Genomic DNA, 57,671 nt, shown 5'->3' with positions numbered 1-57,671 from the left:
CGGCGTCCGGCCAGTCGACCCAGCTCTCCTGGACGAGTACGCAGCGCATTCCGGCGCGGGCGGCGACGGCGGCGACCTGACGGGTGTGGTTCGACTGGACCCCGCCGATGGAGACGAGGGTGTCGCAGCCCTGCGCGAGGGCGTCCGCGACCAGGTACTCCAGCTTGCGGGTCTTGTTCCCGCCGTACGCGACACCGGAGTTGCAGTCCTCGCGCTTGGCCCACAGGGTGGCGCCGCCGAGGTGGTGGGTGAGCCGTTCGAGAGGATGGACGGGGGAAGGCCCGAAGAGGAGCGGATAGCGTTCGAAATCGGTGATCGGCAAAGCGGCTCCCGGTGAGTGACGGCTGCTGGTCGAGTCCTGGACGCGCTACGGCACCGCCGGGCCGGTCGGTCGGGGGGCTTCCCCGGATGCCCGGGGCACGGCGCCCGGCCCCTCCGGCTCACCCAGACCATCCGGCCCATCCGGCTCGCCCGATGCACCCGATACACCCGGCCCGTACAGCCCATCCCGCACATCCGGATTGCCCCGTGCGTCCGGTCCGTCCTGTGCGGATCGGGGTGGGATGCCCGTGACCTCGGCGACCTCGATCGCGTCGTCCGCGAGCTGTTCGAGGGCCGCCCAGATCTCCGTGGTGACCCGTACCGCCTCCGCCGGGTCCCCCGCCTCGCAGGCGTCGATGAGCCGGGCGTGCAGCTCCGCGGAGCCGCAGCTTCCCGTGTCGCCGAAGAGCCGGCGCTCGACCCGGCGGATCAGAGGGGTGTACCGCGCGATCGTCGCGGCGGCGGCGTGGTTGCCGCTGGCGACGACGAGCACCTGGTGCAGGTCGTCGTCGGCGTCGAGCGCCGCCTCCACGTCGGAGGCGCGGACGGCCGCCGCGAAGCGCTCGTTGGCCTCGCGCATGGCCCGGATGCCCTCGGGTCCGAGCAGCGGCACCCCGGTCCTCGCGGCGAGTTCGTGCATCACCCGCACCACCGCGGCGGCGTCCCTGACCACCCGGCTGACCGGCCGGGTGACCCGCGTGTAGCTCTGCGGCTTGGACTCCACGAGTCCTTCGTCGCCGAGCCGGGCCAGGGCCTCGCGCACGGGTGCGCGCGAGAGTCCGAGGCGTTCGGCGAGATCGGCGTCCTTGAGGGCGGCGCCGGGGGCGAGGTCACCGCGCACGATGGCCTCGCGCAGCGCCTCGTAGGCCCGGTCACGCAACAGGGTCCGGCCCACGGGCCGTAATGCGTCCATGGACTGACATGTTAGATGTCAGTCCATGGGGCTGACCAGAGTCGGGATTCGGCCTCAGCGGGGCTGACGGCGCCAGGGCCCGGTGATGGCGACCATGATGCCCGGCTCCTGGATGTTGGCGAACAGGGTCTCACCGTCGGGCGAGAAGGTGACGCCGGTGAACTCGCTGCCGTTGAAATCATTGCGGGCGATCGGGTACGTACGGCCGGAGTCCGTCGCACCGAAGAGGTGCTGCACGCCCTCGCCGTCCTCGGCGATGACGAGCCCGCCGTACGGGGAGACCGTGATGTTGTCCGGGCCGTCGAAGGCGCCGTCCTGGTCGGGGTTCGCGTTCACGCCGAGGAGCACCTTGAGGGTGAGGGTGCGGCGCTTGGGGTCGTAGAACCAGACCTGGCCGTCGTGCGCGGCACCGGGGCTCTCCGCGCGGGCGTACGAGGAGACGACGTAGGTGCCGCCGTCGGCCCACCACATGCCCTCCAGCTTGCGGGCGCGGGTGACCTGACCGTCCGTGAACTGCTTGCGGACGGGGGTGGCGCGGCCGTCGCGGTCCGGGACGTCTATCCAGTCCACGCCGTAGACGGTGCCGATACGGGTGGCGCGGGAGAGGTCGTCGACGAACCGGCCGCCGGAGTCCACGCACCGGAACGCCTGGAGCACACCGGCGTCGTCGGCGAGGGTACGGAGCTTGCCCCGGCCGTGCTCGAAGCCCTTCGGGGGCGTCCAGCGGAAGAGCAGCCCGTTGGGGTTGGAGGCGTCCTCGGTGAGGTAGGCGTGGCCGCGCTTGGGGTCGACGACGACGGCCTCGTGGTCGTACCGGCCGAAGGCCTTGACCGGCTTGGGGGCGCGGTTGGCACGGCGGTCGTGCGGGTCGACCTCGAAGATGTAGCCGTGGTCCTTGGTCATGCCGTTGACCCCGGCGCGGTCGGAGTTCTCCTCGCCGGTCAGCCAGGTGCCCCAGGAGGTGCGGCCGCCCGCGCAGTTGGTGGAGGTACCGGCCAGCCCGACCCACTCGGCGACGGTGCCGTCGCGGTGCACCTCGACGACCGTGCAGCCACCGGAGGCGGCCGGGTCGTAGACGAGGCCCTCGGCGAGCGGCACGGGGTGGGCCCACTTGTCCCGGGTGCCCTTCAGCTCGTGGTTGTTGACCAGGTACGTGGTGCCGCGCGGGCCCGCGAAGGCGGCGGTGCCGTCGTGGTTGGAGGGGGTGAACTCACCGGACTCCAGACGGGTCACGCCGCTGTGGGTGACGATGCGGTACGAGAACCCGGCCGGAAGCGCGAGGACGCCCTCGAGGTCGGCGACGAGCTGCCCGTAGCCGACACCGTGGCCGTGCCCGTGACCCCCGTGGCCATGCTCCCCGTCGTGGCCGTGGCCCTTGCCGTACGCCCCGGGCTCGTCGGACGCGAGGGCCTCGGGCGCGGTGGCGAGGGCGCCCACGACGCCGGTGAGGGCGAGTCCCGCGCCCGCGACGGCGGACTGCTTGGTGAACTCTCTGCGATTGAGGCTCATGGCGTGGCGTCTCCCTGTGGTGGCCGGATCTCGCGGGCCACCTTCCCGCGCCGCCACGAACACCGCTTGAACGGCACGGGAACGCTGCCGGTCACGACCGACGGCGGGCGTGACCTCGGGGGGCCGGTGAGACGGGTGGGACCGGTGGGACGAAGGTGGAGCCGCCACCAGCGGGCCCGGGGCCTCGGACCCCGGCTCCCGGCTCCCGGCTCCCGGCTCCGCAAGTCGTACCCCACCGACACGCGCCCGGCCTTTCGTACCCCACCGTCACACGCCACCATCACGCCCGCCCCGACCTCACCTCGACCCGGCTCCGGCCCGGCTCCGTCTCCGGCCCGGCACGGCTCCGGCGCGGCCCGGCCTCACCTCGCCCCTGCACAACCCGGCGCGGCCCGGCCCGGCACAGCCCGGCCCAGCCCGACTCCGACTCGCCCCGACTCCGCCCCGGCAACCCGCCCCGCCCCGCCCCGGACCGATCAGTTGCCCTGTCGCGACCTCGCCTTGAAAGCCGCCTTGCGGGCCTCCTTCGCCTGGGTCTTGTCGCCGTGCAGGCGGCCCATCGCCTCCAGGACCTCCGCCGTCGCCGGGTGCTCCACTCGCCAGGCCGCGTCGAAGAAGCTGCCGTGACGGCCGGTCAGTCCTTCGATCAGCTCCTGGAGTTCCTCCAGGTCGCCGTCCGCGTCGAGCTGGGCGGCGATGGTGTCGATCGCCAGCCAGAAGATCATCGACTCCGGCGGCGCGGGCACGTCGGCGGCGCCGTGCTCGGCGAGCCAGACGCGGGCCAGACCGCCGAGTTCCGGGTCGTCCAGGACCTCGCGTACGGCGGGCTCCGCCTCGGAGCCGACCAGGGACAGCGTCTGCTGGCAGTGGAGGCGGCGCAGCGGCGATCCGGCGTCCGCGCCACGCGCGGCGCCGAGGAGTTCGCGGGCGGCGGCGAGCGGGTCCCGGCCGGCCAGCCAGGCGACGGTCTCCTCGCGGACCGCGGCCTCGGGGTAGTCGGCGATGCCCGTGAGGAGGGCGTCCGCGCCCTGGTCGGCGAGGTCGCCGACGGCGGGCGCGTCGACCCCGGCGTCCAGCATCCGGGTGCGGATGCCGTAGAGGCCGAGCGGGGTGAGCCGGACCATGCCGTACCGGGTGACGTCCTCGTCGTCGACGGGCGGCGCGGGCTCCTCGCCCTCCTCGGCCATCAGGGCCTCGTCCACCGGCTGGTACTCGACGAGTCCGATCGGTTCGAGCAGCCGGAACTGCTCGTCGAGCCTCATCATCGCGTCGGAGACCTGCTCCAGGACGTCGTCGGTGGGCTCGCCCATGTCGTCGGGGACGACCATCGACGCGGCGAGCGCGGGCAGCGGCACGGGGCCCTCACCGGGTCCGGCGTCGCTGACGGTGAGGAGGTAGAGGTTGCCGAGGACGCCTTCGAGGAACTCGGCCTCGGCCTCGGGGTCCCAGTCGAGTGCCTCGACGTCGATCTCGCCGTCCTCGCCGACGAGCGCGTCGAAGTCGTCGATGACGGGGGCGATGGCGTCGCCGAAGACCGCGTCGAAGCCTTCCAGCCAGAGCGCGAGGACGTCCTGCGGGGAGCCATCCGTGACCAGGGCGAGGTTCTCGCCGGGCGCGGCGGTGCCGGGGGTGTCGCCGTCCTCGGCCTCGACGCCGTCCGCGACGGCGACGAGGCCGGTGTCGACGGCCAGGCGCCAGGCGTCGCCCGCCGACAGTTCGCCGTCCTCGTCGGCGGCGAGGCCGAGGAGTTCGACGGCCTCGGGGAGCTGCTCGTCGACGAGTTCGCCGCCCGCGTCGACCCGGGTGTCGGGCCCGGCCCAGCGGGCGAGGCGGACCGCGCGCGCGAGGAGGGGAGCGGCCAGGGCGTCCGCCGCCAGCTCCGCGTCCGCGCGCAGCCGAACGGGGGGAAGGGTGGGCTGCTCGGCTGACATCTGGGGGGCTCCTCGACGCGTACGTACGGGGTGGGAAGGACGGAAGGGGCTCGGAGGCGGGCTCGGAGCGCGGTTATCAGCGTAGACGCATCCGGGAGGGTGTCCGTCGGTTCACCCGTCCGTCAGCCTTCGTACACCCGTCGACCGGCGGCGATTCGGCGTCTCCGCAGGCAGTTTGACACGTGTGGATTCCTCGGCGGCTCCTCCCGGCGCCCCGCCGGAGGCCCCGGGCGGCGGCGGGCCGGACGGCGACATCCGTCAGGTCCCCCTCGGTGTCGGCGCCCGCACTCTTCAGTGCCACTTACGTCTCGAACCAAGAAGATCTAAGTGGACCTTCAGCGTCCGGGGCGCCCAGACTTCCCGGATGAGCACCACACACCCCGCGCGCACCCCACGCCCTGTGAGCACCACCCGCCCTTTCGGCCGCGCTCTCTGCGCGATGGTCACCCCGTTCGCCCCCGACGGCGGGCTCGACCTCGACCAGGCCGGTGAGCTGGCCGTCCGGCTCGTCGCCGAAGGCTGCGACGGACTGGTCCTCAACGGCACCACGGGCGAGTCCCCCACCACCAGCGACGCCGAGAAGACCGCGCTCGTCCGGGCCGTCCGGGCGGCCGTCGGCCCCGGGGTGCCCCTCGTCGCGGGCGTCGGCACCGCCGACACCCGGAGCACCGTCGAGGCCGCCCGCGCGGCGGAACGGGCGGGCGCCGACGGGCTGCTCGTGGTCACCCCGTACTACAGCCGTCCGCCGCAGGACGCGGTGGCGGCGCACTTCCTGAAGGTCGCGGACGCGGCCGGACTGCCGCTGATGGTCTACGACATCCCGGGCCGCACCGGCACCCGGGTGGAACCGGCCACGATGCGGCGGCTCGCCGAGCACCCCCGGATCACGGCGGTCAAGGACTGCTCCTACGATCTGCTCGCCTCCTCCCGGCTGATCGCGGAGACCCCGCTCGCGTACTACTCGGGCTGCGAGGAGCTGAACCTGCCCTTGTACGCGGTCGGCGGCGCCGGTTTCGTCAGCACGGTGGCCAATGTGGCCCCGGGCCCGCTGGCGGCGGTCCTCGACGCCTTCGACGCGGGCGACACCCGGGGCGCCGCCCTGCTGAACGCGCGTCTCCTGCCGCTCTTCGAACGGATGATGGCAGGCGGGCTTCCGGGCACGGTGACGGTGAAGGCGCTGCTCGGCGGGGCCCTGCGGGAGCCGCTCCTGCCCGCGGGCCGGGAGGCGGCCGAGGCGCTGCGGGCCACGCTCGACGCGGTACTCCTCCAGAGCCGGGAGGCGCGGTAGGGGCGGGGGCGCACGGGCGAGGACCGGGGGACACGGCAGACGGCCGGGGGACACGGCAGACGGCCGGGGGACGCGGCATGCGGCCGGGGGACGCGGCATGCGGCCGGGGCGCGAGAACCGGACATTCGGAACTCTATGTTCCGGTCCGTCGACAAAACGTCGCCCTTCCCCGTTGCCGTGTGACAGAAGTTTCACGGCGCTGTCCCCGTTGCGTTCCGCCCCCGGAGAAGAAGCGTTTCCGCAGCTAGCCTGAGCCCGCCCCGGACCCGGTGACGGTCCGTGGGCACGGCACAGGAACCAGACAGCGGGGAGCGGGCGGATGCGGACGCGTACGGAACGTACGGCGGCAGCGGTGGAGACCGGGACGCACGGCGGCGAGCGGTCCGGGCCGTCCCGCCGCAGGCTGCTCCGCCTCGCCGGTACGGGACTCGGTCTCGCCGCACTCGGCGCGGGCGCGTGGGGCTGCGGTCCTGCGGAGGGACCGGCGGCGGGCGGTACGAGCGGCCCGCCCGGCGCGGGCAAGGGCTCGGACGCGCGGACCGGTGCGACGCCCGGGGCGGAGGGCGACGCCTTCACCACCCCGCCGCCCGGCACCGCCCCGCGCCCCCTGTGGCAGGCGGAGGCGGCCACCGGCTCGTTCGGCGCCCTGGACGCGCTGGCCGTCGCGGGGGACGTGGTCCTCGTCTCGGGTGACCCGCTGGTGGGCCGGAACGTGGTGACCGGCAAGGAGGTCTGGTCCCGCGCGGAGGTCGCGGTGCCGGGGGCGAAGCTGCTGGTGAGCGGGGGCACCCTGTACCTCGCGAGCGCGCGGTACGACGGGGACCTGGTCGGGCTCGATCCGGCCACGGGCGAGGAGACCTGGCGCAGCAGACTGGGGAGGCGTTTCTCCCAGCCCCGGCCGATCGCCGCCGACGAGCGGCACGTCTACGTCCTCGCGGGCATCCTGGAGAAGGACTTCAGCACCCCGCACAATGTGATCGCGGCGATCGACACCACCTCGGGGAAGACCGTGTGGCAGGAGCGGCGCGACGCGGGCACCGAGGAGTTCGGCGTCACGGCGCAGGTCGTCGGCCGGCATCTGGTCTACACCGACTACCGGGAGAACGTGACGGTCCGGGACACCGCGACGGGGCGTCAGGTCTGGACGAAGAAGATCGGCAGGTCCAACAGTGGCCGGTTCGCGGTCCACGGGGATCTCGCGGTCGTCGCCGACGGGCAGCGGCTGCGTGCCTTCGCGCTCGCGGACGGGGCGGAGCGCTGGTCGCTCGCGACGGAGGAGTTCACCCGGTTCCACGACCCCGCCGTGCTCGACGGGGTCCTGTACGCCGCCGATTCGAGCCATGTCCTGCGGGCGGTCGACCCGGCGAAGGGGCGCACGCTCTGGCGGAACGATGACCTGCTCGGCGTGGCCTACCCCTGGCAGTTCGCCCTGGTGGGCGGCACGCTGTACGGGGCCACGGAGCTGGACGACAAGGGTGGCGTCCTCGCCTTCGACGCCCGTACGGGCAAGCACCGCTGGCGCTACAACGACGGCTCGGGCGGGTTTGAGCGGTGGTACGTGGTCCCCTCGGGCAAGCGGCTCGTCGCCCTGCACGGAAAGCGGCTGACCGCCCTGCCGGCCGTCTGAGACGGGGCCGGTCGGGGCGGTCGGCCGAGGGGCTTTCCCGTACGTCAGTTGTGGCTGTGCAGAACCTCGTTCAGACCGCCCCAGACCGCGTTGTTCGGGCGGGCCTCGACGGCGCCGGTGACCGAGTTGCGGCGGAAGAGGATGTTCGAGGCGCCGGACAGTTCGCGCGCCTTCACGATCTGGCCGTCGGGCAGCGTGATGCGGGTGCCCGCGGTGACGTACAGACCGGCCTCGACGACGCACTCGTCGCCCAGCGCGATGCCGACGCCCGCCTCGGCGCCGATCAGGCAGCGCTCGCCGATGGAGATGACGACGTTGCCGCCGCCCGAGAGGGTGCCCATGGTGGAGGCGCCGCCGCCGATGTCGGAGCCGTCGCCGACGACGACCCCGGCGGAGATGCGGCCCTCGACCATGGAGGTGCCGAGGGTGCCGGCGTTGAAGTTGACGAAGCCCTCGTGCATGACGGTGGTGCCGGCGGCGAGGTGGGCGCCGAGGCGGACGCGGTCGGCGTCGGCGATGCGGACCCCGGCGGGCGCGACGTAGTCGGTCATGCGGGGGAACTTGTCGATGCTGGTCACGGCGAGGTGCAGGCCCTCGGCACGGGCGTTGAGGCGCACCTTCTCGACGTCGTCGACGGCGACCGGGCCGAGCGAGGTCCAGGCGACGTTGGCGAGCAGGCCGAAGACGCCGTCGAGGCTCTGGCCGTGCGGCTTGACGAGCCGGTGGCTGAGCAGGTGGAGGCGGAGGTAGGCGTCGTGGGCGTCGATCGGCTTCTCGTCGAGCGAGGCGATGACGGTACGGACGGCGACCACCTCGACGCCGCGGCGGGCGTCCACGCCGAGGGCCTTGGCGGCGCCCTCGCCGAGGGCGTTGACGGCCTCGTCGGGCGAGAGCCGCTCGGTGCCGGCCGGGCCGGGGGCCTCGGTCAGCTCGGGGGCGGGGAACCAGGTGTCGAGAACGGTGCCGTCGCCGGCGATGGTGGCGAGGCCGGCGGCGACGGCGCCGGTGGTGCGAGGAGCAGTGGTCATGACGGAAAACCTAACCGGCGGGGCCCCGCGCGGGCCAACCGGTCTCAGGTGTCGGTCGAGCCGGAAGGACGAGTGGTCGCCCCGGAAAGCCCCTGCCCACCGGCCCCTTCAGCCCCCAGCACCCGCCCCAGCATCTCGCGCGCGTACCCCTCCTCGTATGGCACGCCGGTCAGCAGGGACTGGAGGCAGAGGCCGTCCATGAGGGCGACCAGGGCGCGGGCGGTGGCCGGGTCGGTGCGGTGGGAGAGGACGGCGGCGACCGTCTCGGCCCATTCGGCGGCGACGGGCCGGAGCGCGGGGCGGCGCAGGGCGGCGAGGTACAGCTCGCACTCCAGCTCCACGCGCTCGCGCCCGCCGCCCAGCCACTCCCCCAGAAGGCGGGCGAGGGCGGCGGCGGGATCGGTGTCGGGCGCGGCCAGGGCGGGGCTGTCGCGGAGCAGGCGTGCGAAGCCCTCGTTGGCCTGGCGGAGGGCGGCGACGAGGAGTTCGTCGAGGGAGGCGAAGTGGTAGGTGGTGGAGCCGAGCGGCACGTCCGCCTCGACGGCGACGGTGCGGTGGCTGAGCCCGTCGATGCCGGAGCGGGCGACGACCCGGAGGGCCGCGTCGACGATCCGTTCGCGCCGCCCGGGGTCGTGGCGGCGGGGGCGGGCCATCAGTGCGCGCCGCCGAGGTTGAGGACGGCGACCCCGGCGATGATGAGGACGACTCCGGCGACCTTGGCGAGGTTGAGGGTCTCGCCGAGGAAGAGGATGCCGATGGTGGCGACGGCGGCGGTGCCGATGCCGGACCAGATGGCGTAGGCGGTGCCGACCTGGAGGGTCTTGAGCGCCTGGGCCAGCAGCGCGAAGGCGACGACGTACCCCACGCCGGTGACGAGGGAGGGCCAGAGCCGGGTGAAGCCCTCGCTGTACTTCATGGAGGTGGTGGCGAGTATCTCCGCGGCGATGGCGCCCGCGAGCAGTCCGTAACCCATGTGTACGAGCGTACACAACGGCTGCCGGTACGGTGTGCCGCATGACCATCCCCGCAGGGCCTCCGTACGGTTACGGATACCCCCCGCCCCCGCCGCCGAAGCCCGGCGTGATACCCCTGGCGCCGCTGGGTCTCAGCGAGATCCTCACCGGCGCCTTCGCCACGCTCGGCCGCTACTGGAAGCCGCTCCTCGGGGTGGCCGCGGCCGCGTATGCCGGTGCCTTCCTCGTCGTCGCCGCGGCGGCGGGCATCGCGTTCGCCGTGGTCGGCGGTCATCTCCGGGCGCTGTTCGACCTGTCCGACGACCAGAGCGCCGAGTGGGCCGACATGGGGCCCGTGCTCGGCGGGTTCTTCTTCGTCTGGGCCGTCGGGATGCTCGCGCTGCTGGGCGCCGCCACCCTGGTGGCGGCGGCTTGTCCGGTCGTCGTCCAGGAGGCGGTGCTCGGCCGCCCCGCGACCGTCCGGACGGTCTGGGGACGGACCTGGGCGCGGGTCCCGGCCGTCTTCGGCACCGGACTGCTGACCGGGCTGCTCCTGCTGGTCCCGTTCGCCCTGATGACGCTCGCCTTCGTCGCGACCCTGGTCACGGTGGCCGACGGCGACGACAGCTCGCCCGTCTGGCCGCTGCTCGCGGTGGGCGGGATCCTGGCGTTCGCCCCGGTGGCGGTCTGGCTCTGGACGAAGTTCGCCTTCGCCCCGGTGGTGGCGGTGATGGAGAAGCAGGGCGTGATCGCCTCGATGCGCCGCTCGTCCCACCTGGTCCGCGGCTCCTGGTGGCGCGTCTTCGGCTTCCTGCTGGCCGCCTCCGTACTGGCGTCGGTGATCACCGGGATCATCCAGCAGGCCCTCGGCGTGATCGCCGCGATCCCCATGGCGGTCAGCGATTTCGGCGGATCGGACACCCTGCCGCTCACCCCCCTGGTCGTCATCGGCCTGCTCGCCCTCGTCCAGGTACTCGTCCAGGGCCTGGCATCCCTCTTCCCGCCCCTGGTGACCAGCCTGCTCTACGTGGACCAGCGCATCCGCCGGGAGAACCTGGCGGCGGATCTGGCCCGCGCGGTGGAGACCCCCTACTGACCCGATCCGACCGGAGAACGCGGAACGGCCGTGCCCCGCGAGGGCACGGCCGTTCTCGTGTGGTCCGGCTCAGACGTTGAAGCCGAGCGCGCGCAGCTGCTCGCGCCCGTCGTCGGTGATCTTGTCCGGGCCCCACGGGGGCATCCAGACCCAGTTGATCTTCAGCTCGTTGACGATGCCGTCCGTCGCCGAGCGCGCCTGGTCCTCGATCACGTCGGTCAGCGGGCAGGCCGCCGACGTCAGCGTCATGTCCAGGGTGGCGACGTTCGCCTCGTCGATGTGGATGCCGTAGATCAGGCCCAGGTTGACGACGTCGATGCCCAGCTCGGGGTCGACGACGTCGTACAGCGCCTCGCGGACTTCTTCCTCGGAGGCCGGCTTCATGGTGGCCTCGGTGTTCTCGGTCATGCCGACTTCCTCACAGAGTTCGGGTCGTCCCCCAGCGCCTGGGCGGTCGCGTCCTTCCACGCCATCCAGCTGAGCAGCGCGCACTTCACCCGGGCGGGGTACTTGGAGACCCCGGCGAACGCGACCGCGTCCTCCAGGACCTCCTCCATCGCGTCGTCGGGCTCGATCTGTCCCTTGGACTGCATCAGTTCCAGGAACGCGGCCTGGATCTTCTGCGCCTCGGCCAGCTCCTTGCCCACGAGCAGCTCGTTGAGGACGGAGGCCGAGGCCTGGCTGATGGAGCAGCCCTGGCCCTCGTACGACACGTCCTCGACGCGCGAGCCGTCGTACTTCACGCGGAGCGTGATCTCGTCGCCGCACGTCGGGTTGACGTGGTGCACCTCGGCGTCGCCGTCCCGAAGACCGCGCCCGTGCGGGTGCTTGTAGTGGTCCAGGATGACGTCCTGGTACATCGAATCCAGCTTCACGAGCCCGTCCCCTAGCCGAAGAAGTTCCGTACGTGCTCCAGTCCCTCGACCAGGGCGTCGACCTCGGCCGGGGTGGAGTACAGATAGAAGGACGCTCGCGTGGTCGCGGGAATTCCGTACCGCAGACAGACCGGCCGCGCGCAGTGGTGGCCGACCCGGACCGCGATGCCCTGCTCGTCGAGGACCTGGCCCACGTCGTGCGGGTGGATGTCGCCGAGCGTGAAGGAGATCGCCGCGCCGCGGTCCTCGGCCGTGGTGGGGCCGATGATCCGCAGGTCCGGGACCTCCTGGAGGCGCCGGACGGCGTACTCGGTGATCGCGTGCTCGTGGCGCGCGATGTTCTCCATGCCGATGGCCGAGAGGTAGTCCACGGCCGCGCCGAGGCCGACGGCCTGGGCGATCGGGGGGGTGCCCGCCTCGAACTTGTGCGGGGCGGGCGCGTACGTCGAGGAGTGCATCGAGACGGTCTCGATCATCTCGCCGCCGCCGAGGAACGGGGGCAGGTCCTCCAGGAGTTCCTGCCGTCCCCACAGCACGCCGATGCCGGTCGGGCCGCACATCTTGTGGCCGGTGAAGGCCACGAAGTCGGCTTGGAGCGCCTGCACGTCCACGACCATGTGCGGGGCCGCCTGGGAGGCGTCGATGCAGACCAGCGCGCCGACCTCCTGGGCGCGGCGGATGATCGCCTCCACCGGGTTGACCGTGCCGAGCAGGTTGGAGACCAGCGTGAACGAGACGATCTTGGTCTTCTCGGTGATGACCTCCTCGATGTTCGAGAGGTCGAGACGCCCTTCGTCGGTGAGGCCGAACCACTTCAGCTTCGCGCCCGTGCGCTGCGAGAGCAGCTGCCACGGCACGATGTTGGAGTGGTGCTCCATCTCCGTGATGGCGATCTCGGTCTCGTGGTCCACCCGGTAGGGCTCGTCGGCCCAGCCCAGCATGTTGGCCACGAGGTTGAGCGACTCGGAGGCGTTCTTGGTGAAGATCACCTCGTCGCGGCTCGGCGCGTTGATGAAGGCCGCGACCTTGTCACGGGCGCCCTCGTAGAGCGCCGTCGCCTCCTCGGCCACCGTGTACACGCCGCGGTGGACGTTGGCGTTGTGACGCTCGTAGTACGTGTTGAGCGCGTCGAGGACCTGGCGCGGCTTCTGCGAGGTCGCCGCGGAGTCGAGGTACACGATCTTCTTGCCGTCGTGGACCACGCGATCCAGGAGCGGGAAGTCCTTGCGGATCGCCTCGGTGTCGAGGAGGCCGGAGAGCCCCTGATGGGCAGAAGTCACGCGGACGCGCCACCCTTCACGTACTTGTCGTAGCCCTCGTTCTCCAGCTGGTCGGCCAGCTCGGCGCCGCCGGACTCGACGATGCGGCCGTTCGCGAAGACGTGCACGAAGTCGGGCTTGATGTAGCGCAGGATCCGCGTGTAGTGGGTGATCAGCAGGGTGCCGACCTCGCCGGACTCGCGGACGCGGTTGACGCCCTCGGAGACGATGCGCAGCGCGTCGACGTCGAGACCGGAGTCGGTCTCGTCGAGGATCGCGATCTTCGGCTTGAGCAGTTCGAGCTGGAGGATCTCGTGGCGCTTCTTCTCACCGCCGGAGAAGCCCTCGTTGACGTTGCGCTCGGCGAAGGCCTGGTCCATCTGGAGCTGCTCCATCGCGGACTTGACCTCCTTCACCCAGGTGCGCAGCTTGGGGGCCTCGCCGCGGACGGCGGTGGCGGAGGTGCGCAGGAAGTTGGAGACCGAGACGCCGGGGACCTCGACCGGGTACTGCATGGCGAGGAAGACACCGGCGCGGGCGCGCTCGTCGACCGACATCTCCAGGACGTCCTCGCCGTCGAGGGTGACGGTGCCGCCGGTGATGGTGTACTTCGGGTGCCCGGCGAGGGAGTAGGCCAGGGTCGACTTGCCGGAGCCGTTGGGGCCCATGACGGCGTGCGTCTCGCCCTGCTTGATGGTCAGGTCGACGCCCTTGAGGATCTCGCGGGGGCCGTTCTCCGCCTCGACGGAGACGTGCAGGTCGTGGATTTCAAGCGTTGCCATGGGTGACTCAGGACTCCTGGGTGACGGAGACGAGCACATCGTCCCCTTCGATCTTTACGGGGTATACGGGGACGGGGCGCGTCGCGGGAAGGCCGGAGGGCTTTCCGGTGCGCAGGTCGAAGCTGGAGCCGTGCAGCCAGCACTCGATGGCGCAGTCCTCGACCTCGCCCTCGGAGAGGGAGACGTTCGCGTGGGAGCAGATGTCGTTGATGGCGAACACCTCGCCCTCGGTGCGTACGACCGACACCGGCGTGCCGTCGACCTCGACCCGCTTGGGGGTGTCGGTCTCCAGTTCGCTCAGCGCGCAGACTCGGACGAAGGCCATCAGACGGAGGCCTCCAGCTCGGCCTCGATCTTGGCGAGAAGTCGCTCCTGGACGTCCGGCAGACCGATCTGCTGGACGAGTTCCGCGAAGAAGCCGCGGACGACGAGGCGGCGGGCCTCGACCTCCGGGATGCCCCGGGACATGAGGTAGAAGAGCTGCTCGTCGTCGAAGCGGCCGGTGGCCGAGGCGTGACCGGCACCGGTGATCTCGCCGGTCTCGATCTCCAGGTTCGGCACGGAGTCGACCCGGGCGCCGTCCGTGAGGACCAGGTTCCGGTTGAGTTCGTAGGTGTCGGTGCCCTCGGCGGCGGCCTGGATGAGCACGTCGCCGATCCAGACGGCGTGCGCGCCCTGGCCCTGGAGCGCGCCCTTGTAGGCCACGTTGGACTTGCAGTGCGGGGTGTTGTGGTCGACCAGGAGGCGGTGCTCCTGGTGCTGCCCGGCGTCGGTGAAGTACAGGCCGAACAGCTCGGCCTCGCCGCCGGGGGCCGCGTACCGCACCCGGGGGTGGAGGCGGACGACGTCGCCGCCGAAGGTCACCACGACGGACTTGAAGGAGGCGTCGCGGCCGATCAGGGCGTTGTGCTGGGCGACGTGGACGGCGGTCTCGTCCCAGTCCTGGACGGAGACGACGGTGAGCTTGGCGCCGTCGCCGAGGACGTAGTCGATGTTGGCGGCGAGGACCGCGTCGCCGGTGTGGTCGATGACCACGACGGCTTCGGCGAAGGCGCCGAGTTCGATGACCTGGTGGCCGAAGGCGGTGCCGCCCTGGCCGTGCACGGCGATGCGGATCGGCTCGGCGAGGACGGCCTCCTTGGCGACGGTGACGACCGAGGCCTTCTCGAAGGAGGAGTACGCCTGGGCCGCGACGCGGTCGACGGGGACACCGGCCCTGCCGAGGCGCTCGTCCTCGCGGCCGACGGTCTCCACGGTGACGCCCTCGGGTGCCTCGATGTCGACCTTGACGCCCTCGCCGGAGGCGACGGCGGTGCCGTCGTGCAGGCCGCGGAGGCGGGCCAGCGGGGTGAACCGCCACTCCTCCTCGCGCCCGTGCGGGACGGGGAAGTCCGCGACGTCGAAGGACGGGGGCGCGCTCATGCGCGTGGCGACGGTGGACTCGGCCGCCACCGCGATCGCGCCGGCGGTGGTGGAGCCCGCCGGAGCGGGGGAGTTCTGCTGAGCGTCAGCCATGGCTGTCGTGTTGCTCTCTTCCTGCGTACGTGTGAGTCGGGCGCTGCGGGTGCGGTGGCGGTTAGCCGACCGCGCCTTCCATCTGCAACTCGATCAGCCGGTTGAGCTCCAGGGCGTACTCCATCGGGAGTTCCTTGGCGATGGGCTCGACGAAGCCGCGGACGATCATCGCCATGGCCTCGAACTCGGTGAGACCGCGGCTCATCAGGTAGAAGAGCTGGTCCTCGGAGACCTTGGAGACGGTGGCCTCATGGCCCATGGAGACGTCGTCCTCGCGCACGTCCACGTAGGGGTACGTGTCGGAGCGGGAGATGGTGTCGACGAGCAGCGCGTCGCAGAGCACGTTGGACTTGGCGCCCGGGGCACCCTCGCCGATCTCGATGAGACCGCGGTAGGAGGTGCGGCCGCCGCCTCGCGCCACCGACTTGGAGACGATGTTGGAGGAGGTGTTCGGGGCCAGGTGGACCATCTTGGCACCGGCGTCCTGGTGCTGGCCCTCGCCCGCGAAGGCGATGGAGAGGGTCTCGCCCTTGGCGTGCTCGCCCATCAGGTAGACGGCCGGGTACTTCATGGTGACCTTGGAGCCGATGTTGCCGTCGACCCACTCCATGGTGGCGCCCTCGTAGGCGACGGCGCGCTTGGTCACCAGGTTGTAGACGTTGTTCGACCAGTTCTGGATGGTCGTGTAGCGGCAGCGGCCGCCCTTCTTGACGATGATCTCGACGACGGCGCTGTGCAGCGAGTCCGAGGAGTAGATCGGGGCGGTGCAGCCCTCGACGTAGTGGACGTAGGCGTCCTCGTCGACGATGATCAGCGTCCGCTCGAACTGGCCCATGTTCTCCGTGTTGATACGGAAGTAGGCCTGGAGCGGGATCTCGACGTGCACGCCCTTCGGCACGTAGATGAACGATCCGCCGGACCAGACGGCGGTGTTCAGGGAGGCGAACTTGTTGTCGCCGACCGGGATGACGGTGCCGAAGTACTCCTTGAAGAGTTCCTCGTGCTCCTTCAGCGCGGTGTCGGTGTCGACGAAGATGACGCCCTGCTCCTCCAGGTCCTCGCGGATCTGGTGGTAGACGACCTCGGACTCGTACTGGGCGGCGACGCCGGCGACGAGGCGCTGCTTCTCGGCCTCGGGGATGCCGAGCTTGTCGTACGTGTTCTTGATGTCCTCCGGCAGGTCCTCCCAGGACTCGGCCTGCTTCTCGGTGGACCGCACGAAGTACTTGATGTTGTCGAAGTCGATGCCGGAGAGGTCGGAGCCCCAGGTCGGCATGGGCTTCTTGCCGAAGAGACGCAGACCCTTGAGACGCAGCTTCAGCATCCACTCGGGCTCGTTCTTCTTCGAGGAGATGTCGCGGACGACGTCCTCGTTGAGACCGCGCTTGGCGGTGGCACCGGCGGTGTCGGAGTCGGCCCAGCCGTACTCGTACCGACCCAGGCCCTCGAGCTCGGGGTGGCTGATCTCGGTGGTCATGCGGGGTTCCTCCCGGCCGTGCTTGCGGATGCTGATTCGGTGGTCTGTGGGGTGCCGTGCGGGATGAACGTGGTGCAGACGCCGTCACCATGCGCGATGGTGGCCAGGCGCTGGACGTGCGTTCCCAGGAGGCGGGAGAAGAACTCCGTCTCCGCCTCGCACAGCTGCGGGTACTGCTCGGCGACATGGGCGACCGGGCAGTGGTGCTGGCAGAGCTGCTCGCCGACCGGCGCGTTCCGCGCAGTGGCAGCGTACCCGTCCGCCGTCAAGGCCTTGGCCAACGCCTCGGCCCGTCGGGCGGGCTCGGCCGCCTCGACGGCCTCGCGGTAGGAGCCGGCCTGCGACTCGATCCGGTCACGGGCGAAGGCGGCCACGGCCGCTTCCCCGCCGGCGTTCCGCTCGATCCAGCGGATCGCCTCGACGGCCAGCGAGTCGTACGACTGGTCGAAGGCGTCCCGGCCGTAGTCGGTGAGCGCGAAGACCTTCGCGGGGCGCCCCCGGGTGCGGGTGCCGTAGACGCGCTTCTCGCGGGCCTCCACGACATTGTCGGCGACCAGCGAGTCGAGGTGGCGGCGGACCGCCGCCTGGGTGAGGCCGAGGCGCTCGGCCAGGTCGGCGACGGTCGACGGGCCGTGGTCCAGGATCGACCGCGCGACCCGGTTGCGCGTCGAGCGCTCCCTGGTCGCGAGTTCCTCCACCGGAGCCTCGCCCACGTTTTTCACAACGCCATTGTTGCGTAATTAATCTCGGCCTGACAAGCCGCGCTGGTCACACCCCCGGTGCCGTGCGTCACTCAGGTAAGGCTTACCTGACCTGCGTAAACGATCATTCATGGGATGAATCAGAGGCCCCCGCCGTACCTTCCGCCCCCTCCGCCCCCTCCTCGGCAGGGCGCCCCGTGAACCAGTACGCGCAGGCCACGAGCGCGCCACCGCCCACGATGTTCCCCGGCACGGTGAAGAGCAGATTGCGCCCCAGATCGCCGAAGCCCGCCGTCCCGTCCATGATCGCCAGCGCGAACAGCGCCATGTTCGCCACACAGTGCTCGAAACCCACCGCCACGAACACCAGCACCGGCAGCCACAGCGCCAGGACCTTCGCCCCGTCACCCCTGACCCGGTGGAACATCCACACCCCGAGGCACACCAGCAGATTGCAGAGCACCGCCCGCCAGAACAGCTGCCCGCCCGCCAGCGCCTCCTTCCCCGCCACCAGCTCCGCCAGCATCGCCTTCGCCGAGGGCTCCGCCAGTACCCCCGAGGCATGCGCCATCGCCCCGAGGACAAAAGTTCCCACCAGGTTCCCGCCGAGCGAGAGCCCCCAGCTCGCCACCAGGTCCCGCACCCCCGTCCGCCCCGCCAGCGCACCCAGCAGCATCACCATGACGTTGCTGGTGAACAGCTGCGCCCCGGCGACCATCACGATCGTCAGCGCGACCGGGAAGACCGCCCCCTCGACCAGCCGCGTCGCCGCCGACCCCTCGGCCACGAACGGCGACACGGCGACGAGCAGCAGCACCTCGCCGATCCCTATGTACACACCCGCCAGCACCGCCGACACCGCGTACCGTCCGGGCCGCTCCAGATCGCGCGCCTTGTGCGCCGCCTGGCCGACCGTCTCCCGCAGGTTCTCCGCCACACTGATCACACCGCGACGCTATGCCCGCCCGGATCGGCGAAACGCACGGAAAAGTCCTCATTCCAAGGACTCGGGCCCCGCGCCGGAAGGACCTTCGCCCCCTCTCTAGACTTCCCCTCATGCGCGGGACCCAGAACAACGAGTCCGTCGTCCAGGTCCACGGCCTGGTCAAGCGATACGGAACCAAGACCGCGGTCGACGGCCTCGACCTCGACGTGCGGGCGGCCACCGTCACCGCCGTCCTCGGCCCCAACGGAGCCGGCAAGACCACCACCATCGAGACCTGCGAGGGATACCGCAGGCCCGACGGCGGCACCGTCCGCGTCCTCGGGCTCGACCCGGTCGCCGACGCCGCCGCCCTGCGCCCCCGGATCGGCGTCATGCTCCAGTCCGGCGGCGTCTACTCCGGCGCCCGCGCCGACGAGATGCTCCGCCACATGGCGAAGCTCCACGCCCACCCGCTGGACGTCGACGCCCTCGCCGAACGCCTCGGCCTCGGCTCCTGCGGCCGGACCGCCTACCGGCGCCTCTCCGGCGGCCAGCAGCAGCGCCTCGCGCTCGCCATGGCCGTCGTCGGCCGCCCCGAGCTGGTCTTCCTCGACGAGCCGACCGCCGGACTCGACCCGCAGGCCCGCCGCGCCACCTGGGACCTCGTCCGCGAGCTGCGCGCCGACGGCGTGAGCGTCGTCCTCACCACCCACTTCATGCAGGAGGCCGAGGAACTCGCCGACGACGTCGCCATCGTCGACGCCGGCCGGGTCGTCGCCCAGGGCAGCCCCGAGCAGCTGTGCCGGGGCGGCGCCGAGAACACCCTGCGCTTCACCGGCCGCCCCGGGCTCGACCTGGACTCCCTCCTCAAGGCCCTCCCCGACGGCTCGGCCGCCGCCGAACCGCTGCCGGGCACGTACCGGATCACCGGCGCCATCGACCCCCAGCTGCTCGCCACGGTCACCAGCTGGTGCGCCCAGCACGGCGTCATGCCCGACGGCATCTCCGTCGAGCGCCACACCCTGGAAGACGTCTTCCTGGAACTGACGGGCAAGGAACTGCGCGCATGAGCACTGGTACGTACGCCCCGAAGCCGGGCGCCGCCCCCGTCGGCCGGATGATCGCGGCACAGACGGCGCTGGAGACCCGCATGCTGCTGCGCAACGGCGAGCAGCTGCTCCTCACCGTGATCATCCCCTCGCTGCTCCTGGTGCTCTTCTCCACGGTCGACATCGTCGACACCGGCGCCGACAAGGCCGTCGACTTCCTCGCGCCGGGCGTCCTCGCGCTCGCCGTCCTGTCGACCGCCTTCACCGGCCAGGCCATCGCCACCGGCTTCGAGCGGCGGTACGGGGTGCTCAAGCGCCTCGGCGCCTCACCGCTCCCCCGCTGGGCCCTGATGAGCGCCAAGACGCTCTCCGTCCTGGTCACCGAGATCCTCCAGATCGTCCTCCTGACGGCGATCGCCCTGGCCCTCGGCTGGTCCCCGCACGGCAACCCGGCCGCCGTCCTGCTGCTGCTCGTCCTCGGCACCGCCGCCTTCTCCGGCCTCGGCCTGCTGATGGCCGGCACCCTGAAGGCGGAGGCCACCCTGGCCGCCGCCAACCTGGTCTTCCTGCTGCTCCTGGTGGGCGGCGGGGTGATCGTCCCGCTGGCGAAGTTCCCCGACGCGGCCCGCACGGTACTGGAGCTGCTGCCGATCTCGGCCCTCTCCGACGGGCTGCGCGCCGTCCTCCAGGACGGCGCCGCACTGCCCTGGGGCGACGCGCTGACCCTCGCCGTCTGGGCGGTCCTGGGGCTCGGCGCGGCGGCGAGGTTCTTCCGCTGGGAGTAGTCGGGGCACCCCAGAGGGTGACGTTTCCCGACAAGGCACCCCTCGTGAAACCGTGCACAAGCACCGGCCTACGATAGGGGCCGTGCTGACCCCCCTCGCCTATATCGCCCAGCGCTGGACCCCGTCCCCCCGGACGCTCCGGCGCGCCGCGCTCTCCGCCGTCGTGATGAGCGTGGCCATCATCGTCACGGGTGGCGCGGTCCGGCTGACCGGTTCCGGCCTCGGCTGCGACACCTGGCCCAAGTGCACGGCAGACAGCCTGATCGTCACCCCCGAACAGGGCTATCGGGGTGCCATCGAGTTCGGCAACCGGATGCTGACCTACGTCCTGTCGGCCGCGGTCGGCTGGTCGATCGTCGCCACCCGGTCGGCCAAGCCGTGGCGGCGCGGCCTCACCCGGCTCGGCTGGGCCCAGTTCTGGATCGTGATGAGCAACGCCGTCATCGGCGGCATCACCGTCTGGATGGGCCTCAACCCGTGGACCGTCGCCGGTCACTTCCTCGCCGCGAACGCCCTGCTCACGGTCGCCCTCGTCACCTGGCACCGGACCGGCGAGGGCGACACGCCGCCCCGCCCGCGCGTCCCGCGCCCGGTGCGCAAGCTCTCCTGGGCGATCACGGGCGCCGCCGCCCTCCTCATCGTGCTCGGCACGACGGTGACCGGTGCGGGCAAGCACGCCGGTGACAGCAGCGACGTCCCGCGCATGCGGTGGGACTGGACGGACGCGGCCCACGTGCACGCCATCGCCGCCTGGCTGCTCTGCGCCCTCGCGATCGCGATGTGGCTGGTGCTCCGGGTGGTCGACGCCCCGCTGGACATCCGGGCCCGCGCCCGCGAACTGCTGATCGTGCTGGTGCTCCAGGGCGCCGTGGGCTACGTCCAGTACTTCACGGGCGTGCCCGAGCTTCTGGTCGGCCTGCACATGCTCGGCTCGTGCCTGATGTGGATCGCGGTGCTGCGGCTCGTCCTGAGCACGCGCGAGCGTCCCCCGCTCACCGCCGACGCCCCGGCCCGGCAGGACCCGGAGCTGGCGAAGGCCTGACCTTCCCCGAAGGCCCGGCCTTCCCGCGTACGACGGGGCCCCACCCTTCCCGGGTGGGGCCCCGTCACGCGTTTCCGGTACGGCGCCGCGGCGAAGGACCGGGCCCGGGCACCGCGGCGCGGGACCGCCCAGGCAACGCGGCGAAGGGCCGAGGCGAGGGGGCCTGGCTCAGCGGTCGGACGGGCCGCCGAGCTGAATTCCGGCCATCCTGGTCCACTCGTACGGACCGGTGACGACCTTGGCGGCGAACTCCCCGTCGAACTCCTCGTGGAGCGTCAGACCGGCCTTCTCGGCCGCCTGCCGGGCGATCTCGTACGTCGGGGCGACCAGATCGCCCCAGCCGCCGTCGGTGCCGACGAGCACGATCCGGGTGCCCGCCTGGCCGATGTGCGCGAGGTGTCCCTCGGAGCCGCCGTGCTGCCGGGCGAAGGCCTGGATCTCCTTGGCGAGCTTGGCCGCCCTGCGCTCTGCCTGCTTCGTTTCTGCCATGACAGCGATGCTACCGACGCGTAGATCCACTGACGACGGCCGGGCCACGTGGCTTGTGCCACGTGACCCGGCCGTCGACCGGAGCGCTCTCGCGAGCGGTCCCCCGGGAAGTACCAGGGCGTCCTAGCGGAGGAAGGGGTCCACCGCGACCGCCACGAAGAGCAGCGACACATAGGTGATGGACCAGTGGAAGAGGCGCATCTCCTTGAGCTTCGCGCCGGTCACCTCGGCCTTGGCCCGGTTGAGCAGCGCGTGCGCCTCCCAGAGCCACCAGCCGCCGGTGAGCAGCGCCACGGACTCGTAGAACCAGCCGGTGTAGCCCAGCGGGGTGAGCAGCAGCGAGACGGCGACCATCACCCAGCTGTAGAGGACGATCTGCTTGGCCACGACCTTGTTCGAGGCGAGGACGGGCAGCATCGGCACGCCCGCGCGGGCGTAGTCGTCCTTCACCTTCATCGACAGCGGCCAGTAGTGCGGCGGCGTCCAGAAGAAGATGACGAGGAAGAGGATGACCGCGGCCCAGGACATCGAGTTGGTCACGGAGGACCAGCCGATGAGGACCGGCAGACAGCCCGCGATGCCGCCCCAGACGATGTTCTGCGCGGTGCGCCGCTTCAGGATCATCGTGTAGACGACGACGTAGAAGAGGAGCGCGCCGAGCGAGAGCGCCGCCGACAGCCAGTTGACGAGCAGGCCGAACCAGAGCGTGGAGACCACCGCGAGGGAGAGGCCGAAGACCAGGCCCTCGCGCGGGGTGAGCACGCCGGTGACCAGCGGACGCTGCGCGGTGCGGTGCATCAGCGCGTCGATGTCGCGGTCGATGTACATGTTCAGCGCGTTGGCGCCGCCCGCCGACAGATAGCCGCCGAAGCAGGTGGCGAGCACCAGCCAGAGGTCGGGCACCCCCTGCTCGGCGAGGAACATCACCGGAACGGTGGTGATGAGCAGCAGCTCGATGATCCGCGGCTTGGTCAGCGCAACGAATGCCTTGACGCGGGCCCCGAACGGCCGATGGGCCCCCGGGCTGGGAGTCAAGACGACCCCTGCGGGTCGGGACTCGACGGCCGTCACGCACACCCCTGACAGAGAAATTCCCAGCAAGCTCCCCGAATGAAAAAAGAGTGAAGCTTGCGCGTACCACGCCACTGTAGACGTTGCCCAGACGCCGGTCTTCGCGGGGGTGGGGTCGTGTTGAGGGGGTGTGTCCCAAGGGGTGGACAGCCTGCGGAAAAAGGAAGTCACACGGTCGGACGCACCATTGCGCCATCCACCTGCTCCTAGTGCGCGCATTCGAAAAGAGCGACGTTCCCTCAGGGGTAGGCTCGACACTGCCGGTGCATCCTCAGTCACCGGCTTCATACATGTGGAGAGGAGCCCTGACCCAGGGTGAGCATTCAGCCGACCACCACAGACCTCGAGTGGACCGACATCGACCAGCGGGCCGTCGACACCGCCCGCGTCCTGGCCGCGGACGCCGTACAGAAGGTCGGCAACGGCCATCCTGGTACGGCGATGAGCCTCGCGCCCGCCGCGTACACCCTTTTCCAGAAGGTGATGCGGCACGACCCGGCCGACCCCGAGTGGGTCGGGCGGGACCGGTTCGTTCTCTCCGCCGGGCACTCGTCCCTGACCCTCTACACCCAGCTGTACCTGGGTGGCTTCGGTCTCGAACTGGACGACCTGAAGGCGTTCCGCACCTGGGGTTCGAAGACCCCGGGGCACCCGGAGTACGGTCACACCGCCGGTGTGGAGACCACCACGGGCCCGCTGGGCCAGGGTGTCGCCAACGCCGTGGGCATGGCGATGGCCGCCCGCTACGAGCGTGGCCTGTTCGACCCGGAGGCCGCCCCCGGCACGTCTCCGTTCGACCACCGGATCTACGCGATCGCCGGTGACGGCTGCCTCCAGGAGGGCATCTCCGCGGAGGCGTCCTCGCTCGCGGGGCACCAGAAGCTCGGCAATCTGATCCTGCTGTGGGACGACAACCACATCTCGATCGAGGGCGACACCGAGACCGCCGTGTCCGAGGACACGATGAAGCGGTACGAGGCGTACGGCTGGCACGTCCAGCGCGTCGAGCCGCAGGCCAGCGGCGACCTGGACCCGGCGGCGCTGTACGCGGCGATCCGGGCGGCCGAGGCCGAGACGGAGCGCCCGTCGTTCATCGCGATGCGCTCGATCATCGCCTGGCCCGCGCCGAACGCGCAGAACACCGAGGCCTCGCACGGCTCGGCGCTCGGCGACGAGGAGATCGCGGCCACCAAGCGCGTCCTGGGCTTCGACCCGGAGCAGACCTTCGAGGTCTCCGACGAGGTCATCGCGCACACCCGGGCGCTCGGCGACCGCGGCCGCGAGGCCCGCGTCGCCTGGGAGAAGTCGCTCGCCGAGTGGCGTACGGCCAACCCGGAGCGGGCGGCCGAGTTCGACCGCATCCAGGCCAACGAGCTGCCGGCCGGCTGGGCGCAGACCCTCCCGGTCTTCGAGACCGGCAAGAGCGTCGCGACCCGTGCCGCCTCCGGCAAGGTCCTCCAGGCACTCGGCGCGGTCATCCCCGAGCTGTGGGGCGGCTCCGCCGACCTGGCCGGCTCGAACAACACCACGATCGACAAGGGCTCCTCGTTCCTCCCCGAGGGCAACCCGCTGCCGGAGGCCGACCCGTACGGCCGCACGATCCACTTCGGCATCCGCGAGCACTCGATGGCCGCCGAGATGAACGGCATCGCGCTGCACGGCAACACGCGGATCTACGGCGGCACCTTCCTGGTGTTCTCCGACTACATGCGCAACGCGGTGCGGCTCTCCGCGCTGATGCACCTGCCGGTGACGTACGTCTGGACCCACGACTCGATCGGTCTGGGCGAGGACGGCCCGACGCACCAGCCGGTGGAGCACCTGGCCTCGCTGCGCGCGATCCCCGGTCTGAACGTGGTCCGTCCGGCCGACGCCAACGAGACGGCGATCGTCTGGCGCGAGATCACCCAGCGGCACACCCGGGCCTTCGGCAAGGGCGCCCCGCACGGTCTGGCGCTCACCCGTCAGGGCGTGCCGACGTACGCGCCGAACGAGGACACCGTCAAGGGCGGCTACGTGCTGTTCGAGGCCGAGGGCGGCGCCCCCGAGGTCGTGCTGATCGGCACGGGCTCCGAGGTGCACCTGGCCGTGGAGGCGCGCGAGCGGCTCCAGGCGGCGGGCGTCCCGACCCGGGTCGTCTCGATGCCCTCCGTGGAGTGGTTCGAGGAGCAGGACCAGGCGTACAAGGACGCGGTCCTGCCGCCGTCGGTGAAGGCGCGTGTGGCGGTCGAGGCCGGTATCGGTCTGACCTGGCACAAGTACGTCGGCGACGCGGGCCGGATCGTCTCGCTTGAGCACTTCGGCGCCTCCGCCGACGCCAAGGTCCTTTTCCGCGAGTTCGGTTTCACGCCGGAGGCGATCGTCGCCGCCGCCCGGGAATCGATCGCGGCCTCCGCGCGCTGACGCGGATACGTACGACTCATTGGAGATGCAATTCCCATGACAGACGCTCTCAAGCGCCTCTCCGACGAAGGCGTCGCGATCTGGCTGGACGACCTGTCGCGCAAGCGGATCACGTCCGGCAACCTGGCCGAGCTGATCGACCAGTCGCACGTGGTCGGTGTCACCACCAACCCGTCGATCTTCCAGAAGGCCATCTCGTCGGGCGACGGGTACGAGCAGCAGCTCGCCGACCTGGCCGCCCGCAAGGTGACGGTCGACGAGGCCATCCGCATGATCACGACGGCGGACGTCCGTGACGCGGCCGACATCCTGCGGCCGGTCTTCGACGCGACGGACGGCCAGGACGGCCGGGTGTCCATCGAGGTGGACCCGCGGCTCGCCCACGAGACGACCGCGACCATCGCCGAGGCCAAGCAGCTGGCCTGGCTGGTGGACCGCCCCAACACCCTCATCAAGATCCCGGCCACCAAGGCGGGCCTGCCGGCGATCACCGAGGTCATCGGCCTCGGCATCAGCGTCAACGTGACGCTGATCTTCTCGCTGGAGCGCTACCGCGCGGTCATGGACGCCTACCTGGCGGGTCTGGAGAAGGCCCGCGAGCGCGGCCTGGACCTCTCCGAGATCCACTCGGTGGCGTCCTTCTTCGTGTCCCGCGTGGACACGGAGATCGACAAGCGCCTGGACGGCATCGGCACCGACGAGGCCAAGGCCCTCAAGGGCAAGGCCGCGCTGGCCAACGCGCGTCTGGCGTACGAGGCGTACGAGGAGGTCTTCTCCTCGGAGCGCTGGGCCGTCCTCGACAAGGCGCACGCCAACAAGCAGCGTCCGCTGTGGGCCTCGACCGGCGTGAAGGACCCCGCGTACAAGGACACCCTGTACGTCGTGGACCTGGTCGCCCCCGGCACGGTCAACACCATGCCGGAGGGCACCCTGGAGGCCACCGCCGACCACGGCGAGGTCTCCGGCGACACCGTGCGCGGCACCTACGAGCAGTCGCGCGCCGAGCTGGCGGCCGTCGAGAAGCTGGGCATCGGCTACGACGAGGTCGTGCAGCTCCTGGAGGACGAGGGCGTCGAGAAGTTCGAGGCGGCCTGGAACGACCTGCTCACCTCGACCGAGGCGGAGCTCCGTCGCCTCGCCCCTTCGGAGGCGTGAACCCTGTGAGCACCGTCCACGGAGCCAATCCGCTCCGTGACGCCGCAGACCGACGGCTCCCGCGCATCGCGGGGCCGTCGGGCCTGGTGATCTTCGGCGTCACGGGGGATTTGTCCCGTAAGAAGCTGATGCCCGCCGTCTACGATCTGGCCAACCGGGGGCTGCTGCCGCCGGGCTTCTCGCTCATCGGCTTCGCCCGTCGCGAGTGGCAGAACGAGGACTTCGCGCAGGAGGTCCACGACGCCGTCGAGCAGCACGCGCGCACCCCGTTCCGCGAGGAGGTGTGGCAGCAGCTGATCCAGGGCATGCGGTTCGTCCAGGGCGACTTCGACGACGACGTGGCCTTCGACCAGCTGAAGTCCACCATCGAGGAGCTGGACAAGGCGCAGGGCACCGGCGGCAACTTCGCCTTCTACCTGTCGGTCCCGCCGAAGTTCTTCCCCAAGGTCGTCCAGCAGCTCAAGAAGCACGGGCTCGCCGACCAGAAGAACGGCTCCTGGCGCCGCGCGGTCATCGAGAAGCCCTTCGGGCACGACCTGGCCTCCGCCAAGGAGCTGAACGAGGTCGTCCACGAGGTCTTCCCGCCGCACGAGGTCTTCCGGATCGACCACTACCTCGGCAAGGAGACCGTCCAGAACATCCTGGCGCTCCGCTTCGCCAACACCCTCTTCGAGCCGATCTGGAACCGGTCGTACGTCGACCACGTGCAGATCACCATGGCCGAGGACATCGGCATCGGCGGCCGTGCCGGGTACTACGACGGCATCGGCGCCGCCCGTGACGTCATCCAGAACCACCTGCTCCAGCTGCTCGCGCTGACCGCGATGGAGGAGCCCGCCTCCTTCGACGCCGACGCGCTGGCCGCCGAGAAGACCAAGGTCCTCGGCGCGGTGAAGCTCCCCAAGGACCTGGGCGAGTCCACCGTGCGGGGCCAGTACGCGGCCGGGTGGCAGGGCGGCGAGAAGGCCGTCGGCTACCTCCAGGAAGACGGCATCGACCCCGAGTCGAAGACCGACACCTACGCGGCCATCAAGCTGGAGATCGACAACCGGCGCTGGGCCGGCGTCCCGTTCTACCTGCGCACCGGCAAGCGCCTCGGCCGCCGGGTCACGGAGATCGCGGTCGTCTTCCAGCGCGCCCCGCACTCCCCCTTCGACCACACCGCGACCGAGGAACTCGGCCGCAACGCCATCGTCATCCGGGTCCAGCCGGACGAGGGCGTCACGGTGCGGTTCGGCTCCAAGGTGCCCGGCACCCAGATGGAGATCCGGGACGTGTCGATGGACTTCGCGTACGGCGAGTCCTTCACCGAGTCCAGCCCGGAGGCGTACGAGCGGCTCATCCTCGACGTCCTGCTCGGCGACTCCAACCTCTTCCCGCGCGTCGAGGAGGTCGAGCTGTCCTGGAAGATCCTCGACCCGATCGAGCGGTTCTGGGACCGGCACGGCAAGCCCGCGCAGTACCAGTCCGGGACCTGGGGTCCGGTCGAGGCGGACGAGATGCTCGCACGAGACGGACGGAGCTGGCGCAGGCCATGAAGACCGACCTGACGGACACCACGTCCTCGAAGATCAACAAGGCGCTGGTGCTCGGGCGGCGGGCGATCGGCACGCCGGCCGTCGGCATGGTGCTCACCCTCGTCATCGTCACCGACGAGGAGAACGCCTACGACGCGCTGAAGGCCGCGAACGAGGCGTCCCGCGAGCACCCCTCGCGGACCCTCGTCGTCATCAAGCGGGTCTCGCGCTCCCCACGCGACCGCTCCCAGGCACGGCTCGACGCCGAGGTCCGCCTCGGCGCCGACGCCAGCACCGGCGAGACGGTCGTCCTGCGGCTCTACGGCGAGGTCGTCGACCACGCCCAGTCGGTCGTCCTGCCGCTGCTGCTTCCGGACGCGCCCGTCGTCGTCTGGTGGCCGGTGAACGCGCCGACCGACCCGGCGAACGACCCGCTGGGCGCCCTCGCCCAGCGCCGGGTGACCGACACGTACTCCGCCGAGCAGCCCATCGAGGAGCTGACCGCCCGCGCGGACACCTACACCCCGGGCGACACCGACCTCTCGTGGACCCGGATCACCCCGTGGCGCTCGATGCTGGCCGCCGCGCTCGACCAGGTCGTGTGCGAGGTCACCGCCGCCGAGGTGGAGGGCGAGGAGTTCAACCCCAGCGTCGAACTGCTCGCCATGTGGCTCACGGACCGGCTGAAGGTCCCGGTGCGGCGCACCAGGTCGGCGGGCCCCGGTCTCACCTCCGTACGGATGGAGACCGACTCGGGCCCGATCGTCCTCGACCGGCCGGACGGTTCGCTCGCCACGCTCTCCATCCAGGGGCAGCCCGACCGTGCCGTGGCGCTCAAGCGCCGCGAGACGGCCGAGCTGATCGCGGAGGAGCTGCGCAGGCTCGACCCGGACGACACCTACGCGACGGCGCTGCGGATCGGCATCGGACAGCTCGACGAGCGGGCGGCCGTGACCGCGCCCGAGCCGCCGGTTCCGGCGGACCTCTCGTCGGAACCGGCCCCGTCCGAGCCGGTCTCGTCGGACCTCGCGGCGGAGCCGGTCGCGGATTCCGTGCCCGGGTCCGGGCAGTCGGCCGCCCCGGCGGCGAAGCCCGCCGCGAAGAAGGTCCCGGCCAAGAAGGCGGCGGCCAAGTGACCAGCACCCCTCAGCTGGTCGTCCACCGCGACAAGGAGCTGATGGCCGAGGCGGCCGCCGCCCGGCTGATCACGAAGATCGTCGACGCGCAGGCCTCCCGGGGTTCCGCATCGGTGGTGCTGACCGGTGGGCGCAACGGCAACGGGCTGCTCGCGGCGCTCGGCACGGCGCCCGCCCGGGACGCGGTCGACTGGTCGCGGCTCGATCTGTGGTGGGGTGACGAGCGCTATCTGCCCGAGGGCGACCCCGAGCGGAACGTCACCCAGGCCCGTGCGGCCCTGCTCGACGGGGTGCCGCTCGACCCCGCGCGGGTGCACGCCATGCCCGCTTCGGACGGGCCGTACGGCTCCGACGTGGACGCGGCCGCGGCCGCGTACGCGGCGGAGCTGGCCGCCGCCGCGGGTCCCGGCGAGCACGGCGGGGTCCCGGCCTTCGACGTGCTGATGCTGGGTGTCGGCCCCGACACCCATGTGGCCTCGCTCTTTCCCGAGCTGCCCGCGGTCCGCGAGACCGAGCGCACGGTGGTCGGGGTGCACGGTGCGCCCAAGCCGCCGCCGACCCGGGTCTCCCTGACCCTTCCGGCGATCCGGGCGGCCAAGGAGGTCTGGCTGCTCGCGGCGGGCGAGGACAAGGCGAAGGCGGCGGCGATCGCGCTGTCCGGCGCGGGCGAGGTGCAGGCCCCGGCGGCGGGCGCCCGCGGCCGCTCGCGCACCCTGTGGCTGCTCGACGCGGCGGCGGCCTCGGAACTCCCGAGGAGCCTCTACCCGCCGGCGTCGGCCTGATCCCACGGTCGGGCACCGCTGCCTGACACCACTGCCCGATCCCGCGTTTCGATCCCGCGCCCGGAGGCCCGGTTCACCCCTCGGTGGACCGGGCCTCCGGCGTGGGTACGGCTTCCAGGAAGGGCGCGAGCAGATCGGGTACGGCCTCGGCGGCGAAGGTCAGGCCCTGGCTCTGCCCGGCGTCGCGGACCTCGTACGCCCCCGCACCCGCCGCCGTCGTGGCGGTCAGGGTCAGCACCCCGGCACGCCGTTGAAGGTACGACTGTCTGATCGTCCAGCCGATGACACCGGAGCGCTGGAGCACCACGGTGGCCCGCCGCAGCGTCCCCGAACGGGTCACCAGCCAGGCGCCGCCGACGCCGTGGCCGAGGGCCCGGTAGGCGTCGAGGGCGAACAGTACGGCGACCGGGACGCCGAGCAGGACACCGCCCGCCGCCACGTACAGCAGGACGGGGGTGAGGAGCACCCCGAGCAGGGCGAGGACGGCGGCCGGGACGAGGACGCCGCCCAGGGCCCGGCGCACCCTGCGGTCGCGGGCCGCCCGGGGGTGGGCGGCCAGGGGCATCCCGGTGGGCGGCACCGGTTCGCGCAGGACGTCGGCGGCGACCCGGTCCGCGACGGCCCGCTCCACCGGCGGCAGCAGGTTCTTCAGGTCGGCGTGCCGGTCGCCGTCGTCCTGTGCGAGGCCGGTGGCGACCGCGTCGACCCGGGCGGCGCCGAAGATCCGGGCGCCGAAAGGCTCGACCAGTTCGATCCCCCGCAGCCGTCGTTCCTCCAGGGAGACCGAGCGGGAGGTGAGCAGGCCCCGGGAGACCCGGAGGGTGCCGCCCGGCTCGCGCTCCAGGCGGTAGTTCCACCACATCTCGGCCCAGAGCCCGAGGGCGCCGACCGCGCCGACGGCGGTGGCGAGAAGGACCAGATCGACGATCATCCAGGTGAGGGAGACCTCCCGGAAGCGGTCCCCTATCCAGTCGATGACTTGCGCCTGGGCGCCGAACCACTCGCTGACCTGCATGACCGCGCCGATGGCCGCGCTGCCGAGGGCGGGGGCGAGGAAGGAGACGGGGGCGAAGCGGATCCAGCGCGGGTCGAGGACGGCGAGGGCGCCGTCCGGGTCGGGGGCCTCGGCGGGGGCGGTGGTGCGGGCGAGCAGCTCGCGCCGGAGCCGCTCGCCCTCGGCCCGGGTGACCAGGTCGAGTTCGAGGGTGGACTCGCCGCCGGTGTGCTCTCCGGTGCCGACGCGGACTTTGACGAGGCCGAAGAGGCGTTGGAGGAGGTTGGCGCTCAGATCGGCGCTGCGGACGCGGTCGCGGGCGAGCGAGCGGCGCTGGACGACGAGCAGCCCGGTGTGCAGCTCGACCCGCTCGGGGCCGACGCGGTAGCGGGTCCGCCGGAACCGGACCGTCTCGGCCACGAGGGTGACGCCGAGGACGAGCAGAAAGCCCCCGACGATCCAGGAGGCGGCCTGCCACCACGGCCGTGAGCCGGTGAACCCGAAGGCGAGCGGCAGACCGGCGCCTCCGAGCACCCCGGCGAAGAGGACACCCCGCACGAGGACGGTACGGGGGGCGAGGCGGAGCCAGCCGTCGACGGGGTCGAGCAGCTTGACGGGGTGCTCGGGGGTGGCGGGGGTGACGAGGTCGGCGGGGCCTTGCTGCGCGGCTCCGGCCCCGGACTCGGCTCCGGCTCCGGCTCCAGCCCAGGTCTCGGCCCCGGACTCGGCTTCCGCCCCGGCCCCGGCCCCAAGTCCCGGCCAGTCTCGGGACCGCGCCGGGTCCACGGTCACGTGGCGTCCCCAGGGGTGGCCCGGGTGAGCGCGGTCAGGTGCTCGGCGAGGGCGGCGGCCCGTTCGTGGTCGAGGCCGCCGATGCGGATCGCGCCTCGGGAGGAGGCGGTGGTGACGGTGACCGTGGCGAGCCGGAAGGCCTGTTCCAGCGGGCCCCGCGAGGTGTCGACGGTCTGGACGCGGGACATCGGGGCGATCCGCCACTCCTGCCAGAAGGCCCCCGTGCGGGCGTAGACGGCGTCCTCGGTGACCTCCCAGCGGTGCACCCGGAACCACCAGCCGGGGAAGAACGCGGCGCAGAGCAGTCCGGCCGCCGTCACGGCCCCGGCCGCCGTCAGCAGCCAGAACCGGGCGGGCCCGATCAGGGTGCCGAGGACGGCGAGGACCAGCGCCGGTACGACGGTGGCCGTCAGGATCCTGACCCGCCACCAGGGCACGGCCCGCTCGTCCACGGCGTTCCTCGGCGGCCTGAGCCGCACCGCGTTCTCCCCCCTCATCGTCGTTACCGTCCGCGCAGCGAGCGGTAGACGCCGACGAGCCCGGCGGTCGAGCTGTCGAGGTGTCCGCTGTCCTCGCCGTCGGTCAGGACCGGCTCGATCCGCTTGGCGAGGACCTTGCCCAGCTCGACGCCCCACTGGTCGAAGGAGTCGATGTTCCAGACGGCGCCCTGGACGAAGACCTTGTGCTCGTAGAGCGCGATGAGCTGGCCGAGGACGGCGGGGGTCAGCTCGTCGGCGAGGATCGTCGTCGTCGGGTGGTTGCCCTGGAAGGTCTTGTGCGGGACGAGTTCCTCGGGGACGCCCTCGGCCCGTACCTCCTCGGGGGTCTTGCCGAAGGCCAGCGCCTGTGTCTGGGCGAGGAAGTTGGCCATGAGCAGGTCGTGCTGGGCCACCAGACCGGGCGCCAGGTCGGCGACGGGCCGGGCGAAGCCGATGAAGTCGGCCGGGATGACCTTGGTGCCCTGGTGGATCAGCTGGTAGTAGGCGTGCTGTCCGTTGGTGCCGGGGGTGCCCCAGACGACGGGGCCGGTCTGCCAGTCGACCCGCTCGCCCTGACGGTCCACCGACTTGCCGTTGGACTCCATGTCGAGCTGCTGGAGGTAGGCGGTGAACTTGGACAGGTAGTGCGAGTACGGCAGGACCGCGTGGGACTGGGCGTCGAAGAACGCCCCGTACCAGACGCCGAGGAGGCCGAGCAGCAGCGGCGCGTTCTCCTCGGGCGGTGCGGTGCGGAAGTGCTCGTCGACGAGGTGGAAGCCGTCGAGCATCTCGCGGAAGCGGTCCGGCCCGATGGCGATCATCAGGGAGAGGCCGATGGCGGAGTCGTAGGAGTAGCGTCCGCCGACCCAGTCCCAGAACTCGAACATGTTCGCCGTGTCGATGCCGAACTCCTCGACCTTCTCGGCGTTGGTCGAGAGGGCCACGAAGTGCCGGGCGACGGCCTCCTGACCGGCGCCGAGGCCGGTGAGCAGCCAGTTCCTTGCGGAGGTGGCGTTGGTGATCGTCTCGATGGTGGTGAAGGTCTTCGAGGCGACGATGAAGAGGGTCTCGGCGGGGTCGAGGTCGCGGACCGCCTCGTGGAGGTCGGCGCCGTCCACGTTGGAGACGAAACGGAACGTCAGGTCCCGCCGGGTGAAGGAGCGCAGGACCTCGTAGGCCATCGCGGGACCGAGGTCGGAGCCGCCGATGCCGATGTTGACGACGTTCCTGATCGGCCGGCCGGTGTGGCCCGTCCACTCCCCCGCGCGGACCTTGTCGGCGAAGGCCCCCATCCGGTCGAGTACGGCGTGCACCCCGGGGACGACGTTCTCCCCGTCGGTCTCGACGACGGCGTCCCGGGGGGCGCGCAGCGCGGTGTGGAGGACCGCGCGGTCCTCGGTGGTGTTGATCTTCTCGCCGCGGAACATGGCCTCGCGCAGCTCGGCCACGCCGGTGGCGGTGGCGAGTTCCCGCAGCAGGGTCAGCGTCTCGTCGGTGACGAGGTGCTTGGAGTAGTCCAGATAGAGGTCTCCGACGCGCAGTGCGTAGCCGCTGCCACGCTCCGGGTCCGCGGCGAAGAGTTCGCGCAGATGGGTGTCGCCCAACTGCTCACGGTGCTTGCCGAGGGCCGCCCACTCGGGCAGCCGGTTGAGCCTGGTGCGGCCTTGGTCGTTCATCTCGGACATCGCCCATTTCTTCTCGTCCTGCTTGTCTGCCCCGCTGCGTCTCCCAACCTAATTGATCAGGGGTACGAGCGACGCGACGGTGAGCGCGAACAGCGCAGCCGCCAGGAGCGCGGGTGTGAGCGGTCCCCAGCCGGCGGCCACCGCGCCGCCGAGGACGGCCCCGAGCGGGGCGCCCGCGACGGCGAGGGTCCGGAAGGCCGCTGCGACGCGGCCGAGCATGCCCTCGGGGGCACGCTCCTGCATGAGGGTCGTCAGCTGGACGTTCCACACCGTTCCCATGCATCCGAACACCGCCATGGCTCCGATCGATACCGCCAGGACGGGCACCGTACCCATCAGAACCAGACAACCCGTCTGGACGGTCCCGGCGAGGAGGACGGCGCGGACCCGTCCGGTGCGCTCGGCGATCCGGCGGGCGAGGAAGCCGCCGATGACGCCGCCCGCGGCGAAGGCGGTGCCCATGGCCGCGTAGCCCGCGTTCCCCGCGTGGAGGCCGTCGGTGACCAGGACGACGAGGGTGGCGATCAGGGCGCCGACCCCCGTGTTGCAGAGGGCGGTGGCGATGCCGAGGCAGCGCAGTGTCCGGTCGTGGCGGAGCGCGGCGATGCCCTCGGCCATCTCGGCGCGCAGGGTGGACCCGGCGGGGCGGGGCGGCCGGTCGGGTGCCCCGGTGCGCAGGGAGGCGACGAGGAGTGCGGCGAGGAGGTAGGTGGCGGCGTCGGCCGCGTACGGCATGGCGGCTCCGGCGAGCAGCAGGACGGGGACCAGGGGGGTGGCGAGGAGTCCTCCGGCGAGCTGTTGACCGGTCATCAGGCGGGCGTTGGCCCCGGCGAGGGCCTCGGTGGGGACGAGGGTGGGGAGCAGGGCGGTGGCCGCGTTGTCGAAGAGGGTCTGGAGGGTGGTGAGGGTGAAGGCGAGGACGAGGAGGAGGGCGATGCCCGCGTGTCCGAGGGCGACGGCGAGGGCGAAGCCGGCGAGGAGTACGCCTCGGAGGAGGTCGACGGCCCACATGGCGCGCCGCTGGTCGACGCGGTCGGCGACGGCGCCGCCGAGGAGTCCGAAGAGGAGCCAGGGGAGGAAGCCGCAGGCGGTGACGGAGGCGATGAGGAGGGGGTCGTCGGTGAGGGAGGCGGCGAGCAGGGGCATCGCCCCGGCGCGCAGGGCGTCGCCGAGGCGGGAGACGACGGCGGCGGTCCAGAGGCGTCCGAATCCGCCGCGCCAAGGGGGCGCGGCGGTGCGGTCCTTGCCTGGTGTGGTGCTCAGTGGTGTCGCGGTCATGGTGCCCCCCTGTCTCCGGCCGGATCGGGCGGTCCCGTTCGCCGCCGATCCCGTTCGCCGCCCATCCGTTCGTCACCGACAGTAGGGGACGCCACTGACAGTGGCCGTGAGCAGGGAAGTCGGGGGCGCGGGCGGCGGGGGAAAGGCGAACGGGCCTGCCCGCGAACCGAGTTCGCGGGCAGGCCCGTTCTTCACACCGTCACACTGTCATCAGATCTCGCCGCGCAGTTTCGCCAGCGCCTCCGCGAGGATCGCCTCCCCGTCGGCGTCGCTGCGACGCTCGCGCACATAGGCGAGGTGGGTCTTGTACGGCTCCGTGCGCGGCGGGTCCGGCGGGTTGTCCCGGTCCTGACCTGCCGGGAAGCCGCAGCGCGGGCAGTCCCAGGTCTCCGGGACCTGTGCGTCGCTGGCGAAGCTCGGCTGGGTCTCATGCCCGTTCGAGCACCAGAAGGAGATGCGGAGGCGCGGCGCCGACTCGCCTCGCTCGGCCTCCCCCATCGGCCCCGCGCCGACCCGGCTTCCCCGGATCGCGTTGCCACTTGCCACGGTCGTAACTCCCTGCGTGATGGTGCTCGAAGATGCCCCAGTCTACGTAAGGCCCAACGCGCGTCCAGTGTTAGGAGTTACCCGTCCAGCTTCATCAGCAGGCCGAGTACCACAATGCAGGCGAACCAGAGCAGACCGACCACGACGGTGATCCGGTCCAGGTTGCGCTCGGCGACCGAGGAGCCGCCCACGGAGGACTGCATGCCGCCACCGAACATGTCGGAGAGGCCGCCACCCTTCCCCTTGTGCATCAGCACGAGCAGCATCAGCAGCGCGCTGAAGACGATCAGGGCGATCGAGAACCCCATAACCACGGCTGGACCAACTTCCTCGGACTCGTACGGACGGACTTGTACGGAGGGCTAATACGGACGGGGGCCGGGCACCTGCCCGACCCCCGCAAGGGTACGACGTAACTCCGCTACCGCATACTCACTGGTCGCGGAAGCGGACGATCTTGACGAACTCGTCGGCGTCCAGTGCCGCGCCGCCCACCAGGGCGCCGTCGACGTCCGGCTGCGCCATGATCGCGGCGACGTTGCCGGACTTGACCGAGCCGCCGTACTGGATGCGGACCTTGTCGGCCAGCTCCTGCGAGTACAGCTCGGCGAGGCGGCCGCGGATCGCGCCGCAGACCTCCTGCGCGTCCTCCGGGGTGGCGACCTCGCCGGTGCCGATGGCCCAGACGGGCTCGTAGGCGATCACGATGGACTCGGCCTGCTCGGCCGGGACATCCTTCAGACCGCCGTCGAGCTGGGCGAGGGTGTACTCGACCTGCTGTCCGGCCTTGCGGATGTCCAGACCCTCGCCGACGCAGAGGATCGGGGTCAGGCCGTGCTTGAACGCGGCCTTCACCTTGGCGTTGCAGATCTCGTCGTTCTCGGCGTGGTACTGGCGGCGCTCGGAGTGGCCGACGGCCACGTAGGAGCACTTCAGCTTGGACAGCATCAGGCCCGAGATCTCGCCGGTGTAGGCACCGGAGTCGTGGGCCGAGATGTCCTGGGCGCCGTACTTGATCTTGAGCTTGTCGCCGTCGACCAGGGTCTGCACGGAGCGCAGGTCGGTGAAGGGCGGCAGGACGGCGACCTCGACCGCGTCGTAGTCCTTGTCGGTCAGCGCGAAGGCGAGCTTCTGGGCGTGGGCGATGGCCTCAAGGTGGTTGAGGTTCATCTTCCAGTTGCCCGCCATCAGCGGGGTGCGCGTGCTCATAAGGGGGTCAGTCCTCCAGTGCGGCGAGGCCGGGAAGCGTCTTGCCCTCAAGGTATTCGAGGGAGGCGCCACCGCCGGTCGAAATGTGGCCGAATGCCTTTTCGTCGAAGCCCAGGATGCGGACGGCCGCGGCGGAGTCGCCGCCGCCGACCACGGTGAACGCCGGGGAGTCGACGAGCGCCTGGGCAACGGCCTTGGTGCCCTCGGCGTAGTCGGGGTGCTCGAAGACGCCCATCGGGCCGTTCCAGAAGACGGTGGCCGCGTCGGCGAGCTTCGAGGCGTAGAGCTTACGGCTCTCGGGGCCGTTGTCCAGGCCCATCCGGTCCGCCGGGATGGCGTCCACCGTGACGGTCTCCGGGTGGGCCGGGGCCTTGGTCTTCAGGTCCGGGAACCCGGGGGCGACCAGCACGTCGACGGGGAGCACGAACTCCACGCCGCGCTCCTTCGCGCGCCGCAGGTACTCCTGGACCGCCGGGATCTGGTCCTCCTGGAGCAGCGAGACGCCGACCTCGTGGCCCTGGGCCTTGAGGAAGGTGTACGCCATGCCGCCGCCGACAAGGATGCGGTCGGCCTTCTCCAGGAGGTGGTCGATCACGCCGAGCTTGTCGGAGACCTTGGCGCCGCCGAGCACGACCACGTACGGGCGGCTGACGTCGTCGGTGAGCTTGCGCAGGACGCCGACCTCGGTGGCGATCAGGTAGCCGGCGGCGTGCGGGAGGCGCGCCGGGAGGTCGAAGACCGAGGCATGCTTGCGGTGCACCGCGCCGAAGCCGTCGCCCACGTAGAGGTCGGCGAGGTCCGCGAGCCGGTCGGCGAAGGCGCCGCGCTCGGCGTCGTCCTTGGAGGTCTCGCCGGGGTTGAACCGCAGGTTCTCGATGACGGCGACACCACCGTCGGCGAGGCCCGCGACGGTGGCGGTGGCGGAGTCGCCGACCGTGTCCGTCGCGAAGGCGACCTCGGCACCGAGCAGTTCGCCCAGCCGGGCGGCGGCCGGGGCGAGGGAGAACGCCGGGTCCGGGGCGCCCTTGGGGCGGCCCAGGTGCGAGGCGACCACGACCCGGGCGCCCGCGTCGGCGAGTGCCTTGACCGTGGGCACGACGGCACGGATGCGGCCGTCGTCGGTGATGGTGGTGCCGTCGAGCGGCACGTTGAGGTCGGCGCGGACGAACACCCGCTTGCCGGAGACACCCTCGGCGAGAAGTTCGTCGATCGTCTTCATCTGTCACAGACTCCTTGGTACGCGGTGGAGCACACAAACAGGGCTCGCACAGCGCGGCGTTGCGCTGCCCGAGCCCTGCTCACATCGAAAGCCCGCCCTGATGCTTAGAGCTGGCCGCCGACGAAGACGGTGAGGTCGACGAGTCGGTTGGAGTAGCCCCACTCGTTGTCGTACCAACCCAGGATCTTCACCGTCTTGCCGTCCTGAACCATGGTCAGGGAGGCGTCGAAGGTGCAGGAAGCCGGGTCGCTCACGATGTCCGAGGACACGATGGGGTCCTCGGTGTAGAACAGGTAGCCCTTGAGGTCGCCGTCGTCGGCGGCCTTCTTGAACGCGGCGTTGACCTCGTCCTTGGTGACCTCGCGGTCGAGGGTCACGACCAGGTCGGTGGCGGAGCCGGTGGGGACCGGGACGCGCATGGCGATGCCGTCCAGCTTGCCCTTGAGCTGCGGGAGGACCAGGGCGGTGGCCTTGGCGGCACCGGTCGTGGTCGGGATGATGTTCTCCGCGGCGGCGCGGGCGCGGCGCAGGTCCTTGTGCGGGAAGTCCAGGATCCGCTGGTCGTTGGTGTACGCGTGAACCGTCGTCATCAGGCCCTTGACGATGCCGAAGTTCTCGTCGAGAACCTTGGCCATCGGGGCGACGCAGTTGGTGGTGCAGGACGCGTTGGAGATGACGTCGTGCTGCGCGGCGTCGTACTTCTCCTGGTTGACGCCCATGACGATGGTGATGTCCTCGTCGGTGGCCGGAGCCGAGATGAGGACCTTCTTGGCGCCGCCTGCGAGGTGCTTCGCGGCGTCGGCGCGCTTGGTGAAGATGCCGGTCGACTCGATGACGATGTCGACGCCCAGCTCGCCCCAGGGGATGTCCGCCGGGTCGCGCTCGGAGAGCACCTTGATGGTGTGGCCGTCCACCGTGATGGTGTCGGCGGTGTGGCTGACCTCTGCCTTGAGGCGGCCCAGGATGGTGTCGTACTTCAGCAGGTGGGCCGTGGTCGCGGTGTCGCCCAGGTCGTTGACGGCCACGATCTCGATGTCCGCACCCTGCTCAAGGAGCGCACGGAAGTAGTTCCGGCCAATGCGGCCAAACCCGTTGATGCCTACGCGGATCGTCACGAACCGATCTCCTCGTCAGGTACGCCGGTGTGCTCGACGCCGGCGAGATTTCTGTTTTTTGGGATGTCCCCGACCGCTTACGACCCTACCTCCCCCCGCGCCCGGGAGTGACATCGAGCGCATCCGTACGAGCCCGTGACGTGAGGGAAAAGGCGGGACGGCCCGTACCCGGCAACGGGTACGGGCCGTCCCGGGACCTTCGGCCCCACTACGTTCCGTCAGCGGCGGAGCACCGCGAGGGCACGGCCGACGAGTCGGGCCCGCTCGGTGGCGGCGGGCACGTGTTCGAGGCCGAAGCCGAGGAGGACGGTGTCGTCGGTGGTGACCGCCGCCTGGGAGTGGTAGAGGGCCCCGGAGCGCGCCCAGTCGGCGCCGTTGCCGGGGCTTCCGGCGGGCGGGCCCTGCACGTTCCAGGCACCGAGGGAGGTCTCGAAGCCCTCGCTCTCGACGGCGGATCCGGTGAAGAGGCGGGTGTCGTCGACGAAGACGCCCGTCCCTCCGGTGCCGGGGTCGGAGATGTACGAGACGGCCAGTTCGACCTTCCGGCCCGCCCAGGGGCTCAGGTCGACGGAGGCCTGGCGCCAGCCGTTGGAGGAGCCGGTGAAGGCGTTCCAGGAGCCGGTGGTGCCGGTGGCGGCGCAGCTGTCCCCGGCGACGGTGAGGTAGTGGGAGAGGAAGGGGTGGGCGCCGACGTAGAAGCCCTCTCCGCAGTCGGCGGGGGGCTCCGGGGAGGTGCCGCCGCGGGTGTCGGGCAGGGTGGTCCAGTCGTCGAGGCCGACGGTGTGGGCCTCGACGACGAGGTTGTCGTAGCCGGGCTCCGTGTCGTAGCTGACCTGGAAGTCCAGACGCGGGGCCGAGGCTGCCGGGACACCGGTGAGGTCGACGGTCCTGGCGAGCCGGGACCAGACGCCGTCCGCGTGCTTCAGGGCGGCGAAGGCCGTGCCCTCGGCGGGCTCGAAGGGGGTGCGGACGCCCGGGTAGTCACCGGCGGCGGCGCTGCTCGCGAACCGCGGGAAGTCCTTCGGCTTCAGGATGTCGGAGGTGACGGTGTAGGCGCCCGCGTCGTCCAGCGGGTCGCCGTCGGCCGCGCCGAGTGCGGCGCGGGTGCCCGCGAGGGCTCCGGCGCCCGCGAAGGCCGGCGGGTTCTTCAGCCCGGACCGCTGGTACGCGCCCAGGTAGTACTGGGCGAAGTCGTCGGACTCGGCGAGGCCGATCCGGGTGAGTCCGCCGCTCTTCTCCCCGGCGTCGAGCAGCTTGCCGCCTTCGTTGAGGTAGGCGCGGACGGCGAGCTGGGCAGCCCCGGAGGGCGCCTCGGCGCCGGTGTACCAGACGACGGTACGGAAGTGGGAGAGCACGCCGAGCGCGTCCGGGGCGCCCTGGGTGGCGACGTCCCAGACGGCGGCCGCGCGCCCGTTGTCGGCGAGGGCCCTCACATAGGCGCCGGTGTGCCGGGCGGCGGTGGTGCCGCCCTCCTCGGCGAGGACGAGGACGTCGCCCCGGGGCCGCTGGGCCACCCGGTAGGTGAAGGGGACGGAGGAGGTGGCCCGGCCCTCGCGGGTGCGGGCGGTGAACCGGACCTCGACGGAGTCGCCGGGGCGGGCGCCCTCGACGGCGGCGCGGTACTCGTCGAAGTAGAGGTTGTCCTCGCCGCCGTAGGTCTCGCCGCCCCGCCAGGCGGCCAGCCGCTCACTGTGGGCGCGTCCGCCGTTGATCCGGTACGTCAGGGTCTTGTCGCGCAGCGACTTGCGCGCGGTGACCGCGACTTCCTGGTCCTCGCCCCGGGCGTAGGAGGTGGCGAAGGTCTTCGGGGTGAAGTCGGGGGCGTCGATGCCGACCGGGGAGACGGGCCGGTCGGGGTGGGCGGAGGTCTCGGCGACGGCAAGGGCGAAGGGGATGTTCTTGGCGAACTCGGCCTGGATCAGCTTCTCGTCGTCCGGGAAGGTGAAGACGGAGGCGCAGTCGGCCGGGTCCCAGGCGTCGTCGGGGTCGACCCGGGAGGCGGTGGCGCAGGTCGACATCTCCGGGGTGAACATCTGCATCCCGTTGACGTTGGCGGCGTGTCCGTCCGCCTCGCCGTTGGTGATGTACAGCTCGGAGGAGACCTGCGGCCGGTAGCCGGGGACGGCCGAGTTCCGCGGGGTCCCGGCGAGGGCCTTCAGGGCCACGTCGTCGGGGGTGTCGGTGGCGATCTGCCAGCCCACGCCGTAGAGCAGGAGCTGGGCGGCCGAGTGGTAGTTGACGCCGTACGCGAAGCCGACGCGTTTCTGGAAGGCGTCGAGGGCCTTGGTCTCGGGCTCCGACATGGGGCCCTTGCCGCGGAAGGTCTCGTCGGCCGGGTCGGGGGACGAGCCCTCGTTGTCGTAGCCCCACTTGTAGGCGAAGTTGCGGTTGAGGTCGACGCCGTCGCCGGCCGTGATCCGCCCGTCGCCGTCGTTGTCGCGGAGGTTCTTGCGCCATTGGCGGTGGGCGGGGTCGGCGTGCGTGTAGTCGTAGCCGTCCGGGTTGGCGGAGAGCACGAACCACAGCTCGGTGGAGTCGACGATCCGGGTGATCCGCTCGTCCTTGCCGTAGCCGTCGAGGTAGTAGTGGAGCAGCCGCCGGGTCATCTCGGGGGTGATCCACTCGCGGGCGTGCTGGTTGGACATGTACAGCGTGGCGGGCTTCGAGCCGTCCTCGGTGCGCCGCGCGCCCTTGGTGAGTTTGAGGGCGAGGATGTCCTGGCCCTTGAGGGTCTTGCCGATCGAGACGACCTTGGTGAGGCCGGGGTTGGCCCGCGCCGTGTCCAGGATCTCCTGCTTGAGCCCGTGCGGTCCCCCGTACGGGCGGAAGACGCCGTCCCCGGCGGCGGCCACCCGCTTCTCCGCCTGCGCGGACAGCCGGTGCTCGGCGAGCGTGACGCCTTCGCCCCGCAGCTGTCCCGCCTGCCGGTCGGTGAGGACGAGTTCGACCGTGGCGGAGCCCTTGGCGGGCACCTGCTCGGTCAGTTCCCGGGCGTCGGCTCCGGCCTTTAGAAGCAGGGGTACCTGCTCCGAGGAGACCTGGGCGCGCCATACGGAGAGGGCGTCGCCCCCGTCCCGGTCGTTCGGCTGCGCTCCGGCGACGGGTGCCGCCGCCACGCCGGCGATCAGCAGTGAAGCCGCGGCGAGGATCGATCCCGCTCTGCGTCTCATGAGCCCCCCTTGCTGTTGTCTGCCTCGAAGGTGCACGGACGCCAGGCTCTTGGGCACCTCCGGGCGTGTCAAGAGTGCCGCGCGGGGGCCGGGACGGAAACCGCCGGTGCCTCAGAAAGGCACCGGCGGAGGGGAGTTGAGCGTTCCGTACGACTAGGCCGATCGGGGACCCGGCGCTCCCACCCGGCCTCGCCGTACGGGCTCCCGGCTGACACTCCGTAACTGGCAACTCCGTGACTGACAACTCCGTGGCCGGTACTCCGTACGGCTCAGCCGACGGGGATTCCCGTGGGCGGTTCCGTACGGGTCAGCTCCGACCAGGTCTCCCGGTGGGGCGGTCCCGTACGGCTCGACTCCGACTAGGACCTCCCGGTGGGGCGGTCCCGTACGGCTCAGCCGACCAGGACCTCCCGGCAGGAGGTTCGGTACGGCTCAGCCGACCAGGATTCCCGGCGGGCGGTCCCGTACAGCTCAGCCGACCAGGGCTCCCGGCGGGCGGTCCCGTACAGCTCAGCCGACCAGGCTGTCGTCCAGTTCCTCGGTGAGGTTGGATTCGGTCCCGGGGATGCCCAGGTCCTGCGCTCGCTTGTCGGCCATCGCGAGCAGTCGGCGGATACGGCCGGCCACCGCGTCCTTGGTCAGCGGCGGGTCCGCGAGCGCGCCCAGCTCTTCGAGGGAGGCCTGCTTGTGCTCCATGCGGAGCCGGCCGGCCGCCGCGAGGTGCTCGGGCACCTCCTCGCCGAGGATCTCCAGGGCGCGCTGCACCCGGGCCCCGGCCGCCACGGCGGCACGGGCCGAACGGCGCAGGTTGGCGTCGTCGAAGTTGGCCAGGCGGTTGGCGGTGGCGCGGACCTCGCGCCGCATCCGCCGCTCCTCCCAGGCCAGCACCGACTCGTGGGCGCCGAGCCGGGTCAGCAGGGCGCCGATCGCGTCGCCGTCGCGGACGACGACCCGGTCCACGCCCCGGACCTCGCGGGCCTTCGCCGCGATGGAGAGCCGACGGGCCGCGCCGACCAGGGCGAGGGCGGCCTCCGGGCCGGGGCAGGTGACCTCCAGGGAGGAGGAGCGGCCGGGCTCGGTGAGCGAGCCGTGGGCGAGGAAGGCACCCCGCCAGGCCGCCTCCGCGTCACAGGTGGCGCCGGAGACCACCTGCGGGGGAAGCCCCCGGATGGGCCGGCCCCGGCCGTCGACCAGGCCCGTCTGCCGGGCGAGCTGATCGCCGCCCGCCACCACCCGCACCACGAAGCGCGAGCCTCGCCGCAGCCCGCCGGGGGCCATCACGATCAGCTCCGAGCTGTGCCCGAAGATCTCCAGGATGTCCCGCTTGAGGCGGCGGGCCGCCATCGCGGTGTCGAGTTCCGCCTCGATCACGATGCGGCCGCTCACCAGGTGCAGCCCGCCCGCGAACCGCAGGATCGACGAGACCTCTGCCTTCCTACAGCAGGTCCGGGTGACGGGGAGCCGGGAGATCTCGTCCTTCACCGCTGCCGTCATCGCCATGGGCCGATCCTTCCATGCATCCGAAAAATACGGTCGTACGCGGCGGCCAACAGCTCCGGGTCGTGCTTCGCGGAGCCGTCGGGCCCGGCCACCGGCGCCAGCTCGACCGCGGCGCCGAGCCGCTTGGCGGCATCGGCGAGGGAGTCGCGGTCGGGCACGGCGGCCTCGTCGGCGAGCACCACGTCCAGAGCGAGTTTAGGTGCGTGTCGTCCCAAAACCTCCAAATGACGCTGCGGGGAGAAACCATCGGTTTCCCCGGGCTGCGGCGCGAGGTTCAACGAGAGGACCTTCCGGGCCTTCGTCTCGGCCAGGGCGTCGATCAGTTCGGGGACGAGCAGATGCGGGATCACCGAGGAGAACCAGGAGCCGGGACCGAGCACCACCCAGTCGGCATCGAGGACCGCCTCGACCGCCTCGGGCGCGGCGGGCGGGTCGTTCGGCACGAGGTGCACGGACTGCACCTCGCCGGGGGTGAGCGCCACCGTCGCCTGGCCGCGCACGGTGTCCACATGCTCAGGGCGCGTCGGGTCGTGGCCCTTGACCAGGGCCTGGAGCTCCAGGGGCACGGCGGACATGGGCAGCACCCGGCCCTGGGCGCCGAGCAGCCGGCCCACCAGGTCGAGGGCCTGCACGGGGTCGCCGAGCTGTTCCCAGAGGGCGACGATCAGCAGGTTGCCGACGGCGTGCCCGTTGATCTCGCCCTTGGACTGGAAGCGGTGCTGGATGACCCGGGCCCAGGTCTGGCCCCAGTCGTCGTCGCCGCAGAGCGCGGCGAGCGCCTTGCGGAGGTCGCCCGGGGGCAGGACGCCCAGCTCCTCGCGGAGCCGGCCGCTGGAGCCGCCGTCGTCGGCGACGGTGACGACGGCGGTGAGGTCGCCGGTGATCCGGCGGAGGGCGGCGAGGGAGGCCGAGAGGCCCATGCCGCCGCCCAGGGCGACCACCTTCGGCTGGGCGCCGCGTCTGCGGAGCGCGCGCCGCACCGTGAGGGTGGAGCCGCGCCGACGGTTCGGCTTCACTCGCGCCCCATGTCCCGGTGCACGACGACGGTCTCGACCCCTTCGGAGGCGAGGCGGGCGGCGAGGCGCTCGGCGGTGGCCACCGAGCGGTGCTTGCCGCCGGTGCAGCCCACGGCGATGGTCACGTACCGCTTGCCCTCGCGGCGGTAGCCCGCGGCGATCAGCTGGAGCAGCTCGGTGTAGCGGTCGAGGAACTCCTTGGCGCCGGGCTGGTTGTAGACGTAGTTCGACACCTCCTCGTTGAGACCGGTGAAGGGGCGCAGCTCGGGGACCCAGTGCGGGTTGGGCAGGAAGCGCATGTCGACGACGAGGTCGGCGTCGACGGGCAGGCCGTACTTGAAGCCGAAGGACATGACGGTGGCCCGCAGCTCGGGCTCCTCGTCGCCGGCGAACTGGGCGTCCATCTTGGCGCGCAGTTCGTGGACGTTGAGGCTGGAGGTGTCGATGACCAGGTCGGCGTCGCCGCGCAGTTCGCGCAGCAGGTCGCGCTCGGCGGCGATGCCGTCGGTGATGCGGCCGTCGCCCTGGAGCGGGTGGGGCCTGCGGACCGACTCGAAGCGCCGGACCAGGGCGTCGTCGGACGACTCCAGGAAGACGATCCGGCGGGTGACCTGCTTGGAGTCGAGGTCGGCGAGGGATTCGCGGAGGTTGTCGAAGAACTGCCGGCCGCGGACGTCGACGACGACGGCGATTCTGGCGACGTTGCCCTGGGAGCGGGCGCCCAGCTCCACCATGGTGGGGATCAGGGCGGGCGGCAGGTTGTCCACGACGAACCAGCCGAGGTCCTCCAGGCACTTCGCCGCGGTGGACCGGCCCGCTCCGGACATGCCGGAGATGATCACCAGCTCGGGAATGGCCGCCTCGGCGCCGTTGTCGCCGGGGGTCTCCTTCGTGCCCGTACTCACGTGTCCTGCTCCGTCTTCTCGGTCGTGCTCGTCGTGCGGGTGGCGCGTGTTCCGTTCGTGCGCGCTCATGCGCTGCCGTCCCCGTCGTCTTCCATGATCTCTCCTGTCGCCGTGTTCACGGCGGGTGCCGCGGGGGCCGTCCGGGCGAGGGCCACGACGACCGCCTCCGCGGTCTTCCGGCCCATGCCGGGGACTTCGCAGATCTGATCGATTGTCGCCTGCCTGAGCCGTTTCACCGAGCCGAAATGCTTGATCAAAGCTTGCTTCCGGGTCTCGCCGAGGCCGGGGACGCCGTCCAGGGGGCTGCTCCGGATGCGTTTGGTCCGCTTGGACCGCTGGTAGCGGATGGCGAAGTCGTGCGCCGTGTCGCGGACCCGCTGGAGAAGGTACAGGCCCTCGCTGGAACGGGGCAGCACCACGGGGTCGTCCTCGCCGGGCAGCCAGACCTCTTCCAGGCGTTTGGCGAGCCCGCAGACGGCGATGTCGTCGATGCCCAGCTCGTCGAGGGCCCGCCGGGCGGCGGCGACCTGCGGCTGTCCGCCGTCGACGACGACGAGCTGCGGGGGGTACGCGAAGCGCTTGGGACGCCCGCCGTCGTCCGGGTCCCCGGGCGCGCCGTCGAGGGCCTCGGCGGCGGTGTCCAGGGCCGTGGCGGCGCCTTCGGGAGGCGTGGCGGCGGGAGGCGTGGCGACGGCGTCGAGGGCCGTGGCGGTGCCTTCCAGGTCCCCGGGGGCGCCGCCCTCGACGGGTCCGGTCACGGCGGCCGGGCCCCACTCCCCCGTCTTCTCCTTCTCCGCGAGGTAGCGGCGGAAGCGGCGGCCGATCACCTCGTGCATGGACCGGACGTCGTCCTGGCCCTCGAAGCCCTTGATCTGGAAGCGGCGGTACTCGCTCTTGCGGGGCAGCCCGTCCTCGAAGACCACCATGGAGGCGACGACGTCCTCGCCCTGGAGGTGCGAGATGTCGAAGCACTCGATCCGCAGCGGCGCCGAGTCCAGGTCCAGGGCCTCGGCGATCTCCTCCAGGGCCCGGGAGCGGGTCGTCAGATCGCTGGCGCGCTTCGTCTTGTGCAGGACGAGGGCCTGCTGGGCGTTGCGCGCGACGGTCTCCATCAGGTCCTTCTTGTCGCCGCGCTGCGGGACGCGCAGCGAGACCTGGGACCCTCGGCGGCCGGAGAGCCAGGCGGTGACGGACTCCGCGTCCTCGGGGAGCGTGGGGACCAGGACCTCCTTGGGGACCGTGTCGCCGCTCTCCTCGCCGTACAGCTGCTGGAGCGCGTGCTCGACGAGTCCCGCGGTGTCGACGGCCTCGACCTTGTCGGTGACCCAGCCGCGCTGGCCCCGGACGCGTCCGCCGCGCACGTGGAAGATCTGCACCGCGGCCTCCAGCTCGTCCTCGGCGAGGGCGATCAGATCGGCGTCGGTGGCATCGGCGAGGACCACCGCGCTCTTCTCCATGGCGCGGCGCAGGGCCCCTATGTCGTCGCGGAGCCGGGCCGCCTTCTCGTACTCCATGTCCTCGGCCGCCAGCATCATCCGCTTCTCCAGCCGCCGGATGTACGTGCCGGTACGGCCGGCCATGAAGTCGCTGAACTCCTCGGCCAGTTCGCGGTGCTCCTCGGGGGTGACCCGGCCGACGCAGGGCGCCGAGCACTTGCCGATGTAGCCGAGGAGGCAGGGGCGCCCGGCCGAGGCCGCGTTCCGGAAGACGCCCGCCGAGCAGGTGCGGACGGGGAAGACCCGCAGCATCAGGTCGACGGTCTCGCGGATCGCCCACGCGTGCGCGTACGGCCCGAAGTAGCGCACGCCCTTCTTCTTGTGGCCGCGCATGACCTGGACGCGCGGGAACTCCTCGTTCATCGTCACCGCGAGGTACGGATAGCTCTTGTCGTCCCGGTACTTGACGTTGAACCGGGGGTCGTACTCCTTGATCCAGGAGTACTCCAGCTGGAGCGCCTCGACCTCCGTCGACACGACGGTCCACTCCACGGAGGCGGCCGTGGTCACCATCGTGGCCGTGCGCGGGTGCAGGCTCGTGAGCGGCTGGAAGTAGTTCGCCAGCCGCTGGCGCAGTGACTTCGCCTTGCCGACGTAGATCACCCGGCGGTGCTCGTCACGGAACTTGTAGACCCCCGGGGAGTCGGGGATCTGACCCGGCTTGGGGCGGTAGCTGGAGGGGTCTGCCATGTTCCCCACCCTACTGGCGGGCACCGACAGTCCGGCCTCGCGCACCGGTCACGGGGCGGGCCGCGTCAAGGGCCGGTCGGGGACACGGGCGAGGGCCGATCCGGGGCGGGTCGGGAGGACCGATCCGAGGCCGGTCGGGAGGGCCCGGAGGGGGAATCCTCCGTTGTCCCCTTCCGGTCGGCACGTACGCGCGCGGGTTCGGCTCCGCGGGCGGGCCGTACGGCCTCCAGGTGCCCCGTTCGACGGGGCGGCGTTCCCGGCGCGCTGCCAGAGGCTTCGGCCGGGCCTCGGCGGGCGCGCCCCGCACCGGTCACCGGCGGCCTCCGCCGGGCCCCGTACACCGCAACGGCCCACCTCGCCGGGCAGTCCGTACGCCCGGGGGTCCTGGGCGTGGAAGGGGGGACTGGCGGTAGGGGTGGGCCGGGAGTGGTCGTACGGGTCAGGCCTTGGGGGTGGCCTCTGAGGCGGCCTTGGGGTCGGCCTTGGGACCCGCTATCAGCCTGCCGTTCTCGACGCGGACCGGGACCTCGGGGAGCGGGACGGTGGCCGGGCCGCGCAGGGCCTTGCCGGTCGTCGTGTCGAAGCGGCTGCCGTGGCAGGGGCAGTTCCCCTCGTTCGCCTCGACCTTGTCGAGGACGCAGCCCGCGTGGGTGCACTGGGCGCTGAAGGCCTTGTACTGGCCCTTGGCGGGGCAGCTCACGACGAGGCGCTGCTCCCGGTAGAGCTTGGCCCCGCCGACCGGGACCTCGTCGGGGTTGCCGAGGTCGACCGGGGCGGTCGGGGTGGGCACCCCGGCGTGGCCGAGCTTGGAGTCGGTGGAGCAGGCGGCGACGCCCAGCCCGGCGGCCCCGGCGAGGGCGGCGCCTTTCAGAACGGTGCGGCGGCTGGACTGGCCGGACATGTGCGCTCCACGGTGAGATCGGGGACAAGCACCCAGAGGGTGACCGAACCGACGATACCGGCGAGTCTCCCGCCCCCGACGCCGGGGCCTGTCCCCCGTACGGCCCGATGCCGAGGTCTTGGCCTGCACGGACGCCACACCGTGCGGGCCGGGACCGGCCCCGGCCCGCACGGGGGCGTGGCTTCGTCGCCCGGGGTGTGAGAGGAGAGACACAGCCGGGCGCGTGGCCGGAACCCGAGGCACGCCCTCGGGCTCCGGCCCGCCGCCTCAGGCCTTGCGGGCTCTCGGCGTCGTCTTCTTCGCCGCCGTCTTGCCCGCGGCGGTCTTCTTCGTCGCGGCGGCCTTCGACGTCGTGGCCTTCGTGGCGGTGGCGGCCTTCTTCGAGGGAGCCTTGGCGGAGGCCTTGACGGGGGCCTTCTTCGCCGCCGTCTTCTTCGCCGCCGTCTTCCTCGTCCCGCGTGCGGCGGGCGCCGCGTCGCTGACGCGGTCCGCGCCCAGGATCTCGCGGAGGAACTTGCCGGTGTGGCTGGCCGGGACCGAGGCGACCTCCTCCGGTGTGCCCTCGGCGACCACGACACCGCCGCCGCTGCCGCCCTCGGGGCCCATGTCGATGAGCCAGTCGGCGGTCTTGATGACGTCCAGGTTGTGCTCGATGACGATCACCGAGTTGCCCTTGTCGACCAGACCGGAGAGGACCTTGATCAGCTTCGAGATGTCCTCGAAGTGGAGACCGGTGGTCGGCTCGTCCAGGACGTAGACCGTGCGGCCGGTGGAGCGCTTCTGAAGCTCGGAGGCGAGCTTGACGCGCTGGGCCTCGCCGCCGGAGAGCGTGGGCGCCGACTGGCCGAGCCGGACGTATCCGAGGCCGACCTCGTGGAGCGTGCGCAGGTGGCGCGCGATGGTCGGGACGGCCTCGAAGAAGTCGAGGGCCTCCTCGATCGGCATGTCGAGGACTTCGGCGATGGACTTGCCCTTGTAGTGGACCTCCAGGGTCTCCCGGTTGTACCGGTCGCCGTGGCAGACCTCGCACGGGACGTAGACGTCCGGGAGGAAGTTCATCTCGATCTTGATCGTGCCGTCGCCGGAGCAGTTCTCGCACCGGCCGCCCTTCACGTTGAAGGAGAACCGGCCGGGCAGATAGCCCCTGACCTTGGCCTCCATCGTCTCGGCGAAGAGCCTGCGGACGTGGTCGAAGACGCCGGTGTAGGTCGCCGGGTTCGACCGGGGGGTGCGGCCGATCGGCGACTGGTCGACGTGCACGACCTTGTCGACGAGATCGTCGCCGTCCACCCGGGTGTGCCGGCCGGGCACCGACTTGGCGCCGTTCAGCTCGCGCGCCAGGTGGGTGTAGAGGATGTCGTTGACCAGGGTCGACTTGCCGGATCCGGAGACGCCGGTGACGGCGGTGAGGACGCCCAGCGGGAAGGAGACGTCGATGTCCCGCAGGTTGTTCTCGCGGGCCCCGTGCACGGTGAGCGCCCGCTCGGGGTCGATCGGGCGGCGGATCTCGGGCGTGGGGATGGACCGGCGACCGGAGAGGTACTGGCCCGTCATGGACTCCTCGTTGGCGAGGAGTTCCTTCAGGGAACCGGAGTGGACGACCTTGCCGCCGTGCTCGCCCGCGCCGGGGCCGATGTCGACGACCCAGTCGGCGACCTTGATGGTGTCCTCGTCGTGCTCGACGACGATGAGCGTGTTGCCCATGTCCCTGAGCCGGACCAGGGTCTCGATGAGCCGGTGGTTGTCGCGCTGGTGGAGGCCGATGGACGGCTCGTCGAGCACGTAGAGCACGCCGACCAGACCGGAGCCGATCTGGGTGGCGAGCCGGATGCGCTGGGCCTCGCCGCCGGAGAGGGTGCCGGCGGCGCGGTTGAGCGAGAGGTAGTCGAGGCCGACGTCGACGAGGAAGCGCAGCCGCTCGTTGACCTCCTTGAGGACCCGCTCGGCGATCTTCTTGTCACGGGCGTTGAGCGTGAGCCGGGAGAGGAACTCGGCGCAGTCGCTGATGGACATCGCGGAGACCTCGGCGATGGACCGGTCCATGACCGTGACCGCGAGGACGATCGGCTTGAGGCGGGTGCCCTCGCAGGTGGGGCAGGGCACCTCGCGCATGTAGCCCTCGAAGCGCTCGCGGCTGGAGTCGCTCTCCGCCTCGCTGTGCCGCCGCTTGACGAAGGAGACGGCGCCTTCGAAGGCGGGGGTCGTGTACGCCCGCTCCCTGCCGTACCGGTTGCGGTAGCGCACCTCGACCTGGGTCTTGTGGCCGTACATCAGGGCCTTCTTGGCGCGCTGCGGCAGTCCCACGTACGGGATGTCCGTGCGGAAGCCGAGGGCCTGGGAGAGTCCGCCGATGAGCCGGCCGAAGTACTCCTTGGTGTGGCCGTGCGACCAGGGGTGGATGGCGCCCTCGTCGAGCGACTTCTCCTCGTCGGGGACGACCAGCTCGGGGTCGACCTCCATGCGGGTGCCGATGCCGGTGCAGTCGGGGCAGGCGCCGAAGGGCGAGTTGAAGGAGAAGGAGCGCGGTTCCAGCTCCTCGAAGGACAGATCGTCGTACGGGCAGTAGAGGTGCTCCGAGTACATCCGCTCGCGCTCGGGGTCGTCCTCGGGGAGGTCGACGAAGTCGAGCACGACCATGCCGCCGGAGAGGCCGAGGGCGGTCTCGACGGAGTCGGTGAGGCGGCGCTTGGCGCTGTCCTTCACGGTGAGGCGGTCGACGACTACCTCGATCGTGTGCTTTTCCTGCTTCTTCAGCGTCGGCGGCTCGCTCAGCTGTACGGTCTCGCCGTCGACGCGGGCGCGGCTGTAGCCCTTGGTCTGGAGGTCGGCGAAGAGGTCGACGAACTCGCCCTTGCGCTCGCGCACCAGCGGGGAGAGCACCTGGAAGCGGCTGCCCTCGGGAAGCTCAAGGACCTTGTCGACGATGGCCTGCGGCGACTGGCGGGAGATCGGGCGGCGGCACTCGGGACAGTGCGGCTTGCCGATGCGGGCGAAGAGGAGCCGGAGGTAGTCGTAGACCTCGGTGATCGTGCCGACCGTCGACCGCGGGTTGCGGGAGGTCGACTTCTGGTCGATGGAGACTGCGGGCGACAGACCTTCGATGAAGTCGACGTCCGGCTTGTCCATCTGGCCGAGGAACTGACGGGCGTAGGAGGAGAGCGACTCGACGTAGCGGCGCTGCCCCTCGGCGAAAATCGTGTCGAACGCGAGGGAGGACTTGCCCGATCCCGAGAGCCCGGTGAAGACGATCAGGGAGTCACGCGGGAGGTCGAGCGAGACGTTCTTGAGGTTGTGCTCACGAGCGCCACGGACGATGAGACGGTCGGCCACGCCGGTCCGCACCTTTCTTCAGAGAGCGGATGTGCCACTTGACCCAACACTTCAAGGATGCCGGATGCTTCCCTGGAGCCTATAGCACGTACATTCGATTTCCGGCGTTCTGGAGACCTCTTCACCCGAACGAGTGGTGGCACCCCGATGGCACTAGGGTCGGCGCCATGATCGACCACGAACGCGACCTCACCCATGTCCACGAGGCGACCGAGAAGCTGCTGGCAGCGGCCGCCTCCCTTGACAACGCCGCTGTGGCCGAGCCGTCACGGCTGCCCGGCTGGACCCGCGGCCATGTGCTCACCCACGTCGCCCGCAACGCCGACGCCCTGGTGAACGTCCTCCAGGGGCTTCCCATGTACGCCGACGCGGCGAGCCGCGAGGACGACATCGAAGCGGGTGCGGGCCGGCCGCTGGACGCCCAGCTCGCCGACCTGCGCGCGACCACGGAGCGCCTGCGCGCCGTCACCGCCGAGCCCGCCGACTGGAGCCGCACCGTCGAGATGCGCAACGGCGTCCGCGACAGTGCCTCCCGGATCCCCTTCCGCCGCTGGGTGGAGGTCGACCTGCACCACGTCGACCTGGGCGTCGGCTACGAGCTGGAAGACCTCCCCGAGGAGTTCGTCACCCGCGAGATCGCCTTCCTCGCCCAGCGCTTCACCGGCCTGGAGAGCGTCCCCGCGACCACCCTGCGCTCCGCCGACGGCGGCAGCTGGACGACCGGCGGCGCCACCGGCGGCGTCGTCGTCACGGGCCCCGCCACCGAGCTGGTCGGCTGGCTCGCGGGGCGGCGCGACGGCGCGGCCCTGACGGCCGAGGGCGGGCCGCTGCCGACCCTCCCGGCACTGTAGAGCCACCGGGGCTCTCCCCGGCCCGCTGTCGGTGGGCGGGGCTAGTCTGAGCCCATGACGTACAGCGGAGTGGTGAAGGTCGGCGGACCTGCGGACGTGCACGAACTGACGGATCTGATGATCTCGAAGGTCGCGGTCGGCCCGATGGAGAACAACGCGTACCTGCTGCGCTGCCGGGCCACCGGCGAGCAGCTGCTCATCGACGCCGCCAACGACGCGGACACACTCCTCACCCTCATCGGTGACGACGGCGTCAGGGCCGTCGTCACCACCCACCGGCACGGCGACCACTGGCAGGCGCTCGCCGAGGTCGTCGCGGCCACCGGCGCGGTGACGTACGCGGGCGCGTACGACGCCGAGGGCATCCCGGTCGCGACCGACGTGCCCGTCGAGGACGGCGACACGATCCGGGTGGGGCGCGTGGAGCTGACCGCGCGCCGCCTGGTCGGGCACACGCCCGGCTCGATCGCCCTGGTCTACGACGACCCGCACGGCCACCCCCACCTCTTCACCGGCGACTGCCTGTTCCCCGGCGGAGTCGGCAACACCCGGCAGGACCCGGCGGCCTTCGCCAGTCTGATCGACGACGTGGAGACCAAGCTCTTCGCGGTCCTCCCCGACGAGACCTGGGTCTACCCGGGCCACGGCAAGGACACCACGCTCGGTGACGAGCGCCCGTCCCTCCCGCAGTGGCGCGAGCGCGGCTGGTAGACCTCCGGGAGCCGGGGCGGCCGATGAGGAAGCCTCCGCGCGCCGTCGCGCCTCGGGGAGCAGGCACCCGGTGAACCTCTCAAGAGACCGGTGGACCTCCAGGAACCGGTGTGTCCCGGAAGCCGATGCGTCTCCGGGAGCCGGGGAGCCGGGAGCGTGCGGTTCCAGCCGCCGCGCGCTCCCGCACGCCCCCGTAACCCGGGCGACCGCCGGGTAGTTGGCGCGATATGCGCCCCAGTCACTCCCCGTCGCACTCCGCGCCGCCCCCGCTCCCCTCGCCACCCCCGGCTCCGCCCTCGGCCCCCTCCATGGGACGGCTCGCCGCCGCCTCGCTCGTCGGCACCGCCATCGAGTTCTTCGACTTCTTCGTCTACGGGACCGCCGCCGCCCTCGTCCTCGGGCCGCTCTTCTTCCCGAGCTTCTCCCCGCTGGCCGGGACCCTCGCCGCCTTCGGCACCTTCGCCGTGGGCTTCGTCGCCCGCCCGCTCGGCTCGGCCCTCTTCGGACACGTCGGCGACCGCTACGGCAGGCGCCCGGTCCTCCTCGTCTCGCTGCTCGTGACCGGCTGCTCCACCGTCGCCGTCGGCTGCGTCCCCTCGTACGCCACGATCGGCGTCGCCGCCCCCGTGCTCCTGATCCTGCTCCGCTTCCTCCAGGGACTCGGCCTCGGCGGGGAGTGGGGCGGGGCCGTCCTGCTGACCGCCGAACACGCCCCCGCGCACCGGCGCGCGCTGTGGTCGAGCTTCCCCCAGATCGGCCCGGCGATCGGCTTCCTGCTCGCCAACGGCGTGATGCTGGCGCTCTCCGCCGGACTGAGCGACGCCGAGTTCCGCTCCTGGGGCTGGCGGGTGCCGTTCTGGGCCGCCGGGCTGCTCGCGGCGGCCGGGCTGCTGCTGCGGTCCTCGCTGACGGAGACCCCGCAGTTCGAGGAGTTGTCCGCGTCCGGACGGCGCTCGGGCGCCCCGCTGACCGAGGTCGCCCGCGACCACTGGCGGCTCGTCCTGCTGACCGCCGGAGCCCTCGCGGTCGGATACGCCGTCTTCTACACGGTCTCCACCTGGTCCCTGACGTACGGCACCGAGCGGCTCGGGGTGAGCCGCACGGTGATGCTGACCTGTGTGATGGCGGCGGTGGCGGTCAAGGGGGCGCTCACCCCCTTCGTGGCGCTCCTCGCGGACCGCTGGGGCCGTCGGCCGCTCTGTCTGGCGGGGTGCGCGGCCTCGGCCCTGTGGATGTTCCCGATGGTGGCCCTGCTGTACACGGCCCGGCCGCCGCTGATGTTCCTCGGCTTCCTGGGCTCGCTGCTCGCCTTCATCACGATGTTCGCGGTGGTGTCCGCGTATCTGCCGGAGCTGTACGAGCCCCGGGTGCGCTGTACGGGTGCCGCCGTCGGCTACAACCTCGCGGGCGTCCTGGGCGGCGCCCTCACTCCCCTCGTCGCCACGACCCTGTCCGACGGCGGATCGGGCCCGCCCTGGGGTGTCGCCGCCTATCTGACCCTGGTCGCGCTGGTCAGCCTGGCCTGCTTCGCGCTCCTTCCGGAGACGCTGCCGAAGGGCGCCGCGGAGCCCGCGCCCGAACCAGCCACCGCCTGAGACGGACCGGAGGACGGCGACGGCCGGCCGGGGAAGGCTTCCCCGGCCGGCCGTCGCCGTGTGTGCCCGCGTCAGGCGCCGACGCTGTCCTTCCCGGCGCCGTCCGACTCGGCCACGCTCTGGGCGGCGGCCCGCTCGGACTGGCGCTTGGAGGCGATCAGGCTGGTGATCGTGGTGATGATCAGGACACCGCAGATGACCGCGAGGGAGACCGGGATGGAGATCTCGGGGACGTGCACCCCGGACTCGTGCAGGGCGTGCAGCACCAGCTTGACGCCGATGAAGCCGAGGATCACCGACAGGCCGTAGCTGAGGTGGACCAGCTTCTTCAGCAGCCCCCCGATCAGGAAGTACAGCTGCCGCAGACCCATCAGGGCGAAGGCGTTGGCGGTGAAGACGATGTACGGGTCCTGGGTCAGGCCGAAGATCGCCGGGATGGAGTCGAGGGCGAAGAGGATGTCCGTGGTGCCGATGGCCAGCATGACGACCATCAGCGGGGTCAGGACCCGCTTGCCGTTGTTCCGGATGAAGAGCTTGGTGCCGTGGTAGCGGTCGGCGACACCGAACTTCCTCTCGACGGTCTTGAGGAGGCGGTTCTCCTCGAAGTCGTCCTCCTCCTCGCCGGAGCGCGCCTCCTGGATGAGCTTCCAGGCGGTGTAGATCAAGAACGCGCCGAAGATGTAGAAGACCCAGGAGAAGCTCGTGATGATCGCGGCGCCCGCGGCGATGAAGATCGCGCGGAGCACCAGGGCGATCAGCACGCCCACGAGCAGTACCCGCTGCTGGAGGTGGGAGGGGACCGCGAACTTCGCCATGATCAGGACGAAGACGAAGAGGTTGTCGACGCTGAGGGACTTCTCGGTGATGTATCCGGCGAAGAACTCGCCGGACGCCTGGCTGTCGCCGAAGATCAGCAGGCCGATTCCGAAGAGCGCGGCGAGCACGATCCAGACGATCGTCCAGACCCCGGCTTCCTTGACCGACACGTCATGGGGTTTGCGCCCGATGAAGAAGTCGGCTCCGATCAGGGCCCCCAGACCGAGAATGGTCAGGACCCACAAGGTCATTGAAACGTCCACTGCGCCTCCGGCGTCGTACGGCTACTGATCAGCGTCGTCGCTGCCGGAGGTCTCTTCCACCCGGCGACGAACCGTCGCCGCCGGGCCGACGCCCCGGGATCGGATCACCGAGGATCCGTCCGTATTGACGGGTACGCCGCGCATGGGGAGTACTCCCCTCCGCACCCGGAAGCCTACCCGAAAGACCAAGAGAAGGTAAAGAGGAGGGTAAAGAAGATCCAAAAGGCCAGGTCAGAGCCGCTTTCCTGAACGGGCGGCCGCCACCTGGGCAAGGACCTGACGCAGCACACCGCTGCCCGGCGGCGGCAACGGCGGCTCGTACGACCAGGAGTGCCCGACCCAGGGGTCCGCGAGGTGGTCGTCGTGGACGGGCGTGAGCCGCAGCAGCGAGCGCCACAACGGATCGAGCAGCGGCCCGTACGCCGCCGCGTCCTCCCGCGCCGCCACCATCAGCAGGTGCACCCCGACCGAGGGCCCCTCGTCCGCGAGGTACCGCAGCCGGGTCACCGCCCGGTCGTCGAAGCCATGTGGGAAATCGTGGACGAGCAGCAGCTGCCGGGAGGTGTCCAGACCCGGCGGCAGCGCGTCCTCCGCCCCGTTCCGCAGCGCCATCTGCACCAGGTCCACCCGCTCGGTGAGCCGCTCCAGCAGGGCGGAGACCCCGGCCGCGCCCCGGGCGGGCGGGGCCGTGAGGACGCCGCTCTCCACCAGTGGCGCGAGCCCGGCGGCGCCCGCTCCCGCCGGGTCCACCACATGGAGGGTCAGCCCGCCCGCCGGATGTGCCGCGAGCAGCCGCGCCGCGTGCGCGACCGCGCTCTCCAGGGCCAGCCGTCGCAGCTCCGCCTCGTCCAGGAGGGCGGCCGCCTCGGAGTGGCCCCGGTCGCCCGAGTCCACCCACAGACCGCGCTCCAGCGGCAGCCTGACCAGCATGGGGATCCGCAGATCGGCCCGCTCGGGAAGGTGCAGATCGCCGAGGCGGACGGCCATCGGCTCCTCGGACGGGGCCCGGTAGGCGTGCCAGACCGGATTGTCCCAACGGGCGTACGCCGGGGGCAGGGCCGGCTCGACGACCTCGGCCTCGGCCACGAGCCGGTCGAGGTCCCGGTCGAGCACTTCCCGCGCCCGCCCCACCAGCTCGTCGTGGCGGGCGCGAGCGGTGGCGCGCGCGACGTCGTTCGCGCCCCCGGCGCGGGAACGGTAGTCGGAGAGGGACTGTTCGAGTTCACGGTCGAGCCGGGACTCGGCGAAGCCACAGGCACTGCGGTACGCGGCGGCGGTACGGGCCAGATCCTCGAACATGCCCCAGACCTGGTTGTACAGGCGCTCGTCCATGGACCACCCGGAGGCGTCCCCCGCGACGGGCACGGGCGGGACCGGGTGCGCGTCGGTCACGGACGCGGGCGCCTGTACGGGCGCGGCGGCGGGTGCCGGTACGCGCGCGGCGGCGGGTGCCGGTACGCGCGCGGCGGCGGGCCCGGCGG

The 57,671-nt window shown here is 71.5% G+C and carries 49 protein-coding genes and 1 pseudogene (1 of these 50 running past the window's edge); 14 read left to right on the top strand and 36 right to left on the bottom strand.

The features are described from left to right. From BU197_RS12775 to BU197_RS12760, 4 genes are all read right to left on the bottom strand, one after another. Positions 1-322 carry the beginning of a 1-aminocyclopropane-1-carboxylate deaminase gene (locus tag BU197_RS12775; protein ID WP_188268369.1) on the bottom strand. Its footprint begins 698 nt before the window's first position, so only the first 322 of its 1,020 coding nucleotides appear in the window; it begins with the start codon at positions 320-322; its stop codon lies off the left edge, out of view. Between the two features lie 45 nt (positions 323-367). Then, positions 368-1,234 (bottom strand): GntR family transcriptional regulator, encoded by an 867-nt coding sequence (locus BU197_RS12770; protein WP_188268368.1) that lies wholly within the window; start codon positions 1,232-1,234, stop codon positions 368-370. Between the two features lie 54 nt (positions 1,235-1,288). Further along, a complete protein-coding gene (locus tag BU197_RS12765) occupies positions 1,289-2,743 on the bottom strand; it encodes an alkaline phosphatase PhoX (protein WP_188268367.1) in 1,455 nt (484 codons plus the stop codon). A gap of 476 nt (positions 2,744-3,219) precedes the next feature. Beyond that, the gene (locus BU197_RS12760; RefSeq protein WP_188268366.1) at positions 3,220-4,674 is read right to left on the bottom strand and encodes a hypothetical protein; all 1,455 of its coding nucleotides are present in this window, start codon (positions 4,672-4,674) and stop codon (positions 3,220-3,222) included. Positions 4,675-5,038: 364 nt separating this feature from the next. Between BU197_RS12760 and dapA the strand changes: the two genes are divergently transcribed. After that, entirely contained in the window at positions 5,039-5,962 is a 924-nt protein-coding gene (dapA, locus tag BU197_RS12755; RefSeq protein ID WP_188268365.1) for a 4-hydroxy-tetrahydrodipicolinate synthase, read from the top strand. A gap of 319 nt (positions 5,963-6,281) precedes the next feature. Continuing rightward, complete coding sequence (locus BU197_RS12750; protein ID WP_188268364.1) at positions 6,282-7,589, top strand: PQQ-binding-like beta-propeller repeat protein; 1,308 nt, start codon at positions 6,282-6,284, stop codon at positions 7,587-7,589. 44 nt (positions 7,590-7,633) lie between these two features. On the opposite strand, the gene dapD is transcribed toward BU197_RS12750, so the two are convergent. From dapD to BU197_RS12735, 3 genes are read right to left on the bottom strand one after another with little or no spacing between them, the layout of a single operon-like run. Further along, entirely contained in the window at positions 7,634-8,617 is a 984-nt protein-coding gene (gene dapD / locus BU197_RS12745) for a 2,3,4,5-tetrahydropyridine-2,6-dicarboxylate N-succinyltransferase (RefSeq protein ID WP_188268363.1), read from the bottom strand. 44 nt (positions 8,618-8,661) lie between these two features. Then, positions 8,662-9,270, bottom strand: a complete 609-nt coding sequence (locus BU197_RS12740) for a TetR/AcrR family transcriptional regulator (RefSeq protein WP_188268362.1) — start codon at positions 9,268-9,270, stop codon at positions 8,662-8,664. Further along, positions 9,270-9,590 carry a DMT family transporter gene (locus BU197_RS12735; protein ID WP_188268361.1) on the bottom strand — a complete coding sequence of 107 codons (321 nt, stop codon included), beginning with the start codon at positions 9,588-9,590 and terminating at the stop codon, positions 9,270-9,272. The genes BU197_RS12740 and BU197_RS12735 overlap by 1 nt, the downstream gene beginning before the upstream one ends. A 41-nt stretch (positions 9,591-9,631) precedes the next feature. Between BU197_RS12735 and BU197_RS30985 the strand changes: the two genes are divergently transcribed. Beyond that, complete coding sequence (locus tag BU197_RS30985; RefSeq protein WP_188268360.1) at positions 9,632-10,666, top strand: oxidoreductase; 1,035 nt, start codon at positions 9,632-9,634, stop codon at positions 10,664-10,666. A gap of 69 nt (positions 10,667-10,735) precedes the next feature. Here BU197_RS30985 and BU197_RS12725 read toward each other — a convergent pair whose 3' ends face one another. The 9 genes from BU197_RS12725 to BU197_RS12685 all read right to left on the bottom strand — a co-directional run bounded on the left by BU197_RS12725 (position 10,736) and on the right by BU197_RS12685 (position 18,221). Further along, on the bottom strand, positions 10,736-11,074 hold the full coding sequence (locus BU197_RS12725; protein ID WP_188268359.1) for a metal-sulfur cluster assembly factor: 339 nt from the start codon (positions 11,072-11,074) through the stop codon (positions 10,736-10,738). Next, a complete protein-coding gene (gene sufU / locus BU197_RS12720) occupies positions 11,071-11,541 on the bottom strand; it encodes a Fe-S cluster assembly sulfur transfer protein SufU (RefSeq protein WP_188268358.1) in 471 nt (156 codons plus the stop codon). The genes BU197_RS12725 and sufU overlap by 4 nt, the downstream gene beginning before the upstream one ends. A gap of 11 nt (positions 11,542-11,552) precedes the next feature. Next, positions 11,553-12,821, bottom strand: coding sequence for a cysteine desulfurase (locus tag BU197_RS12715; RefSeq protein ID WP_188268357.1), 1,269 nt, complete (start codon positions 12,819-12,821; stop codon positions 11,553-11,555). Next, entirely contained in the window at positions 12,818-13,582 is a 765-nt protein-coding gene (sufC, locus tag BU197_RS12710; RefSeq protein WP_188268356.1) for a Fe-S cluster assembly ATPase SufC, read from the bottom strand. Before sufC ends, BU197_RS12715 begins: the two co-directional genes overlap by 4 nt. Positions 13,583-13,589: 7 nt before the next feature. After that, positions 13,590-13,907, bottom strand: coding sequence for a bifunctional 3-phenylpropionate/cinnamic acid dioxygenase ferredoxin subunit (locus BU197_RS12705; RefSeq protein ID WP_188268355.1), 318 nt, complete (start codon positions 13,905-13,907; stop codon positions 13,590-13,592). Continuing rightward, the gene (gene sufD, locus BU197_RS12700; protein ID WP_188268354.1) at positions 13,907-15,097 is read right to left on the bottom strand and encodes a Fe-S cluster assembly protein SufD; all 1,191 of its coding nucleotides are present in this window, start codon (positions 15,095-15,097) and stop codon (positions 13,907-13,909) included. Before sufD ends, BU197_RS12705 begins: the two co-directional genes overlap by 1 nt. A 61-nt stretch (positions 15,098-15,158) precedes the next feature. Then, a complete protein-coding gene (sufB, locus tag BU197_RS12695) occupies positions 15,159-16,574 on the bottom strand; it encodes a Fe-S cluster assembly protein SufB (protein WP_188268353.1) in 1,416 nt (471 codons plus the stop codon). Further along, positions 16,571-17,296: a helix-turn-helix transcriptional regulator gene (locus BU197_RS12690; protein ID WP_188268352.1), complete on the bottom strand. Its 726-nt coding sequence runs from the start codon at positions 17,294-17,296 to the stop codon at positions 16,571-16,573. The genes sufB and BU197_RS12690 overlap by 4 nt, the downstream gene beginning before the upstream one ends. 103 nt (positions 17,297-17,399) lie before the next feature. Continuing rightward, on the bottom strand, positions 17,400-18,221 hold the full coding sequence (locus BU197_RS12685) for a formate/nitrite transporter family protein (RefSeq protein ID WP_188268351.1): 822 nt from the start codon (positions 18,219-18,221) through the stop codon (positions 17,400-17,402). A gap of 110 nt (positions 18,222-18,331) precedes the next feature. Between BU197_RS12685 and BU197_RS12680 the strand changes: the two genes are divergently transcribed. The 3 genes from BU197_RS12680 (at position 18,332) to BU197_RS12670 (ending at position 21,076) form a co-directional block, all read left to right on the top strand. Beyond that, positions 18,332-19,270, top strand: coding sequence for an ABC transporter ATP-binding protein (locus BU197_RS12680; protein WP_188268350.1), 939 nt, complete (start codon positions 18,332-18,334; stop codon positions 19,268-19,270). Next, positions 19,267-20,034 (top strand): ABC transporter permease, encoded by a 768-nt coding sequence (locus BU197_RS12675; RefSeq protein WP_188268349.1) that lies wholly within the window; start codon positions 19,267-19,269, stop codon positions 20,032-20,034. Before BU197_RS12680 ends, BU197_RS12675 begins: the two co-directional genes overlap by 4 nt. A 73-nt stretch (positions 20,035-20,107) precedes the next feature. Further along, positions 20,108-21,076 (top strand): COX15/CtaA family protein, encoded by a 969-nt coding sequence (locus BU197_RS12670; RefSeq protein ID WP_317452071.1) that lies wholly within the window; start codon positions 20,108-20,110, stop codon positions 21,074-21,076. A 168-nt stretch (positions 21,077-21,244) separates the two neighbouring features. On the opposite strand, the gene BU197_RS12665 is transcribed toward BU197_RS12670, so the two are convergent. Continuing rightward, the gene (locus BU197_RS12665) at positions 21,245-21,565 is read right to left on the bottom strand and encodes a hypothetical protein (protein ID WP_188268347.1); all 321 of its coding nucleotides are present in this window, start codon (positions 21,563-21,565) and stop codon (positions 21,245-21,247) included. 123 nt (positions 21,566-21,688) lie between these two features. Beyond that, positions 21,689-22,636 carry a heme o synthase gene (locus BU197_RS12660; protein WP_188268346.1) on the bottom strand — a complete coding sequence of 316 codons (948 nt, stop codon included), beginning with the start codon at positions 22,634-22,636 and terminating at the stop codon, positions 21,689-21,691. 315 nt (positions 22,637-22,951) lie between these two features. Here BU197_RS12660 and tkt point away from each other — a divergent pair, with 315 nt between their 5' ends. Genes tkt through pgl form a run of 5 tightly spaced genes read left to right on the top strand, consistent with a single transcriptional unit; the run spans position 22,952 to position 29,629 of the window. Further along, positions 22,952-25,039 (top strand): transketolase, encoded by a 2,088-nt coding sequence (tkt, locus tag BU197_RS12655; protein ID WP_188268345.1) that lies wholly within the window; start codon positions 22,952-22,954, stop codon positions 25,037-25,039. Positions 25,040-25,075: 36 nt separating this feature from the next. Then, complete coding sequence (tal, locus tag BU197_RS12650) at positions 25,076-26,194, top strand: transaldolase (protein ID WP_188268344.1); 1,119 nt, start codon at positions 25,076-25,078, stop codon at positions 26,192-26,194. A gap of 5 nt (positions 26,195-26,199) precedes the next feature. Next, on the top strand, positions 26,200-27,732 hold the full coding sequence (gene zwf, locus BU197_RS12645; protein ID WP_188268343.1) for a glucose-6-phosphate dehydrogenase: 1,533 nt from the start codon (positions 26,200-26,202) through the stop codon (positions 27,730-27,732). After that, complete coding sequence (gene opcA, locus BU197_RS12640; RefSeq protein WP_188268342.1) at positions 27,729-28,847, top strand: glucose-6-phosphate dehydrogenase assembly protein OpcA; 1,119 nt, start codon at positions 27,729-27,731, stop codon at positions 28,845-28,847. Before zwf ends, opcA begins: the two co-directional genes overlap by 4 nt. Continuing rightward, positions 28,844-29,629, top strand: coding sequence for a 6-phosphogluconolactonase (gene pgl, locus BU197_RS12635; protein ID WP_188268341.1), 786 nt, complete (start codon positions 28,844-28,846; stop codon positions 29,627-29,629). The genes opcA and pgl overlap by 4 nt, the downstream gene beginning before the upstream one ends. 73 nt (positions 29,630-29,702) lie before the next feature. On the opposite strand, the gene BU197_RS12630 is transcribed toward pgl, so the two are convergent. The 16 genes from BU197_RS12630 to uvrA all read right to left on the bottom strand — a co-directional run bounded on the left by BU197_RS12630 (position 29,703) and on the right by uvrA (position 51,954). After that, positions 29,703-31,232: a PH domain-containing protein gene (locus BU197_RS12630; protein ID WP_188268384.1), complete on the bottom strand. Its 1,530-nt coding sequence runs from the start codon at positions 31,230-31,232 to the stop codon at positions 29,703-29,705. Between the two features lie 179 nt (positions 31,233-31,411). After that, positions 31,412-31,912 carry a PH domain-containing protein gene (locus tag BU197_RS12625; protein WP_188268340.1) on the bottom strand — a complete coding sequence of 167 codons (501 nt, stop codon included), beginning with the start codon at positions 31,910-31,912 and terminating at the stop codon, positions 31,412-31,414. Between the two features lie 5 nt (positions 31,913-31,917). After that, positions 31,918-33,570, bottom strand: a complete 1,653-nt coding sequence (gene pgi / locus BU197_RS12620) for a glucose-6-phosphate isomerase (RefSeq protein ID WP_188268383.1) — start codon at positions 33,568-33,570, stop codon at positions 31,918-31,920. A gap of 57 nt (positions 33,571-33,627) precedes the next feature. Beyond that, positions 33,628-34,857 carry an MFS transporter gene (locus BU197_RS12615; protein ID WP_188268339.1) on the bottom strand — a complete coding sequence of 410 codons (1,230 nt, stop codon included), beginning with the start codon at positions 34,855-34,857 and terminating at the stop codon, positions 33,628-33,630. 210 nt (positions 34,858-35,067) lie between these two features. Further along, positions 35,068-35,403: an RNA polymerase-binding protein RbpA gene (locus BU197_RS12610; RefSeq protein ID WP_003976875.1), complete on the bottom strand. Its 336-nt coding sequence runs from the start codon at positions 35,401-35,403 to the stop codon at positions 35,068-35,070. Positions 35,404-35,480: 77 nt separating this feature from the next. Continuing rightward, positions 35,481-35,711, bottom strand: a complete 231-nt coding sequence (secG, locus tag BU197_RS12605) for a preprotein translocase subunit SecG (protein WP_030205174.1) — start codon at positions 35,709-35,711, stop codon at positions 35,481-35,483. A gap of 124 nt (positions 35,712-35,835) precedes the next feature. Further along, on the bottom strand, positions 35,836-36,612 hold the full coding sequence (gene tpiA, locus BU197_RS12600) for a triose-phosphate isomerase (protein ID WP_188268338.1): 777 nt from the start codon (positions 36,610-36,612) through the stop codon (positions 35,836-35,838). 7 nt (positions 36,613-36,619) lie between these two features. Next, the gene (locus BU197_RS12595) at positions 36,620-37,831 is read right to left on the bottom strand and encodes a phosphoglycerate kinase (RefSeq protein ID WP_188268337.1); all 1,212 of its coding nucleotides are present in this window, start codon (positions 37,829-37,831) and stop codon (positions 36,620-36,622) included. 104 nt (positions 37,832-37,935) lie between these two features. Next, the gene (gene gap, locus BU197_RS12590; protein WP_188268336.1) at positions 37,936-38,946 is read right to left on the bottom strand and encodes a type I glyceraldehyde-3-phosphate dehydrogenase; all 1,011 of its coding nucleotides are present in this window, start codon (positions 38,944-38,946) and stop codon (positions 37,936-37,938) included. 218 nt (positions 38,947-39,164) lie between these two features. Next, a complete protein-coding gene (locus BU197_RS12585) occupies positions 39,165-42,116 on the bottom strand; it encodes a M14 family metallopeptidase (protein WP_188268335.1) in 2,952 nt (983 codons plus the stop codon). A gap of 510 nt (positions 42,117-42,626) precedes the next feature. Further along, positions 42,627-43,616, bottom strand: coding sequence for a DNA-binding protein WhiA (whiA, locus tag BU197_RS12580; RefSeq protein ID WP_030205188.1), 990 nt, complete (start codon positions 43,614-43,616; stop codon positions 42,627-42,629). Then, positions 43,607-44,632 carry a uridine diphosphate-N-acetylglucosamine-binding protein YvcK gene (locus tag BU197_RS12575; protein ID WP_188268334.1) on the bottom strand — a complete coding sequence of 342 codons (1,026 nt, stop codon included), beginning with the start codon at positions 44,630-44,632 and terminating at the stop codon, positions 43,607-43,609. The genes whiA and BU197_RS12575 overlap by 10 nt, the downstream gene beginning before the upstream one ends. Next, a complete protein-coding gene (gene rapZ / locus BU197_RS12570) occupies positions 44,629-45,606 on the bottom strand; it encodes an RNase adapter RapZ (protein ID WP_188268333.1) in 978 nt (325 codons plus the stop codon). Before rapZ ends, BU197_RS12575 begins: the two co-directional genes overlap by 4 nt. Beyond that, complete coding sequence (gene uvrC, locus BU197_RS12565) at positions 45,603-47,723, bottom strand: excinuclease ABC subunit UvrC (RefSeq protein WP_188268332.1); 2,121 nt, start codon at positions 47,721-47,723, stop codon at positions 45,603-45,605. The genes rapZ and uvrC overlap by 4 nt, the downstream gene beginning before the upstream one ends. A gap of 439 nt (positions 47,724-48,162) precedes the next feature. Further along, entirely contained in the window at positions 48,163-48,624 is a 462-nt protein-coding gene (locus BU197_RS12560; protein WP_188268331.1) for a Rieske (2Fe-2S) protein, read from the bottom strand. A 267-nt stretch (positions 48,625-48,891) separates the two neighbouring features. Next, positions 48,892-51,954: an excinuclease ABC subunit UvrA gene (gene uvrA / locus BU197_RS12555; protein ID WP_188268330.1), complete on the bottom strand. Its 3,063-nt coding sequence runs from the start codon at positions 51,952-51,954 to the stop codon at positions 48,892-48,894. Positions 51,955-52,121: 167 nt separating this feature from the next. Here uvrA and BU197_RS12550 point away from each other — a divergent pair, with 167 nt between their 5' ends. The 3 genes from BU197_RS12550 to BU197_RS12540 all read left to right on the top strand — a co-directional run bounded on the left by BU197_RS12550 (position 52,122) and on the right by BU197_RS12540 (position 55,111). Then, positions 52,122-52,805 (top strand): maleylpyruvate isomerase family mycothiol-dependent enzyme, encoded by a 684-nt coding sequence (locus BU197_RS12550; protein WP_188268329.1) that lies wholly within the window; start codon positions 52,122-52,124, stop codon positions 52,803-52,805. Between the two features lie 54 nt (positions 52,806-52,859). Continuing rightward, positions 52,860-53,516 (top strand): MBL fold metallo-hydrolase, encoded by a 657-nt coding sequence (locus BU197_RS12545; RefSeq protein WP_188268328.1) that lies wholly within the window; start codon positions 52,860-52,862, stop codon positions 53,514-53,516. Between the two features lie 308 nt (positions 53,517-53,824). Continuing rightward, entirely contained in the window at positions 53,825-55,111 is a 1,287-nt protein-coding gene (locus tag BU197_RS12540) for an MFS transporter (RefSeq protein WP_188268327.1), read from the top strand. Positions 55,112-55,182: 71 nt separating this feature from the next. Here BU197_RS12540 and BU197_RS12535 read toward each other — a convergent pair whose 3' ends face one another. Together BU197_RS12535 and BU197_RS12530 are read right to left on the bottom strand one after the other, a co-directional pair. Continuing rightward, a complete protein-coding gene (locus BU197_RS12535) occupies positions 55,183-56,190 on the bottom strand; it encodes a TerC family protein (RefSeq protein ID WP_188268326.1) in 1,008 nt (335 codons plus the stop codon). A 231-nt stretch (positions 56,191-56,421) separates the two neighbouring features. After that, positions 56,422-57,671, bottom strand: a pseudogene (locus BU197_RS12530) (export associated protein); the annotation flags it as partial.

Origin of the sequence: Streptomyces sp. CBMA291 (assembly GCF_014596525.1) — a bacterium.
In the GTDB taxonomy this organism is placed as follows: domain Bacteria; phylum Actinomycetota; class Actinomycetes; order Streptomycetales; family Streptomycetaceae; genus Streptomyces.
This window is presented reverse-complemented; position numbering and strand designations above follow the sequence as displayed.

Bases quoted from the DNA above. Each gene is read 5' to 3' on its own strand.
- BU197_RS12625 (WP_188268340.1), bottom strand. From the start codon at position 31,912: ATGAGGGGGGAGAACGCGGTGCGGCTCAGGCCGCCGAGGAACGCCGTG.
- sufD (WP_188268354.1), bottom strand. From the start codon at position 15,097: ATGGCTGACGCTCAGCAGAACTCCCCCGCTCCGGCGGGCTCCACCACC.
- BU197_RS12735 (WP_188268361.1), bottom strand. From the start codon at position 9,590: ATGGGTTACGGACTGCTCGCGGGCGCCATCGCCGCGGAGATACTCGCC.
- sufC (WP_188268356.1), bottom strand. From the start codon at position 13,582: ATGGCAACGCTTGAAATCCACGACCTGCACGTCTCCGTCGAGGCGGAG.
- BU197_RS12675 (WP_188268349.1), top strand. From the start codon at position 19,267: ATGAGCACTGGTACGTACGCCCCGAAGCCGGGCGCCGCCCCCGTCGGC.
- BU197_RS12540 (WP_188268327.1), top strand. From the start codon at position 53,825: ATGGGACGGCTCGCCGCCGCCTCGCTCGTCGGCACCGCCATCGAGTTC.
- opcA (WP_188268342.1), top strand. From the start codon at position 27,729: ATGAAGACCGACCTGACGGACACCACGTCCTCGAAGATCAACAAGGCG.
- tal (WP_188268344.1), top strand. From the start codon at position 25,076: ATGACAGACGCTCTCAAGCGCCTCTCCGACGAAGGCGTCGCGATCTGG.
- BU197_RS12705 (WP_188268355.1), bottom strand. From the start codon at position 13,907: ATGGCCTTCGTCCGAGTCTGCGCGCTGAGCGAACTGGAGACCGACACC.
- BU197_RS12545 (WP_188268328.1), top strand. From the start codon at position 52,860: ATGACGTACAGCGGAGTGGTGAAGGTCGGCGGACCTGCGGACGTGCAC.
- BU197_RS12665 (WP_188268347.1), bottom strand. From the start codon at position 21,565: ATGGCAGAAACGAAGCAGGCAGAGCGCAGGGCGGCCAAGCTCGCCAAG.
- BU197_RS30985 (WP_188268360.1), top strand. From the start codon at position 9,632: ATGACCATCCCCGCAGGGCCTCCGTACGGTTACGGATACCCCCCGCCC.
- dapD (WP_188268363.1), bottom strand. From the start codon at position 8,617: ATGACCACTGCTCCTCGCACCACCGGCGCCGTCGCCGCCGGCCTCGCC.
- BU197_RS12585 (WP_188268335.1), bottom strand. From the start codon at position 42,116: ATGAGACGCAGAGCGGGATCGATCCTCGCCGCGGCTTCACTGCTGATC.
- BU197_RS12680 (WP_188268350.1), top strand. From the start codon at position 18,332: ATGCGCGGGACCCAGAACAACGAGTCCGTCGTCCAGGTCCACGGCCTG.
- BU197_RS12740 (WP_188268362.1), bottom strand. From the start codon at position 9,270: ATGGCCCGCCCCCGCCGCCACGACCCCGGGCGGCGCGAACGGATCGTC.
- sufB (WP_188268353.1), bottom strand. From the start codon at position 16,574: ATGACCACCGAGATCAGCCACCCCGAGCTCGAGGGCCTGGGTCGGTAC.
- BU197_RS12595 (WP_188268337.1), bottom strand. From the start codon at position 37,831: ATGAAGACGATCGACGAACTTCTCGCCGAGGGTGTCTCCGGCAAGCGG.
- BU197_RS12615 (WP_188268339.1), bottom strand. From the start codon at position 34,857: ATGACCGCGACACCACTGAGCACCACACCAGGCAAGGACCGCACCGCC.
- pgi (WP_188268383.1), bottom strand. From the start codon at position 33,570: ATGAACGACCAAGGCCGCACCAGGCTCAACCGGCTGCCCGAGTGGGCG.
- BU197_RS12725 (WP_188268359.1), bottom strand. From the start codon at position 11,074: ATGACCGAGAACACCGAGGCCACCATGAAGCCGGCCTCCGAGGAAGAA.
- BU197_RS12750 (WP_188268364.1), top strand. From the start codon at position 6,282: ATGCGGACGCGTACGGAACGTACGGCGGCAGCGGTGGAGACCGGGACG.
- BU197_RS12560 (WP_188268331.1), bottom strand. From the start codon at position 48,624: ATGTCCGGCCAGTCCAGCCGCCGCACCGTTCTGAAAGGCGCCGCCCTC.
- BU197_RS12760 (WP_188268366.1), bottom strand. From the start codon at position 4,674: ATGTCAGCCGAGCAGCCCACCCTTCCCCCCGTTCGGCTGCGCGCGGAC.
- BU197_RS12770 (WP_188268368.1), bottom strand. From the start codon at position 1,234: ATGGACGCATTACGGCCCGTGGGCCGGACCCTGTTGCGTGACCGGGCC.
- secG (WP_030205174.1), bottom strand. From the start codon at position 35,711: ATGGGGTTCTCGATCGCCCTGATCGTCTTCAGCGCGCTGCTGATGCTG.
- BU197_RS12765 (WP_188268367.1), bottom strand. From the start codon at position 2,743: ATGAGCCTCAATCGCAGAGAGTTCACCAAGCAGTCCGCCGTCGCGGGC.
- rapZ (WP_188268333.1), bottom strand. From the start codon at position 45,606: ATGAGCGCGCACGAACGGAACACGCGCCACCCGCACGACGAGCACGAC.
- tpiA (WP_188268338.1), bottom strand. From the start codon at position 36,612: ATGAGCACGCGCACCCCGCTGATGGCGGGCAACTGGAAGATGAACCTC.
- uvrC (WP_188268332.1), bottom strand. From the start codon at position 47,723: ATGGCAGACCCCTCCAGCTACCGCCCCAAGCCGGGTCAGATCCCCGAC.
- BU197_RS12550 (WP_188268329.1), top strand. From the start codon at position 52,122: ATGATCGACCACGAACGCGACCTCACCCATGTCCACGAGGCGACCGAG.
- dapA (WP_188268365.1), top strand. From the start codon at position 5,039: ATGAGCACCACACACCCCGCGCGCACCCCACGCCCTGTGAGCACCACC.
- whiA (WP_030205188.1), bottom strand. From the start codon at position 43,616: ATGGCGATGACGGCAGCGGTGAAGGACGAGATCTCCCGGCTCCCCGTC.